We start from the raw sequence: 42,580 nt of genomic DNA on the forward strand, positions 1-42,580 counted from the left end.
GCCAAATCCGAAAGTGTTGATAGTTAGGTTAAGTTTGACAGCCTTTTGCGCCAGTTTCAGACAGCGTTTATTGTCATCTCGCCCTATATCCCACTTCCAAATCCGCAAACCGCTTTCACCATGCCCATCCGTCAGCAGAAACGCCTGAGAAACAGCGCCTCTTGTGCCCTTCATCAGTTCTGTAATTCCCAATTCCAAACCATCAGCGATCGCAGTACCGCCGCTAGCGGTCAGTTTGCTTTTTATTTGAGATTTGATGCTTTCGGGGTCTTCAATCGCTTGGTTGGGGATAATGACTTCCGCAGTGCCAGAAAAAGCTACAACCGAGATGCGATCGCCTACTTTCAACCGATCGATTAAACCTTCCACCGCCTGGATCGCCATTTTAATTGGATGTCCATGCATGGAACCACTTTTATCCAAAATCAAGCAGAGATTAAGGGGAAGATTTCGATCGGACTCACCAGCGATTGCCGAAATTGTAATTGCCAATTGACGTTGGCTACTTGTTTGAGCCAGATCAACATTATTGTCATTTAACGCCGAGAGCAATTTAACTTTCATCTAAACTTGAGTTTACTGGGGAGGAGTATCTTGCAAAACTGTTTTGGAGACAATTCTGGTTTTCTTGCGATCGCTTTCAGATAAATCTCCACCAGATTGTAGCTGGGTGGCAGAAGTTTGCAACACTGTCGCTGCACTAGTATCTCCCATTTGCAGTGCAGTTTTCGCAGCCGTTTGTAACATTGTCGCCGCACCAGAGCGATCGCCCTGTTGTAATTTCGTCTCGGCTAGCTGGGTTTGGCGATACTTCGCTAATGCCAAAATAGACTGTTGCACCTGGGGATTCGGGTCTGCTTGGTAATTTTTGACTACATGGGCATAAACTGGGATATTTGGTGTAACTAAACCTACTTTGTTAGCGGCTGGATCGTCGTAGCGGACTTGCACATTAGCGATCGCTTGTTCACCTGTTGGCAATTGTCCCAAATAAATATTAGCTAAGATTACCCGTTCTGCATCTTTCATTAAATCTCCCAACCGCACAGCGAAACGTCCATCAGCTTCTTGTTGCAGCGGTAACTCGATTGTGTCTGGGGAAACTTGGGCGATGGGTTTAAGTTCCGCTAGCCGGACATTGGGCATCAGGGAGAATAACAGATAAGCATTAGTCAATCCCACTGTTTGAACGCGGCTGAACAGGCGATTAAACTCTTCAGCTGCCTGTTCGGGTTTTTGAATATAAGATAAAGTACCTAAGCCAGCATCGGCAATTTTTTCTAAAACATCTTGGTTCCAGTTGTCACCAAATCCCAAAGTATTTAAAGTTAAATTATAGCTAGCAGCCAATTGAGCGAATTTCAAACAGCGATTGTTATCACCGTGTTCATTTTCACCGTCGGTTAATAAAAAAGCTTGGGAAACAGTATCTTTTTTGCCCTTCGCCAACTCCTCAATCCCCAAACGCAACCCTTCATCAATCGCAGTTCCCCCATCGGCGGCGAGGCGATTGATTTGCTGTTTGATTTTCTCTGGATTTTCGACACTTTGATTGGCTACTAAGACTTTGGCACGGTGATCGAAAACTACCACACTGAGGCGATCGCCAGGGTTGAGTCTATCTACCAGACGATTCGCGGCTTTTTTCACCGTTTCTAGCGATCGCCCATTCATCGAACCACTATGATCGAGAATTAAACACAAATTCAGGGGTACATGGCGGTCTTGAGTCTCTGCGATCGCCGAAATCGAAATTCCCAACTGACGTTGACTGTTCAGTTGATTTGCGTCCAAATTACCATCATTCAAGGCAGGCTGCAAATTAACCTTCATAACTCAGAGTCCCTATTCAGGATATACATACTAAAAAATAACTTCAAAGCACCACTTTAGCTCTACGGAAAACTTATCCAACACAAATACATTAATATAATCAGAATATCTTAGAAGCCAAGCATTGGCAGATGCGAAGCCACCTTTAGCATTAGGGAGAAATCCGCACCTTAAGGAAGGTGAGCATCGCGCTAGGATGTATTACAGTTAACGGCATAGTTTCAAGCGATCAGTTGCTATGGACAATTCCCCAATCAAGGCTGTTCAAGCCCCATATTACGGCGATAACTTTTACCGGACACCACCGCCAGATTTACCTTCCCTCTTATTGAAGGAGCGAATCGTCTATATTGGGATGCCACTGGTGCCTGCTGTCACGGAATTGATCGTGGCTCAATTGCTGTTTTTGCAATCCGACGACCCCGAAAAACCGATTAAAATCTATATCAACTCCACCGGCACTTCCGGTTACAGTGGCGAACCCATTGGCTTTGAAACCGAAGCCTTCGCCATCTATGACACCATGAAATATATCAAGCCTCCTATCCATACCATCTGCGTAGGTTCTGCGATGGGTATGTCAGCGATGCTTCTCAGTGCTGGTACAAAAGGTTGCCGCGCTAGTTTACCTCACTCCTCGATTATCCTGCATCAGCCCAAGAGCTACGCCCAAGGTCAAGCAACGGATATTCAAATTCGCGCCAGGGAAGTTTTGGTAAATAAAGGGGCCTTAGTTGATATCTTACATCGCACCACTGGACAGGCTCCAGAAAAAATTACTAAAGACATGGATCGGTTGTTATATTTAACACCCTATGAAGCGAAGGAATACGGTTTAATTGACCGGGTTTTTGAGAAAGAAGAACTCGCCAATCCTCCACTTCCTGCCAGTGTTCTTTAATTTATCTTTTGTCCTTTGTCATTCGTCCTTTGTCCTTATGTTAATAACCAAAAATTATTAATGTTAACAACCAATTGACCAATGACCAATGACCAATGACTAATGACTGACTAATTAAAAACGGAGTAAATTATGCCTATAGGCGTTCCTAAAGTTCCTTACCGGATGCCCGGTGGACAATATACAGATTGGATTAGCATCTACGATCGCCTTTACCGAGAACGGATTATATTCTTGGGGCGTGATATTGATGATGAAATTGCCAATCAAATTATCGCTGTAATGCTGTATCTGGACTCAGACGATCCAGGTAAAGACATTTATTTATACATCAATTCTCCCGGTGGAATGGTTACATCTGGCATGGCTATTTTTGACACCATGCAACATATAAAATCAGATGTAGTGACTATTTGCGTGGGTTTAGCTGCTTCAATGGGGTCTTTCCTGCTGGCTGCTGGCACCAAAGGCAAACGCCTAGCATTGCCTCACTCACGGATTATGATTCACCAGCCTTCAGGTGGTACCCGTGGACAAGCAACCGATATCGAAATTGAAGCTAGAGAGATTCTGCGGATTCGTCACCAGCTCAATGGCATTTATGCTGATAAAACAGGTCAGACCATAGAAAAAATTGAAAAAGATATGGATCGTGACTTTTTCATGTCTGCCGAAGAGGCAAAAGAATACGGTTTAATTGACCGTGTGATTGAAGAACGAACCTCTGTAGTAGCTGGTTAGTAGGGAGGTAGGGGGCAGGGGAGCAGAGGAGCAGAGGAGCAGAGGAGCAGAGGAACAAGGAAGAATAATTAATTCCCCAATGCCCAATGCCCCATGCCCCATGCCCCATGCCCAATGCCCAATGCCCTTTTATAAACAAACTGTCAACATTGAACTTTAAAATAGAAAATTAGCCCTTATCATTAATAGTCCGGGCTTGAAGCTGATACTGACAGATAATAGCCAATAGCTAAATATTCGATAGCTGATAGCTCAAGATGGATCTTGGAGATTGCTACCGTTTACTAGGTTTAAGATCGGGAGCTTCTTTTGCTGACATCAAAGCGTCTTACCGACGACTGGCGCAGCAATATCATCCCGATATCAACCCAGATGACAACAAAGCCAAAGATAAGTTTATTGCCTTGACAGAAGCGTACAAACTCCTGATGACAGTGGTACTACCAGAGGAAACTGTGGCACATTCAACTCAGGTATCAACATCTGGTGGGCGTGATGACGCTAAGGCAACGCATAGGCAGAAAACACCAGTAACAACGGTGACAAGTCAAGAATCAGGGAAACCAAAGCCGCCTAATCTGTTGGAAATAGAAGAACGGCTGAAGTGGAAGACTTATGAGCAATTGCAGCGATTTTTGCAAGAAAAACGATTTCCGCAAGCGATCGCCCTGGCGGAAGCTTTAGCAGATCGTTTGTCAACAGATGCAGAAGTTCGTCAATGGTTAGCGATCGCCTATCAAATTTGGGGACGGGCGCTAATTTCCGAAAAACAACTACTCAAAGCCAGAATTTATCTTAAAAAAGCTTTGAAAACAGACCCTCATAATAAAAGTCTCTGGTATGAAGTCCAGCGCGATTTTCAGCGCTTGGAGCAAATTTTTTAAAGATTCAAAATTAGCCCTTTCAAGACTGATAAAATTTTTGGACAAGAATTTTTCTGATTTTTTGTGTTATCTGCGACTAATGCAGTTAAATAAATTCCCAAAAAATGCTGAGTCATCTTGAAAGGGCTAGTTCTGAGTAGAAAACTTTTACCAAAAACCTTGATTTTAGGATTCTATTAGAAAATAAACGCTTCAATTATCATAGGACTTACGCACACTCTACGAATTCTCGGCGATCTTCTCTTCTCTACGAGACGCTAAGAGCGAACGAGATGCTTCTCTTTCAGAGACGCTAAAGCGAACGCGAAGGCGTCTTGTAAGACTTCCCACAAAATCTAAAATTGGTACGATCATCGCTGCCATCCACGTAGCACTGCTCCCAAGGTAGCGATTCCCTCGACAATCTTTTTAGTTGGTTGAAAGCTAAAAGCTAACCTGATGGCATCATCTCCCTGTCCATTGGCGTAGCAGCGAGTTCCTGGGAGAAAACTGATACCGTGTTCATTGGCAGCAGTTAGGAGTGCTTCGGCGCTGATGTCTGGCGGCAATTTACACCACACAAAAAAGCCACCACCTGGTCGCAAAGCAACTACATCACTGGGAAACTCCTGAGCGATCGCTTCTAACAACAAATTACACTTATGTTTGTACCAGACGATTAGCTCCTGAATGTGATAATCTAGTTTGCCTGTAGCACAGTAGCGACCAACCACATGGCTGACAAACGGCCCCACAGGCCCTTCACTTTTGAACATTGCCAACCGCTCAATAATTGCTGGATCGCCACAAGCCCAGCCTAGCCGGATACCAGGCGCAATGATTTTCGAGAAGGTATTCACGTATAACACCCACCCATCCTTGTCAAGGCTTGCCAAGGATGGTACAACTTCACCTTGGAAGCGCAAATCGCTATAGGCATCGTCTTCCACCACCAACACGCCATACTCAGCCGCTAATGCTACCAGTTTTTGGCGACGAGATAACGGCATAGTAGAGCCTGTGGGATTATGAAAAGTAGGGATAGTGTAAATAAACCTGGGTCGAATCCCCCGTTTTTTCAAGTCGCTTAAAGTTTCTTCTAACGCATCTACATCCATTCCCATCTCATCTACAGGAATAGTAATCAGGCGGGCGCCAGCCTGGACAAATCTATTAACTACTTCTAAGAAGGTTGGCCCTTCCACAATTACCACATCACCACGTTCGACAAACACATCTGGTAGCAAGCCCAAAATCTGACTGGAACCGTAGCCAATAATGACGCGATCGCGATCGGCAGGGATTCCTTGAGCCTGCAAGCGGAGGATTATTTGTTCATAAAGTTGGGCTGAAGGTGGCCCGTAATTGAGAGCGAGCGGAGCTTCTTCTGCCAGTACAGCAGCACTTGCAGCAGACAAATCAGCATGAGGAAAGAGAATTGGGTCAGCCAGACCATAGGCAAAGCTGACGGTGATGATTTTGGTTAACTCAGTGCCGTAAGTTGGTGGTGTCAGATTTCTAGCTCTTTCGGCGAACAAATCAGCAATTTGGTAAGCAGAAGTGGTAGAAGCCATAAGCGATTAAAAATTGAGAGTCAGAATATAGAACACACACAAAGGCAATTAGCAAAAAGTCATACGTATGTATTCTTTCTTATAACATCTTGACAAGTATCGTAAAAATTGGTTGCTAGAACAAAATTACTATGGTGAAATTAATTAACTTCAAGTGGCAGCAGCTAATTCTAAGCTTAGGCTGCCTACTACTAATTATTGCCTGTCAAAGTTTATATCCCACTACTAACCCAGATGTTAAAATTCTCAAGGTCGCCACAGACCCCACCTTTGTCCCTTTTGAATTTCAAACAGCTGACGGTAAGTTAGAAGGTTTTGATATTGATTTGATGAATGCGTTGGCGTCGCCCGCCGCAGGCATCGCTAAAGTAGCAGGTTTTGCAATCCAGTTTGAAAGTCTGCCCTTTGATGGCACGATCTCAACTTTGCAAGCTAAAAGAGTTGATGCAGCAATTAGTGGAATCACAATTACCGCCGAACGCCTGAAAACAATTGCTTTTTCACGACCTTATTTTAAAGCCGGACTTGCGATCGCTGTCCGCGAAGACAATCAAAATATTAAAGACTTAAAAAGTCTCAAAGGTAAAAAAATTGCTGTCCAAATTGGTTCCACTGGGGCAGATTTTGCCAAAACCATCCCCAACGCCAAAATTAGTACTTTTAATTCTGGGCCAGAATTTTTCCAAGACTTACTCAATGGCAACGTTGATGCTGTGGTTAGCGATGCTTTCGCTACTTTGTATGCGATTAAAAACGGCAAACTCAAAGGCATTAGAGTTGTTGCGGATTTGCTCACCCAAGAATACTACGGGATTGCGACGCCCAAGGATTCACCACATTTGGATGCAATTAACAAAGGTTTAGCAACTTTGTTATCCAATGGCACTTACAAGCAAATTTATCAAAAATGGTTTGACGCTGAACCTCCACAATTGCCAGACTCTTGATAATTGGGCATTGGGGATTGGGCATTGGGCATTGGGGATTGGGCATTGGGCATTGGGCATTGGGCATTGGAGATTGGATAGTAGAAAAATTATTTCCTAGTCCCCAGTCTCTAGTCCCCAGTCCCCAGTCCCCAGTCCTCAGTCCCCAGTCCCCAGTTCCCAGTCCCCAGTTCCAGTCCCCAGTCCCCAGTTCCAGTCCCCAGTCCCCAGTCCCCAGTCCCCAGTCCCCATTCCCCATTTCCAAGGAATTAGCTGCCAATATATGAAATATTTATCTAATATGCGTCACAATTAATACTGCCACTAAAATTCATTGATCAACTACAATCTACTGTAGTCAGGGACAGCCAATTGTGGCACCTTGGATGTTAGTGGCTAGAAGCACCTTGGAACGAATGGGAATAAAGGAACTTCCACTATGCTGATTTGCCCTCAGTGTAAATTTGAAAACCCCAATAGCAACAAATTCTGTCAAAACTGTGGCACATCCCTGACTCACAAGGTTTGTCCTGAATGCGGTACCGATGATGTACCTGTGAATGTATTACGTTGTCATAACTGTGACGCAGAATGTGGAACAGTGTTTTGGGCAATTATTGCTAAAGAAACGACTGGGGAAGCTTTGAGAGGAGAAGGGGATGTCAAAGATGTGGGAGGTGAGGGAGATGAACAAGCAATACCTTCCTCATCTCCTGTATCTCCTACTCAAATTACATTAGGCTCCTATTTAGACTCCCAAGAACGCTATCAATTATTAGATGCGCTACCTACGCAAACGGAAACTGCCATTATTACTGATGTGGGTGTGAGAGTTCTAGACTGTCAGCCGTATCAAATATCACCGATTGAGGCAATCCTAGAAAATCAGGAATCAGATTTGCTCACACCATCAGTGGAAGCGAATGAGATTCCTCGCCTTGCTAAACTTTATATTGCTTTACAATCCCAAGGTGAGCGGAGGATACCGTCGATTCACGACGCATGGCAGCAAGGTGATATACAGGTATTAATAATCGAAAACCGCTCGGATTGGCAGTATTTACTCGACCTGTGGCAAGAAGAAACAACCAGTTCGTTAAAAATTTTACACTGGTGTTATGAAATGACCCAACTTTGGGCAGTATTGGAACCAGTAAATTGTCGTCAAAGCCTTTTAGATTTGTCGAATTTGCGATTGGATGAAGACCAAACGTTGGCACTACAAAGGTTGTATGTGGAATCAGCGAATTCTCAGCCTGCCACAGAGTCGTCAGAAGATATCCCTCGCCAAACATCTGCCATTCCAGAGGAGCCGTTAACTATCCAAGCTTTGGGAAGGGTTTGGCAAGCACTATTTAGACAATCGCAACGGACTCAATTTGGCTCCGTAGTCCAAATGTTGGGGGATTTAGAGGTAGGTAAGATTCAGACAATCGCCCAATTGCGATCGCGTTTGGAGGAAATTTCTATTGAACTGGAAGCATTAGGAACTGCAACTTTGCCCCCAATAAAGGAGAACAATACTGCTGTGTCCACTATCCCGCAATCAGATGAGTCAGAAGATATCATTAGCAAAACTGATGATATGCCAACTGTGGTGCTGGCGATGCAGTTAAGTAGCTTAGAAGATGCAGGACGCACAGATGTGGGGCGTCAACGTCATCATAACGAGGACTGCTTTGGCATCGAAACCAAAATTCAGAAACTGGAGTTCCCTAAAAGTCGAGTTTTAGAAGGGCATGGTTTGTATATTCTTTGTGATGGTATGGGTGGACATGCTGGCGGCGAGATAGCCAGCGAGTTAGCAGTCAACACCCTACGGGAATACTTTCAAGAACACTGGATTGCCAACCAGCTGCCAACAGAAGATAGCATTCGTGAGGCAGTGTATTTAGCTAATGAGGCGATTTACAAGCTCAATCAACAAGATGCCCGTTCTGGAGTTGGGCGTATGGGTACAACTTTAGTCATGCTTTTAATTCAAGATACTCAAGCAGCAGTTGCTCATGTGGGAGATAGCCGTCTCTATCGCCTGACGCGCAAGCAGGGGCTAGAACAAGTCACAGTAGATCACGAAGTTGGGCAACGGGAAATAAATCGAGGAGTGGAAGCAAGCATAGCTTACGCCCGCCCAGATGCTTACCAACTTACCCAAGCCTTGGGGCCTCGTGATGAAAACTCGATTAATCCCGACGTTGGCTTTTTCGACATCAACGAAGACACTCTTCTGCTGTTGGCATCGGACGGTCTATCAGACAATGATTTACTAGAAACTCATTGGCAGACCCACTTAGAACCCTTACTTAGTTCTGGTGTTAACTTAGAACGGGGCGTTACAGAATTAATTGATTTGGCAAATCAACACAACGGTCACGACAATATTACTGGTATACTTATTCGGGCAAAAGTACGTCCAAATCTAGAAAGTTAAAGAAGGGACTGGGGACGGGGGACTGGGGACTAGGGACTAAGATAAAATTCTTTATACCCAATACCCAATCCCCAATCCCCAATCCCCAATCCCCAATACTCAGTCCTCTTACCTTATAGGTTACATTGTGGTTAGTCTGACCCTGTTAGAACCGCAACAGAAAACGCCCCTCCAGCAGTGGAGCTTTGAGAACTCCTCCATAATTCGGATTGGTCGAGCGGCAGATAATCACGTTGTTTTAAATGATAGTTTAGTTTCGCGGCATCATCTAGAACTAAGAAAAGTCGGTGATGCTAGCAATGGCGATGCTTGGCAGCTGATTAGTCAGGGTACAAATGGGACTTTTCTCAACGGTATCCTTGTACTTCAGAGTCCGTTACCAGATAATTCCCTTTTGCAATTGGCACAGGGAGGCCCAATATTGCAATTCCAAATTCAGCAGGTAACAGTACTGGAAACTGGTTTGCGATCGCAGCAACAAATACAAGGGACAGAAAAAAACGCCGCTGAGACACTTTACTCAGCAAAAAATCTGGCAAATTTATCTTCTACTTGCACGCACGAAGGCAATTCTCCAAACAATCTGTTTTGCATCCACTGCGGTCAACCTCTCTCAGTCCAACAGAGAATTCGCCATTATCAGGTGTTGCGAACTCTCGGACAAGGAGGTATGGGTACTACCTATCTGGCTTGGGATGAGGCTGGTGTGATTGCGGGTGTGCCACAACTGCTGGTGTTGAAGCAAATGAATGCTGATATGCTAAAAATTGTCAAAGCTCAAGAGCTATTTGAGCGAGAGGCGCATACTCTCAAATCCCTTAACCATCCTGGAATTCCCAAGTATTACGACTTCTTTGTAGAAAACGGAAAAAAATACTTGGCAATGGAACTAATCCACGGACAAGATTTGGAGAAACGTGTCTATACCACTGGCCCAGTGACACCAAACCAAGCGATCGCTTGGATGATCCAAACCTGTGATATTTTAGACTATCTTCATAGCCAAGAGCCTCCACTGATTCACCGCGATATCAAACCCGCCAATTTAATGGTGCGAAGTTCAGAAAATCGTATAGTGGTGCTAGATTTTGGCGCAGTTAAGGAAATTGGCACAGCACCCGGTACTCGAATTGGTGCAGAAGGTTACTGCGCTCCCGAACAAGAAAGAGGACAACCTTTGACTCAATCTGATTTGTATGCAATTGGGCCAACGCTGATTTTTCTGCTCACAGGCGAAAACCCGTTCAAGTATTACCGCCAACGAGGGCGAAACTTCAGGTTTGATGTGGCAAAAGTTCCCACCATTAGTTCCCAATTAAGAGATGTTATCGATCGGGTTACAGAACCATTGCCACGCGATCGCTATCAAAATGCAAAAGAATTGGCTGCGGCTTTAGCTTCCTGCAAAGTTTAGAGAATCGGGAGTATGTAGAGACGCTATTAATCGCGTCTAGGGAGTAATGAATATTAACAATTTCTATTCCCTATGCCCTATTCTCTATGCTTTATTCCCTACTCTTCATCCCAAGTTTCTACAGCGAGCAATTCACTAACTGGGTCTTGCATACTAAAGCCAAAGTCAAGCAGTTCTTGTTTCCAGTGCTGCCATTCATTACCATAGAGCAGAGCGATTTTCCAGATGCTATCGCTTGGCTTGATAATATTCGATTCTATGAGTGATTGCACGTTGCGCTGCAATTTCACCATTGGGTGAATCACTTGCTGAGTCATAACCTCGATTGAATTCTGAATTTTGTGGGTAAATGCTTAATTAAAACTGCTTCCCATTCTGCAATTGTTGCCGGCCCGTAGAGTGGTTTAATTTGGTAAAGCTAGTCTTAACTTTTTAACTATACCATAACAAACTCTACTAAGTTACTGATAAATTCGGTTTTGTACGGTAATTACCACCAGAAAATCCCAATTTTACCAAGCAGTCCTTAAACTTTTCGCAGAAGTCAGACAAAAGTTTTGGGAGAAGGAGTAAGGGATGCTTATGTTTACCCTTTTTCCTTTAACTTTTGCCCCTTTTGTTTTTCCTCTTTACGTTTACCTTTTTTCCGCAACAGTGCAACACTACCTTTCGTAAGATATCTATTGTGGACGCCGAGCAGAATAATTAGTCCTCAGGGAAGTTCCACTAAGTAGTGTGACTGAGGAGTACTAGGAAAATTCTGTTTGTTTAAATTAAGAAAAATATGCTTGCTTGTTGCACTAGCTATAGGATACGAGCTACTTTGAAGGTTTTTGACCGACTGGGAAATTTGCAATTGAGTAGAAATGGTCTACTCTTTCTGTTGATTTAAATGTTATTTAGATTATCGCAAACATCTGGCTTTAGGCGAAATAATTGTAAATCTTTATATAATTTTTATGTTTTGTTTAGAGAATAAGACCTGTTAGGGCACAGGGTAGGGTTTTGCTTTGAGGTATAGGAGCGATGCCTACGGCGGTAAACTACGCATGGCAAAATTGTTGCTACAACATAGGTTTACCATAAGGTTGTCTCGTTTTCAGAGTCAGCATTTGAAGTTTGTGTAAAAAATTTTTAGCGCGGATGTTATTTTCTGTTGAGCAAATGGGTATCCTCAGAACGGAGGCTTGCTGATACTTAAGTGTTTACCGCAGCAAGTATGTGAGACATGGCTGGTTCAGACGAAGAATACCTAATTAACCGCAAAAAGCAGATTCAGCGGCGACAAAAGATTCTCACGATAGTGTCGATGTTCTCGTTTTTTGGTTCTACGTTATTTGCAGTCGTTCCAGCAATCCAACAGGCTACCCAACCTAAGCCAGCAACTGCGTCTGCTTCTCCTGAGTCAGGATTACAGCAACAGGCGCAGGGCTACGAGTTGGTTTTACAACGGGAACCAGAAAACCAACTTGCTTTAGAGAAATTGTCTTTGCTGCGGTTGCAATTGAAAGATTATAAAGGTGCGATAGAACCTTTGGAGAAGTTGGTGAAGTTGCACCCTGAGCGGCAAGATTACAAAGTTGTATTAGAGAAGATTAAAAAACAAGAGGGGAATGGCGATCGCAGCACAAACAACCCGCCAAAATCTAAGTAACAATTTCACTTAAATATTTTTGGAAGATCATAATTTTAAGATTACAAATAAATACAAGATGTTTAATGGCAAATCGATTTTAATCACTGGTGGTACAGGCTCCTTCGGCAAACAATTTGTGAAAACGGTTCTCAGCCGATATCAGCCTCAGAAAGTCATAGTTTATTCACGGGATGAACTGAAGCAGTATGAGATGGCTCAGGAGTTTAACGCACCTGTGATGCGCTATTTTATTGGAGATGTGCGCGATCGCGATCGTTTGCATATGGCAATGAGAGGTGTAGATTATGTTATTCATGCTGCGGCACTCAAGCATATTCCTGCTGCTGAATACAACCCAATGGAATGTATTAAAACTAATATTCACGGTGCAAATAATGTCATTGATGTTGCCATTGAGCAAGAAGTAGAAAAAGTAATTGCTCTATCAACAGATAAGGCAGTTAATCCAATTAATCTCTATGGCGCAACCAAGCTAGCTGCGGATAAACTTTTTGTTGCAGCTAATAACATTGTTGGGTCAATGAAAACTCGCTTTGCTGTAGTTCGCTACGGTAATGTTGTTGGTTCAAGAGGCTCAGTTGTACCCTTCTTTCAAAAACTGATTCAGGAAAAATCCGCCGAAATTCCCATTACAGATCCACGTATGACCCGCTTTTGGATTACCCTACAACATGCTGTAGGTTTAGTTTTTAATAGCTTTGAAAGAATGCACGGTGGAGAAATATTTGTCCCCAAGATTCCTTCAATGAAAATTACTGATTTAGCTGAAACACTCGCACCAGGAGTTCCAATTAAAATTGTTGGTATTAGACCAGGAGAGAAACTACATGAAGCTATGTTTTGTTCTGAAGCTTCACATTTAGCCTTGGAGTTTGCGGATCATTATGTAATTAGACCAACTATTGAATATGCCTATTCTATTGATTACACCTGCAATGCTTTAGGTGAAAAAGGAGTCCCTGTGGCAGAAGGGTTTGAGTATAGCTCAGAGATAAATACAGAATGGCTAAAAGGTTTCCAATTATTGGATATGTTGAAGCAATGAGTGACTACATTCCCTATGGGCGGCAAGATATTAATCAAGAAGATATTGATGCTGTAATTGAAGTTTTGCACTCAAACTGGATTACTCAAGGCCCAGTGATAGAGAGGTTTGAACAAGCGGTTGCTAACTATTGTGGGGCAAAATATGCTGTAGCGGTTTCCAGTGCCACAGCTGCATTACATATTGCTTGTCTTGCAGCTGATTTAGGGCAAGGAGACGTTCTTTGGACATCACCAAATACCTTTGTTGCCTCAGCTAATTGTGGACTTTATTGTAATGCCAAAGTAGATTTTATTGATATTGATTCAAATACCTATAATTTAAGCGTAGATGAATTAGAAAGTAAGTTAGCTGAGGCAGAAGATCAAGGGTGCCTGCCAAAAGTATTAATACCTGTGCATTTTGCAGGGCAATCTTGTGAAATGGAGAAAATTGCCGCTTTATCGCAGCAATATGGTTTCAAAATTATTGAAGATGCTTCTCATGCAATCGGGGGAACCTATCAGAGACAATCTGTTGGTTCTTGTCAATTTTCTGATATGACAGTTTTTAGCTTTCATCCAGTCAAGATTATCACGACTGGCGAAGGCGGTATGGTGCTAACAAATCAGGAGGAATTGTATCAAAGATTAATTAGATTAAGAAGTCATGGCATAACTCGCAATCCAGATTTCATGCAAGGAGAATCTCATGGATCTTGGTATTATCAGCAACTTGAATTAGGTTTCAACTATCGGATAACAGATATTCAAGCAGCATTAGGCGCTAGTCAGATGCAAAGACTAGATGAATTTGTAGAACGTCGCTGGTTTTTAGCTAACCGCTATAATCAACTACTGCAAGATTTACCATTAATGCTGCCGTGGCAACATCCAGATACTTATTCTAGCTGGCATCTTTATGTGATTCGGCTCAAACTGGATAAGATTAATAAAACTCATCGGCAGGTATTTGAAGAACTTCGCGGTGCAGGAATTGGTGTGAGTTTGCACTATATTCCAGTTCATATACAGCCTTATTACCAAAAATTCGGTTTTAAATTAGGACACTTTCCACAAGTAGAAAAGTATTACAAAGAAGCTATTAGTATTCCAATATTTTATGGACTAGATGAAGAGAGTCAAGATAGGGTAGTAGCTTCGTTAAAAGAGAGGCTGATATGAAAACTGTAATTATTGTTCAGACAAGAATGACTTCAACTCGGCTTCCCAGAAAAGTACTCAAAAAGGTATTGGATAAGCCTTTATTAGAATACCAGATTGAGAGACTAAAGCGAGTAAAGCTGGCTGATGAAATTATGATTGCTACTACAACCAATAGTGCAGATTTGTCAATCATTGAACTTTGCGATCGCCTTTCAATACCGTATTTTCGAGGCTCTGAAGAAGACGTATTAGCCAGATACTATGGAGCAGCCAAAGAACATCAAGCAGATGTAGTAGTTCGCGTTACTTCTGATTGTCCGCTAATTGATCCACAAGTGATTGACAAGGTAATTCAATTTTATATTAATTATAAATATGAATATGATTATGTTTCTAACTCTTTAGAGAGAAGTTATCCACGAGGAATGGATACTGAAGTTTTTTCATTTTTAGCATTACATCAGGCGTTTGTAGAAGCAACAGCACAATCTGACCGAGAGCATGTTACTCCATTTATTTATATGCACCCTGAACGTTATCGATTAGCTCAGGTAGTTTATTCAGAAAATGAAAGTTCACATCGTTGGACAGTTGATACAGCAGATGATTTTGAACTGATCAAAAGAATTATTGAAGCACTTTATCCTGAAATTCCAAAATTTACTCTTGAGGATTGTTTGGATTTACTCAGAAAGTATCCTGATTGGTCACGAATTAACGCACACGTAGAACAAAAGAAATATGCTGTATAACTATTAATTTATCAAAAATGAAGCTATTTATCCGGGTAGATGCATCAACACAAATAGGTACAGGTCATGTAATGCGTTGTCTAGCTTTAGCCCAGGCTTGGCAAGATGCAGGTGGTCAAGTAATTTTTGTGATGGCGACGGAAGTACCAGATTTAATAACTCGGTTAAAGGCAGAAAGAATGGAAGTTATCTACCTGCCGATTGAGATTGGAAGTGCTGAAGATGCAGAAGAAATAGCGAAAATGGCACGCCATTTTGATGCTAATTGGGTTGTGGTAGATGGCTACCACTTTGGTGCTAAGTATCAAGAAATCATCAAGGAATCTGAGCTAAAACTTTTATTCATTGATGATTATGGACACGCAAAACAGTACCACGCGGACATTGTTTTAAATCAAAATATTCATGCTTGTGAGGGATTATACAGGAATAGACAGCCATATACCAAACTGTTACTTGGTACAAGTTATAGCCTTTTGCGGCGGGAATTTTGGCAGTGGCGGGGATGGCAGCGATCGCTCCCTCTGATAGCTAAGAAGTTACTAGTTACACTAGGCGGTGCAGATCCAGATAATGTAACTCTCAAGGTGATTCAAGGATTACAACAAGTAGAAATAGAAGGGCTAGAAGCAGTTGTTGTAGTTGGAGGAAGTAATCCGCATTATGAGCAGCTGCGATCGGCTAGTCAGGAGTCCAGGTTTACTATTCACCTGAAAAGGAATGTAACGGATATGTCCGATCTTATGTCTTGGGCTGATGTGGCAGTGACCCCTGGTGGTAGCACTTGTTGGGAACTGGCTTTTATGGGTTTGCCTAGTGTAATGGTAATTTTGGCAGATAACCAACGGGCGATTGCCGAAAAACTAGAGGCAATGGGAGTAGTTGTCAATTTGGGATGGCATGAGAATGTTTCTGCTGTTGAAATAGCAGCGGCAGTAACGCAATTACTGATAACTGCTGAAAGGCGGGAAAAAATGACTAGATGTAGCCAAGAATTAGTGGATGGTCAAGGAAGCAGTCGAGTTTTGTGCTATTTAAAAGATAACTTTTTTCAATTGCGCTCGGTGCAGCAAGATGATTGTCGGCTGTTATGGGAATGGTCAAACGCTCCAGAAGTACGTGCGCTTTCTTTTTCTTCAAAGTCTATACTTTGGGAAAATCATGTTCAATGGTTTAAATCTAAATTGATTAACCCTAATTGTATCTTTTACATTGCCATTAACAATAATAATGTACCTATTGGACAGATTCGATATGACATAGAAAATTATGAAGCTACTGTTTCCATGAGTATTGACCCAACGTTTCGTAATCAGGGTTATGGCAGTAGCTTAATTAAATTAGCTTGTAAACAAATATTTTCTGATTACAATATTACTAGAATTAATGCCTACATAAAACCAAGTAATCATGCATCTGTTAAGGCATTTTCCAAAGCGGGTTTTAAGAGTATGGGAATAACTACACTGCAAGGAAATCAAGCAATCCTTCTAATCATAGACAAGTGTAAATTTGATTAATTGAGAGAGTAAATGCGAGAAATTAACATTGCAGATAGAATAATCGGTGCTAGTCATCTCCCCTTCGTAGTTGCTGAAATTTCCGGCAATCATAACCAATCTTTAGAAAGAGCTTTAGATATCGTTGAAGCAGCTGCTAAAGCCGGGGTACATGCAATTAAAGTTCAGACTTATACTGCTGATACAATGACCTTAGACATAAATGAGGGTGATTTTTACATTAATTCCCCTAATAGTCTATGGCATGGGAAATCTCTGTATCAGCTATATCAGCAGGCTTACACACCTTGGGAATGGCACAAACCTATTTTTGAGCGTTGCGAGGAACTAGGAATAATTGGGTTTAGCACTCCTTTTGATGCTACCTCTGTAGATTTTCTCGTATCTTTAAATGTACCTTGCTACAAAATCGCCTCTTTTGAAAATACCGATTTACCTCTAATTCGCAAAGTTGCCAGCACAGGTAAACCGATGATTATTTCTACTGGTATGGCAACAATTTCTGAGTTGGATGAAACTGTTCGGACAGCACAAGAAGCTGGATGTCAAGATTTAATATTACTCAAATGTACTAGTAGCTATCCTGCCACACCAGAAAATACTAACCTGTTAACTATTCCTCAAATGCGTGAGTTGTTTAATGTGCAGGTAGGGTTATCCGATCACACAATGGGTATTGGAGTTGCTGTTGCTAGTGTTGCTTTAGGAGCTACATTAATTGAGAAGCACTTTACTCTGTGTCGCGCTGATGGTGGAGTCGATTCAGCCTTTTCAATGGAACCAGCAGAGATGCAGCAATTAGTAATAGAATCGCAAATAGCTTGGCAAGCTTTGGGCAGTATAAAATATGGAGCCACTGAGGCTGAAAAAGAATCATTGCTTTATCGGCGATCGCTCTACGTTGCCAAAGATATGAAAGCCGGAGAGATTCTCACTCCAGAAAACCTAAAAGCAGTACGTCCAGGTTTAGGATTACCGCCCAGCTTTTTCGACATTGTTATCGGTAAAGCAGTTAATCAAAATATCAAAAAAGGTACGCCTTTTACCTGGAAACTAGTATTAGCAAGTGAGGAATAGAAAGCTCACTAATAGATAGAATAGTGCTAATTTTAGTTATTATCTATATATATGTTTATGTTTAACATTAAAAAGTTAAGGATGAATCGTCAATGAGTGAAGTTAGCACAAGTGTGCAGATATTACGAAAACACTATCAGAATCTTGTAAGGACAAAAGGTGACTCACCTGGTTCTGGACAGTGGGGTTCTATAGATGAATCTCTTGTTAGATATTTAGAACTTATGAAAATTGGAGACCTTAATGGATGTCGAATTTTAGATATAGGATGTAGTATCGGTTATTTTGCAGAATATTTGCAAGAACACAATATTATTTGCCAATATACAGGCATAGATATTGTACCTGAAGCTATTCAAATTGCACGTAAAAAATTTCCAGATATGAAATTCGAGTGTTTAGATATAACTCAAGAAAGTTTAGAAGAAACCTATGATTATGTTTTAGTCTCTGCTGTTTTCAATAATTTTACACCTAACGGTAATATTTTTCTACAAACTTTAATCAAAAAAGCATTCTCTTTATGTGAGAAAGGTCTAGCATTTAATTTTATTTCCTCTTATGTGAATTTTCGACAAGAAACGATGGCTTATTATGAACCAGAGACAGTTTTAAGTTTCTGTATTCAGCAGCTATCGAGAAAAGCCACAATAATTCATCATTACTATCATTGTGATGTTTGTATTTATGTTTACAAGTAAATGAATATTAAAGAATTTGTAATTAATTGGCAGGAAATAGCAAATATTTGGGATGATTTTGTTGAAGATTCTCCTCAAGGAACTGTTTTTGCCAAAACTGAATTTCTCAATTCATTAGGAGTTCCTTTTCAAATTATTACAGTTTATTTTAGACACAAAATAGTTGCAGGTACTGTTATCTTATTTTCTGAAGATTGCAAGCCATTACCTGCTCCTTTCCCTTTCACACCTTATCAAGGACTGTTACTAGCAGACAATTTTGCTAAAACAAATCACAAACGCAATTGTGAAGAATTTTTTATTGTCACTTGGTTCGTAGAAAAACTTATAGAGAAATTTGATAAAATTTCCCTAGCCCATTCATGGCAATTACAAGATATACGACCATTTCAATGGTATAACTACCATACACCTGAAAAAGGAAAGTTTGAAGTTAAACTCAGATATACGGGGATATTAAAATTAACAAAATTTGATAGCTTTGACTTTTATCTCAGTTGCATCCGCGCTGTCAGGCGTCAGGAAATGCGGAAAGCTATCAAGAATAAATTATCTATTCAAGTGTCTGACAATATTCATATTTTAGACAAACTACACAGAGAAGTTTGGGCTAGACAAGGAATAGAACATATAGAAAAAGAATCTTACTTACTTAAAGCAATAACAGAGAAATCTTTAGCCAAAGGATTTGGAATACTGAAAGTATGCTATTTGGATACAATTCCTATTTCTGCAATTTTATTCCTCTTTGATCGTAAGCGTGGTTATTATATGTTTGCTGGGAATAATTCTGAATACAGAGAAAGTGGTGGCTCAACATTGTTACTACTCGATTTAATTGAAGAGTGTTTTAAACGCAACTTGCAAGAAATTGATTTTGTAGGAGTTAATTCTCCAAATAGAGGAGATTACAAACTCAGTTTTAATCCAGAGATTAAGCCTTATTTTGTTACAGATTTTAATAGAGATTTGTATCTATATAAATAAATATAAAATTTGACTGGAGAAGTAACTAAAACTGTGAATCGTGTCATTGCCACAATAGAAGCTCGGATGGGTTCTTCACGCCTTCCTGGTAAAGTCCTCAAGGAAGCAGTGGGTAAACCAATGCTGTTGTTAATGATTGAGCGTATCCGTCGCGCTCGTTATATAGACGAAGTAGTAGTTGCCACAACCACTAATGAAAAGGACGAAGCGATCGCATCCTTATGCAGTGAAAACAATATTCCTTACTTTCGTGGTTCAGAAGAAAATGTATTAGAACGAGTTGTGGAAACTGGGCGACACTATCAAGCAGAAGTTAGTGTCCTTTTAACCGGAGATTGCCCGCTAATTGACCCTTATGTGATTGACCAGCACATTTGTGCCTTTTTTGCAGCTTACCCCCATGTGGATTACGTTGCTAATTGTGAAGTACGTTCATATCCTCATGGGCTGGATCTCATGGTGCTGTCTTGGAAAACACTAGCTCAAACAGTTGATTTTGCCTCCAGCAAACCCTTTCGTGAACATGTTGGTTGGTACATCCGACGACATCCAGAGCTATATCGTCGCTTGGATATGATTGCTCCTCCAGGTTTAAGTAATCCTTTTTTCCGTATTACCCTTGACTATCAAGAAGACTACGATCGCATCAAAGCCATTTTTGAAGCACTTTATCCTCAGAATCCCCAATTTACTACAGTAGACATTCTTCACTATGCCCAACAACAAGGATGGATTGACTCCTAAGAGAGATTAAACTCATGAAAGTGTGTGTCGGTATTATTGGTTTGGGAAAAATTGGGCATCGCTTTGGTATTTCCCCACAAGGCGATCCACTCAGCCATTCCGAAGGGTATGCCCAAATCCCTAACGTAACAGTTGTATTAGGAGTAGATCCAGATCCAGAGGCTTGTAGAAATTTTCAGCAACGTTTTTCCGAAGCACAGGTATACTCCAGTCTGAAAGATGTACCACATGGACTTCACCTCGACGTAGTATCAGTATGTAGTCCTACTCACCTACACGCTCAGGGAGTTATTGCTGCACTCGCTTGGCGATCGCGTGTCATCCTGTGCGAAAAACCCCTTGCAATTAATGCAGCAGAAGCAGAAATGATGCTAGCTGCTTGCTCTGCACAGGGCTGTATTTTGATAACTAACTATTCGCGTCGTTGGACACCAATGCTGCAAGCCTTGAAAAATCTAACGAACCAAGATGATGGCTTAGGAACCCCAATTGGTGCTTGCTTACGCTACAACGGTGGTTTATTGCACAATGGAACCCATTGGATCGATATGTTATTGGCTTTATTCGGATCGGTTGCTTGTACATATCGTCTGGAAAAATTATCTGTTGCTCAAGATGACGCTGGCGAGTCAATTGCACTATCCTGGAACAGCGGATTAACTGCATATTTGATTGCAGTACGTGGAACTGGGTGTTCAATCGGCGAAGGCGAACTCTGGGGAACCAGCGGTATGCTGCGGTATAGCGCCGGGGGACAGCAAGTCACTTGGCAGACAGTTCAACCCAGCCAATGGTCAAGCTTTCAAGAGTTAAGTCAAGCAAAGATCATCTGTGAAGCTGGCTTAAAAGGCCACATTTTGGGGGCTGTCACCGAAGCTGTGCAATTAGCACAAATTGGCGGACAACCAACCTGTTCTGGCGTTGATGGTGTACTTGCTTTACAAGTTGTTGAAATGGCAAGAAACAACAAATTTCTAATTAAGTAGGTAATTTGATGGTTATTACTAGAGAAAAACCGGCTTTGCTTGGAGGTTCCAAAGTTTTTCCAGAGCCATTCCCAAGGTATATCAGTACTAATTTCCAGGAAACTGAGGCCGCGATTCAAGTATTGAAAAGCGGTATTTTATCTGACTATATCGGTGCTGCTGGGCTGTACTTTATGGGTGGCAAACAAGTTCGCACCTTAGAAGAACAATGGGCTAACTACTTTAATGTTCGTCACGCTTTGAGTGTTAACTCTGCTACTAGTGGTTTACATGCCGCTGTGATTGCAGCAGGTGTGAAGTTTGGCGATGAGGTAATTGTGCCGCCACAAACCATGTCAGCAACAGCAACAGCAGTGGTTATGGCAAATGGTACTCCTGTTTTTGTCGATCAAGAGGAGGCCACTTGCTGCATCGATCCAGAAGCTGTTGAAGCTGCTATTGGACCGCGTACAAAAGCAATTATCGCAGTCAATTTGTTTGGGGGTCCAGCCAAACTGTTGCGCTTACGTAAGTTAGCAGATCGACACGGTTTGATTCTAATTGAGGACAATGCTCAAGCACCAGGGGGCCAGCATCAGGGGCGTTGGTTGGGAACAATTGGGCATTTGGGGGTTTTCAGCCTCAATTGTCACAAAACGATCCAGTGTGGTGAAGGGGGAATCGTAGCCACTAATGACGATCGCTTGGCCCGGCGAGTGGCACTAGTACGCAATCACGGGGAGAATGCAATTGAAGCGGAAAATTGGTATGAAGATACTGATATTGTTGGTTACAATTACCGTTTAACTGAACTTCAGGCAGCGATCGCTCAGGTTCAACTCCAACGTTTAGAAGAATTGACACAGCCACGGCTGAAAATTGCTGAAGCTTTAGACCAAGGGTTGTCTGAGTTTAAAGCATTGCGGACGACTAAAGTTGACTCTGGCGATCGCCATGTTTACTATACATATCCCATCTGGATCGATCCACAACAAGCTGGATTGTCGCGGGACAGATTTGTGGAAGCACTTCAAGCAGAAGGATGTCCTGTGACGGGGCGTTACGTGCGTCCCTTATACAGACTACCTCTTTTCCAAAGGCTGCAACAAGAAGGCAAGACAATTGTCAGTCATCCTACAGGTGTCTGTCCCATAGCTGAAAAGACATATAGCGAGACGCTTTTATCTACAACTCTTATGCAAATACCTGGGGGTATTGACTTAGTTGATGGTTTCATAGCTTCCGTGGCTAAAGTCCTCGCTCATGCCGAAGAGTTAAGCCAAGGGCAAGATGAATGAAGATTATTGCGATCGCTCACGACCCAGGTGGTGCAAATGCTGTCGCCGCAACAGTTGCAGCCTTGCGGGTAGCGGGTACACAGGTTGAAGCGTATGCCAAAGGCCCGGCCATCCGTCAATTTCAACGCCTTGAAGTTGCTTGCACGCCAATTTCTGAGGAACACCAAACTCTTTTTAGCAGATTAACAGGAGATATTCTGCTAACAGGAACATCTCAATATAATGAGTTTGAACGTGATGCTATTTTATGGGCGAGGCAAAAGCATATTCCTAGTATTGCGGTCATAGATTATTGGGCAAATTATCGGCAGCGTTTTCAAGCGTTCAACAATCCTAATACGGAACCAACTTTTCCCGATATCATCACAGCTATAGATGAAGTATGTGCCGCAGGAATGCTTGCAGATGGAATACCAGAGAAGCGAATACGCATTGTGGGACAGCCCTATTTTGCTTGGCTAATTGCTAGGCAAAAATCCAAAAAAAGTATTTTCAAACTTCCAGAAAATATTTTCTTTGCTTCTCAACAAAATGCCAATGAAATTGAGATGCTCCGTATCTTAATTAAGGTATTAACTGACTATAAACATTTAAAAAAATTGCTCATCCGGTTTCATCCCCGCCAAGGTAAGTGTCCTAGTTCACTTGATTTGCTAGCAAAATCAAGCTTCCCATTTGCGATTGACGAAAGCCCTAATATACTAGACACACTGCAACAACAGGATATTGTTTTGGGAATTACTTCCATTATTCTAATTGAAGCAGCCTTGATGGGGATACCAACAGGTAGCTTGGTTATGGGTGTGAATGACACGTTAATAACCAAGAAATGGGGATTTACACTTCCCTTAAACACCCCAGAAAAGCTGCAAGAGTTTTTGTATTTTACCGAACATAGGGAAATAGACAAGCAGTTCTTTGAACAGCAATGCAATGCAGATTATCGAGTAGCACAGTTATGTAAAGCCATAATTTAGTTGCTTTGTATCTCCTAATAAATACGGCTTCAAAAAAATTTGTTTTTTATACATTTGGTATTATTAGATATGTCAACAGTTAGATTAGTTATAGTTCAAGGTCCCAATCAAATGTTATATTCTCTTTCTGTCCTTCGTTATCTCGAAGCAACTGGAGAATATAAAGACTGTGAAGATATATTAATATTAGGTGGATATAGAGCCGACCCAAAACTTACAGAAGTTTGCTTACAAATATCTAAAATTTGGAATTTTAAATCAAAAATAATTTTACATGGTTTTGATTATTTATGCCAAGATAATTTTTTAGATTTTGTATCAGCATCAGAATTATTAAAAAGAGTTATCAATCTTCAATCTGTTGATGTTATATTCGTACTCCGCAATTGGCAATTTATCAACGAAGTATTTTTATACGCTTACCCTAGCGCTCGTAAAATATGTTACGGAGAATTAGGCTGGTTAGATTTTAGTAGTACTTTATGGAGTAATTTTTATGGCAGTCCACCTATTAATCCATCGGGTAAGTTTATTCAAATAGATGAGGCATATCCTGTGTTAGTACCTGTGGATGCAGACCATGCTTTTGAACAATGTCCCATTAAGGTTGTTGGAGGTGATTTTTTTAAGTCTGTTATATACGACAGTGCTAAACAGATCCAAGGACTTAGCAATTACTGTGCGTTAATTGTAGAACAACTTGGTAGTTCCATCACCTTTGTCCTAACATCATATGATACAGAGGCAGGATTTATTAAGAGTTACCAAGATGAAATAGAATGTTATTTGTCTTGCGTCTTACCATATACTCAGGAAGATGAAGCTATAGTTGTCAAAGGACATCCCAGGCAAATATACAACCAGTCGGAATTACTGACAAACAAGCTGTGCGAATTGGAACGCAGAGCCTTTGTTGTTTCAGAATTTACCCAAGTTCCTATTGAGTTATTTATTCCTTTTCTTCCAATAAAAAAGGTAATTGCCCCTATGTCTTCAGCTTCTATAACATTGGGATACTTGGGAGCTTCTGAATTGGTTATAGGATTTGGTGAAAACTTAATAAGTAAATATATATTTCCTAAATGCCAGGAAACCATATTGATTGGGCAGTACCAACGAGCATTAGAAGCGAAATATTCATGTAAGCAAAATTGTGAACCAATCAAGTATTTAGAACTTAAAGATAACTTAAAACAATATTATCAACAGCAAATATACATTAATCTATCTGACGATAATTCTACTCAAAGATATGTTGAGGAATTGACCGAAAAAAATGATTTTATTGATAGGGTACTTAGCTTTGAAAAATCTAAAATACAGCATCCAGATATATCTGTATTGCAAGAGTTGCTTGATTTTAGAAACCATCTGTCCGAATTTTTGTTAACAATAGAAGTAAATTTACTTGAAAGATTATACTCTAACAAATTAGGTAAAGCTTATCAAGCACTATTAAATAGTGGCATTAAAAATGAACCATTCACTATTACTGAACAAAACTTTGTGGTTGAAATATTAGATCATCTTGCTAAAGGATTTGATCAACCAAAAGCTATTCAATATTTGCTAGCAGTAATGCTGTACTGCCGCCCTTACCAATTACCTTTAACTTACAACCTGACTCTTATTCCTAATTGGCTACTTAATGACTACTTTCAATTTCTCTTACAACCTCCTCTTTATTTCCAGGATATAGGAGAAGCAAATATTTATTATGAATATCTAAGTATTATTGTAGATTACATACATAATAATACTCTTAATAATCCAGATTCTAAGTTCTGGCAGAGCGTAGGACATAAGTTTACAATTGAGGCTAACTTTATTCCATTGTATTTTAATAAATTTAATTTAAAGGATATATACGAAAAACGCGCTAATATTATAGAATTCTATTTAAAAAAATCTGATTTTCAAATCGACTATAATTTCCCAGAACGCTCCCCAGAACGGCAGAAAATTCGCCTTGGAATACTTGCAAGTCATTTTAGCCCACAAACAGAAACTTTTGCTAGCTTGTCACTGTACAAGAATTTAAATAGAGATTCATTTGAGATTATTATTTTTACCTTACAAACTAGTAATCATCGCTTAGAACGATATTGTGCTGGTCATGCAGATACTTTCGTTCGGCTACCAAATGATCTGCCTAACCAAGTGCAAAGCATTCGGGATGCGGAACTGGATATCTTGTTCATTTCTACTAATGTGACCGCAGTTACACATGCAATTACTTTAATTGCTTTACATCGGCTAGCACGAATACAGATAGTTGACGCAAATTCGCCAGTAACAACAGGAATGCGTCATACAGATTATTACCTTTCAAGTAAACTTTCTGAAATTGAAGATAATCCTCAACAACATTATACAGAAAAGTTAATTACATTAGATAGTCCTCCTCAATGTTTCGATTTTGCAACAGAAGAGAAAATACTTGCTACAACTTCTATTAGCAGAAACAGTTTAGGTATTGCTACAACTGCTGTAGTTTATGTTTCAGGTGCTAATTACTACAAGATAATTCCAGAGCAAGAAGAAACTTGGACAAAGATAATTGCTAACGTAACTAATTCTGTACTATTACTTTATCCATTTAATCCAAACTGGTCATCTTCTTATCCTTCTATTGCTTTCCGTAAGCGTATAGTTACTACTTTTGCTAAATATGGTCTTAGCGAAGATAGGTTGATTATTCTTGAGGCAGCACCGAATCGTGCTGATGTTAAAGAACGTTTGAAAATTGCTGATATATACTTAGATTCTTATCCTTACTCCGGTATGACTTCACTCATTGATCCTTTGGAAGTGGGCTTACCAACCGTGGTAATGGAAGCAGAACCTTCTCGTTCTCGCAAAGGAGCGTCACTTTTGCGAGAACTTGAGATATTTGATTTAATTACCAACAATGAGGAGGCTTATATTGAAGTAGCTGTTGCTTTAGGAAACAGCCGAGAATTATGTAAACAAAAAAGCGCCACAATTAAAGAGAAAATGCTGGGTAATCCCAGGTTTTTGGATAGTCGCTCTTTTTCAGCTAAAATAGGAAACTTATTTCAAAAACTTTTTATTGACTATCTTGCAGATAGCCTAAACGAAACTTTTAGCTTAAGGGATATTAATTTAATTATTTTCCCAGATTGGCATCAATCAGAAGACTTAATAGGTTTTGACTTAGAACGAGTAATTAAAGCTCTTACTAGTTATCCGGCTAGCCAAAACACCACTCTCTTAATTGCTATTACTAATATTTCTCTGGAAGATGCGGAAATTTTTCTATCCAGTGTGCTCATAAGTATTTTGATAAATGATGATATAGATGTTCCTGATAAACTAGAAATTTCGTTGGTAGAGAATTGGAATGATATTCAGTGCCAAGCTTTGCTTCCGCGTTTGAAAGCTCGAATTGTTTTGGAACATGAAAATCAACAAGCACTGACACAGATCAAAGTAGAAAACCTTTTATCCTATGATTTGGATAGTTTTATTACATCAAATTGTGAAATTACATCTATTTAACTAAAGCAGGCTAAATCATTCCTGAGACATAATAACCCTGACTTCTTTAACAAGTCAGGGTTATTTGGTTTTACTTGTCTCACAAACTAAATTAGGATTGCTATTAAGGTCATTTTGCTTCTATGTACCTTTGCCACATCTGTTCGTAAGCTTTTTCCATCTCACGAGTGAATTGTTTACCATTCCACAAGGGTGCTATTTGTCTTGATTGGCGAAGTTTCCAAGAGATTTGCTCTCTTAAGGCTGCATCATTGCCCAAACGCACACCCCACTCTATATACTCTTCATTAGTCCAGGCAATACCTTCTGTGATACCTGCATTCATCATCATGGTATAGCTATTACGCGCTGCAAATTGTTCACCAACTCTTGTCACTAAAGGGATACCCATCCACAATATTTCTAAGGTTGTTGTCGCTCCGTTGTAGGGAAATGTATCTAATACAATATCAGCAATGCCTAAATTAGCACGATGAACCGACTCTAAATGAACTTGTGGTAAAAATCGTAACCGAGAACAATCTACACCTTCTTCTTCGGCAATTTGGTAAAAGAAGCGTTTAATTGTTTCCTCTTCAGCAAGTCCCTTAATCAGAAAGTAGCTGTTAGCTACTTGTTTAATAATTTGCATTTGCCACTTTGTCGTTTCTGGATGGCGTTTATATCCTCTTTGGGCGCTGAGATAGACAACAGCATCCATAGGAATATCCAAGTCATCGCGGCGGAGAGTTGGTACACCAACTTCAAAACCATCTACTGCTATGTAAGTTTGAGGTAATCGCCAGATTTTCTCTGTATAGTAATTTTGTGCATCATCTGGCAGTACATAAGGATCTGCGATAAAGTAATCAATTGCAGGTATACCTGATGCATCCCATCCCAGCCAAGTTACTTGAATTGGGGCTGGCTTGAGTGCCATCACTTCACTGGTAATATCGAGAGTGATGCTATCAAGGTCAATTAAAATATCAATTTCGTCTTGATATATCTGGTCAGCAATCTCTAGACCATTCATACCTAATTGACGAGGTTTTCCTGCCTGACCTAGATACCACTCTTGGAGATAGTCATTTACTAATGTGTAGTTAACAAAGTAAGTATGAATATCAAATTTATCTCGATCATGATGCTGAAATAACCAGCGAGCTAGCCAACCAACAGAATGATTCCTTAAAGCGTAAGATACATAACCAATTTTTAATTTTTTTGTAGCTCCGTATAATTTTTTGTTATTGGTATTGTTATGACAATAAATTTTTCCTTCTGATTGGGCAAGAGCTTTAATATAAAAGTTAAAAACTTCAGCTACCTGATTATGAATAGCTCGGAAATCTGCAGGAGCATCTTTAATGTGAGGTATCGCAAAAGATGGCGTAAGCAACCGTAATATTCTTCCTTCTTCTAAAGGAATTCGTTCAGCTTTAATAAACTGTTGAAACACAGTTTCTAATTCTTGAGAAGTTGTACATATCTCTTGCCAATACCCCCCTGCTGACATTAGACCTCTTAACAGCAAATGAAGTGCAAAAATTTTGTCAGCCAAACCTTCTGATAAGGAATAACACAATCTAGCTATCTCTATCCCTTGAGAATAATTACGAGCATCTTGATAAAAAGTTGCTAAATGCCGCAAAATTTCTACATTATCTGGTTCCAATCGTAAATGCAAGCTAAGAATAGATGCTGCTAGCATAGGCTGCCGCAAAGTATGACCAATTCGCATAGCAGCGGGAAGCAATATAGAGAAGCATTGATGAGTATCAGGAAAATAAGGAAGACTAGCTTCTATCAAATTTAGATTGACTGGATTTAAGGGTATAATAGTTAAAAACTCTTTTAAAACTTGTATCAATAGTTCGATATCAATTTCTATATCTTCTTTTGCTTTTAAGCTCTCAATTAATCCCCATTTATTCAAATCATCAATTTCTTCAATTTTTTCTAACTTGAGAGAAAGTATAAGGATTTGAAGCAAATTATTTATATAACTAGGATTAATTTCCCGCATATGCTGGCGAATTAACCAAGCTAGAGAATATTCTGCCAGTGTTTCACGCCTTTCAGCTTCTATTTGCAAAATTTGAAATAGTTGATTTGTCCAAATAGGTAACTGTTCTTCATCTGCCTCTGTCATTGGCAGCATCCAAGTCATTTGAGCTTCCGCTTCTTGCCCTTGTAGTAGCATTAATAGTCCTAAATCCCAATAATAGGAGATAGTATTTGGTTCTATCGCTATTGCTTGCTCGTATAATTTGGCTGCTTGCAAATAGTTCTCTTGAATGAAGTATTCTTTAGCCTGAACTTGCCAATTATATATATCAGTAATCATTTTGATTCTTATAGAAAAAGGTATAGGCAATCCAATTGTGAATAAATCACAAAATTGAAATAGAGTGGATAGAAGAATCTACCCACTTCAGAAAATGCGTAATTTAGCTGAATAAAAGTCGTGATGACAATTAAAGTTCTATATCAAGTGTTGTCGGTGAGTAATTTTGATCTACTAACTCACATATCTACTTAGATAAACTGGTAAAGCCAGTGGGGCAAGTCGGTGTTCCACTGGGAAAGTCGGTTGCTGCGAGTGTAACTATATCTGAACCACCATTAACTCTAGCTTTATCAGCTTCACATACAATAGCTATAGTAGTAGCTTCACTGGTAGCAGCTTGCGTTGCTACACCCACAGCACCAATATAAGTTTTAAGAGGTGCAGTCGCAAGTATTACTCCTCCTTGGTTAGTTACTTGACTAGGCCTGCCGTCAATTGTGTACTGGTAATTTGATGTTTTTGTTGCAATACCAAGACCTAATTTCCCAATTTCACCAGCCTGTGCAAATGTGTTTTGTTCTAGGTAGAAAGCCTGTTGAGCGCGGTTCATGGAACCTACGTAGGTTTTAGCTTCTGACTGCTTGGCTTTGTTAGCTTGGTTTAAGAAAGAAGGCAGAGCGATCGCAGACAAAATACCGATGATGATAATTACTACTAGTAATTCAATAAGTGTAAAACCCTCATTTTCATTCTTTTTGTTGAGGATGTGTTGGAGAAACTTAGCTTTTAATTCGGTTTTCATAAGTGTTTTCCTGGGGTAGGAAGTGCTTGGGTGTTCTAGATGTAACTTACCCAACTGCGATCGCTTTCCTATCACCTCCAGAAAAAAAGTTTGAGGAGATACAATTACACGATCCAGAATCCTTGCATCCGAAATGACACAAACATCACTAAATCTCTGCTGTTGACCAAGGGTGAGATTCTCAACTTCGATTGTGAGAGTATCTTATTCAAACTCAGGTGGCCACAGTTCTGATATTGCCAGTTCCCAACCTGGCAGCAAGTCTGGTAGTGTGAGGATGTCGCCATTGTGCATCACCACTGGATCTTGATTTATTCGATAAACCGTTACTGTCAATTTGTCAGGGTCAATCAATATACCGACTGTAGACCCAAGTTGCAAGAATAGCTGAATCTTCTCTTCAAGTGGTTTGATTCTGTCACTTTTAGATTTAATCTCAACCATCAAGTCTGGAACCAACTCTACAAAGTCGCGCTTGGTCTTCTTCAATCGTTCAGCTTTAACAAAAGACACATCAGGGGCACGCAAGTTTCTTTTTTCCGAGTCGTCCTCTTCTATATTCGGTAGAATAAATCCTGCGCTAGAACCAGTTATACGTCCTAGCTTGCGCGACATTACCCAGTTATTCAAAAAGGTAATTAGACGAGCGCCAATTTCTTCTGACTCGTAATCTGATGGCCCCATAACTATGATTTTCCCCTCTACCAGCTCCATCTGCCATTCTGGATGCTCGGTTTGTAGCTGCTCTAAGTCTGTAATAGTAAAAGACATAACACGACAGCAAATACTCTTATAGCTATCATAAATACTCCTCGCACATCAAGCGGCAACATATAAGCGCTGTCTCTGTATTCCCGATTTTTCTAACTTGCGATCGCTTCCCATCTGACGTAGCCAATCACAGTTTATTATGCTATATTAAGCGTAGTCGTTATGAGTTCGTATATTTTCATGACTAACACAACTGTAGAAAACTTGGTAATTATCGGTTCTGGGCCAGCAGGGTACACAGCCGCCATCTATGCTGGACGCGCTAACCTGAAACCCGTTGTATTTGAGGGTTTCCAAGCTGGGGGTTTACCTGGTGGGCAACTAATGACAACGACGGAAGTTGAGAATTTTCCGGGATTTCCTAAAGGAATTACTGGGCCAGAACTGATGGATCAGATGAAGGCGCAGGCAGAGCGCTGGGGGGCTGAACTATATACTGAAGATGTTATCTCAGTTGACTTGAGTCAGCGTCCATTTACAGTGCGATCGCAAGAAAGGGAAATTAAAACCAACAGCATCGTTATTGCTACGGGTGCAACAGCAAAGCGTTTGGGTTTACCCAACGAACACGAATTTTGGAGTCGGGGTATTTCCGCTTGTGCAATTTGCGATGGTGCAACACCAATTTTCCACGGCGCAGAATTGGCTGTGATTGGTGCTGGCGACTCGGCGGCAGAAGAGTCAATTTACCTCACTAAATACGGTTCTAAGGTAAATATGTTGGTACGCACCGATAAAATGCGGGCTTCTAAAGCCATGCAAGACCGCGTTTTGAACAACCCGAAAATCCAAGTGCATTGGAACACAGAAGCCGTGGATATCTTCGGTAATGGTCATATGGAAGGGGTGAAAGTCCGCAATACTAAAACTGGTGAAGAGAGCCAACTGCACGCTAAGGGTTTATTTTACGCCGTTGGTCACAGTCCCAATACCTCTCTATTTAAAGGACAATTAGAACTGGATGAAGTAGGTTACGTTGTCACTAAGCCTGGTTCTGTAGAAACCAGTGTAGAAGGCGTTTTTGCTGCTGGCGACGTACAAGATCATGAGTTTCGCCAAGCAATTACGGCTGCGGGTACTGGTTGTATGGCGGCGATGTTGGCAGAACGCTGGTTGTCATCCAGTGGCTTGATTCAAGAATTCCATCAACAGCCAGAAACAAAAGATAATGAATTAGAACATCAGCCAGCCGAAAAGACTGAAGCTGAGGAAGAAGCTGGATTTAATTTGGATGGGACACGCCATGAAGGAGGCTATGCTTTACGGAAATTGTTCCATGAAAGCGATCGCTTACTCCTGGTTAAATACGTTTCTCCTGGTTGTGGCCCTTGTCATACCCTGAAGCCAATTTTAAATAAAGTGGTGGATGAATTTGATAGCAAGATTCACTTTGTGGAAATTGACATCGACAAAGACCGAGATATTGCTGAAAATGCTGGTGTGACAGGAACGCCAACGGTTCAATTGTTCAAAAATAAGGAACTGGTGAAGGAAGTCAAAGGCGTGAAGCAAAAGAGCGAATATCGCCAGTTGATTGAAAGTAATCTTTGAGATAGTACGTATTGGACAGTTCCCAATATCCAACACCTGCCATAGCCCAATACGTTTGGATTATAGGTTATTGGTGTAGATAATTGGTATTTTAAGACGCGATAAATCGCGTCTCTACATCAGGGTTTTGTTGCTCATTCTGAACTGTATTGCGTCATAGCTGACAACTTTACTGCTCATTTTTTGCATCTTGATACAGGTGCAAAGAATGAGTCTATCTCCTAAATTGAGCTAATTAATATTAATTATCTTGATGAGGATCGCTTGTACTTTGATCGGTTTCTAGGAGCCGTGAAATAAGCATCTCTGGTTTTCTACTAATAATAGACCTAACTTTATCAATAGCAATTACTTCACTGATTTTCACAACCATTTCCCAGAAAGTATCCTCCTCTGTATCTTTGTTGTAAGTTCTATGTTTAAAGGACAATAAATCATCCCAAACTCCGATAATTGTGGCGAAATACCACTTATCTCTCACTAGTATCCAGATTTCTTGTTCTAAGTAAGTCTGTAGAAGAGGTTTCACAATGACTAAGATAATAAAAAATATTGTGCTACATATTAATTAAGTATTAACAGCCAAGACCACAGTTAAAATACTGAAAGTGTGTCAAAAAAATTAAAGGCTGCATCATCAAGAGGACTGATTCGTTGATAAAGATTATCGCGAATATTGTAGGACTCTGAATCGTAGTTAAAAGCTTTGGCAAAAATCAGGCATAATTTCACCTCTAACTCAGTCTATATCTGTATCCACGTGAAGTAGTCGGACTTTTATTTAAAGATGTTTACGCAATCCCCTATCTAAATATGTAAAATGGTCAGCGTATCAAGCTTTGCTCCAGGCGATCGCTTTATGGCCATTACAAAACGGCGACTACCGACATTTTTACAGTTTGGCAAAAGTCTCAATCTTTCCCAAAAACTCATGCTCATCGGGTTAGCCATTACCCTATTTTTCATCTTCCTGGCATTTTTCGCTCCCGTATTGCAGGCTTGGGGATGGCTGCAAAACCCCAAAGATTTTCTCTCTAATCCAATTCACGAGCCACCCTCAGCTAAACATTGGTTTGGTACTAGCCGTCTGGGCTATGATGTGTTCTCCCGGACATTGTTCGGCGCTCAAGCTGCTTTGCAGGTGGTGATTTTGGCAACGGCGCTGAGTATGATTATCGGTGTGCCTTTGGGGATGCTGAGTGGTTATCTCGGCGGTAAATTGGATAAAGTGCTGCTATTTATTATGGATAGTATCTACACCTTACCGGGACTACTGCTGTCTGTGACACTGGCCTTTGTGGTGGGGCGTGGGATATTGAATGCAGCGATCGCTATTAGCATTGCTTACATCCCCCAATATTACCGCGTTGTTCGTAACCACACCGTTAGCGTGAAAACCGAAGTGTTCATCGAAGCTGCTCAAGCAATGGGCGCTTCCACTTGGGTTGTGCTTTCTCGTTATTTGTTTTTCAACGTCATTCAAAGCGTACCCGTCCTATTCACGCTCAACGCCGCTGATGCGATTTTGGTGTTGGGCGGTTTGGGCTTTTTGGGGTTAGGACTTCCCGAAGAAGTGGCAGAATGGGGACACGATTTAAAACAAGCCCTAGAAGCTCTACCTACTGGTATTTGGTGGACTACACTTTTCCCTGGTTTAACGATGACATTTATGGTGGTAGGGTTATCACTACTTGGTGAGGGGTTAAATGAATTTGTCAATCCCCGATTACGGAGAGAAAATAGAATCCGACAATAGTCATTGGTCAGTAGAGACGCGATTAATCGCGTCTGTACAATGGTCATTAATTTTAGACAAATGACAAATGACAAATAAACAATACAGAGATTTGTATGAAAGATAATCTAACGTTAATTGCTGCCGCTACTGGCGGCTTTATCCTTTCCGTTGCTCTTGCTGGTATCTTAAGAGGTGCGCCAATTACAGCTTGGCAAGAGCAATCTAGTGTTCGTACTATGACTGTTGCTAATTTACGAGTCGCACCCAATAGGACAGAAAATTTAGAATATTTTCGTGCCAAATCCTAAAACCCTGACGAATTGTTGATTTTGAACTCGATGATAGGGAATAGGGAATGGGTGATAACTGTTCACCAATTACCAATGCCTAATGCCTCATACCCAATTACAAATGACAAATGACAAATGACAAATGACAAATGACAAAATTCAAGTAGTTGGCATTGATGTTGGGGGAACAGCAATTAAGCTGGGGCGTTTTGCAGATGATGGTACTTGTCTGCAATCTTTGACTGTGGTATCTCCTCAACCAACAACGCCGGAAGCGGTGTTGGCGGTTCTGGTAGATGCGATCGCTCAAATCGATCCAGGTAATCAAGCTGTTGCGATTGGTGTTGGTACTCCTGGCCCATCCGATGCCGCCGGACGCATTGCCAAAATCGCTATTAACTTACCTGGATGGATCGATGTGCCTTTAGCAGACTGGTTAGAAGCTAAAACTGGCAAACCAACTGCGATCGCTAATGATGCTAATTGCGCTCTTTTGGGAGAAGCTTGGCTGGGAGCCGGTCGCCACTTTCAAAATCTGATTCTGCTAACTTTAGGTACTGGGGTTGGTGGCGCAATTATCCTTGATGGCAAACTATTTATTGGACATCAAGGAGCCGCCGGGGAATTGGGTTTAATTTCATTAAATCCTGATGGGCCAATTTGTAATAGTGGCAATCGAGGCTCTTTGGAACAATATGCCTGTGCTACTGCAATTCGCCGCCGCACTCTCAAGGAACCCATCGAATTGGGTTTTCTTGCCCAACAAGGAGATGCCGCAGCATTGACTTTTTGGCAAGAATATGGTGCTAATTTGGGAATTGGTTTGACGAGTTTGATTTATGTACTCACACCACAAGCGATCGTGATTGGTGGCGGTATCAGTGGTAGCTTTGAGTTTTTCTTACCAAGTGTGAAGGCAGAAATTGAGAAGCGAGTGCAGCCTTTATCGCGAGAGGGTTTACAGATATTGCCAGCGGAGTTAGGCAATTTTGCTGGGATAGTAGGTGCAGCAAAGTTGGCATGGCAAAACTATTCAAGATTTTAAATTATGGTTCAAACAACCCCAGCTAGAGACATCTGTCTTTACAAATTAGAAGAAAAATTAAGCTCTAACTACGAGGTAATTTAATTAATTTTACATTACGTAACATAGTTTAATTTATTCTTGCCCACTTACTTAGCAATTCTAACTGATGTTGAAAAGTGAGTGAAAAGCAACTATTTAAGCTTGAATAAGCGCTATGTAATGTCAGAAGATGCAGTAAAGATGTTTTTCTGACAAAAATCATAAAATGAGTATGTTATTCAGAACCAAAGCCAGTCCAATGACTAAAGGCTTGAAGTATCAGCAAAGAGTCAAGCAAACTTTTACCGTAATGCTAATAAGAGCTAGCCATCGCTACGTACTCGCGGCATTAATATTCAGCTTGATAATTCTTGCCTGCATTAACATCTTAAAATCTAGCCAATCTTCAGTCACCGAATCTCCTATTAACAGTAAAGTCCTGAAGATTTGGTCAGATAAAGGTTATACCTTGGAAGAGGATGAAGCGCTTCAGAAGATAATTAGTAACTGGGAACAACAAAGCGGCAACAAAATTAAACTTACTTTCTATACTAACGATGAGTTGCCACAAAAGACTCAAAGGGCACTTCAGGCAGGTAATTCACCCGATCTCGTCATAAATAGCAGTGCTGAGAGGGAGCTGTATCCACGTCTTGCCTGGGAAGGTAAATTGGCAGATGTCTCTGATGTAATTGAGCCAGTCAAAAGTATTTATTCTGAAGGTGTGTTGGAAGCAGTTCGTTTATATAACAACGTTGATAAAAAACCGAGTTACTATGCAGTCCCAATTAATCAATTAACAATTCACATCTTTTACTGGCGAGACTTACTAGAGAAAGTAGGTCGAACTCAAAGCGATATCCCTAAAGACTGGGATGCTTTCTGGGAGTTTTGGAAACAAGTGCAGGATGATTTGCGCGCACAGCAAAAACAGAATATTTACGGGTTAGGCTTTCCTTTCTCCACTGGTTCTACGGATACCTACTACTTATTTGAGCAGATTTTAGAGGCATACAATGTCCAAATTTTAGACTCCAAGGGTCAACTTCTGCTCAACGATCCCAAGGTGTATCAAGGTATTGTTAAAAGCTTAGAGTGGTATGCGAAATTTTTCCAGCAAGGCTACGTACCACCAGACGCAGTAAACTGGTTAAATCCAGACAATAATCGCAGCTTACTCAATCGTGGCGTGGTTATGACGCCTAACAGTTCGCTCTCGATTTCTGCTGCTGTCCGCCAAGATTCTGACACCTATCGTCACAAGCTTGGTATCCTAGAATTTCCGAACAAACCTAATGGTAAACCGATGCGCTTCTTAGTCTCGATTAATGAAATAGTTTTGTTTGCCGAGTCTAAAAACCAAAAGGTAGCCAAAGACTTTCTCGCATATTTAATTAAACCTGAGATTATAGGAAACTATCTCAAAGCTACCGGAGGTCGGTATCTACCAGTAATGAAGCCTGTTTGGAAAGATCCTTTTTGGACAAATCCAGCAGATCCTCATCTTTCCACTGCAACTCAAACATTAACTAAAGATACTCGTCCATTTTATATTGTCCAAAACCCTGCTTACAGCCTAGTTTTAGAAGAGAATGTTTGGGGTAAAGCTCTCAATGGAATAGTTGTCAATAGAATATCTCCAGAAGAAGCAGCAGACACGGCAATTGAGCGGATAAAACAAATTTTTGATGAATGGCAGTAAGTGATAAGTAGAATCGCGTAAATATTTGTAGTTGGGATGAGGCAGGAGGCAGAAGTTTTAAAATATTTGAATGCGTGAATTTTGAATTGTTAATTTTACCTTGTTCTGCTATACAGAAATTTCAAGACAAAGAATATCCTGTTGCTTTTTGAACGTATTTCACAACTTTTTCATAAGATTCAGGATTACTCACAGGGTTGATGATAATAGGAATAGTGCCATCTGGCAACCAAAAAGTTATCCTGCCGTTCGGTTCGTGACAAAAGGAACTGATGCAGTTGAGATTAATGACATATTCATTTTTTTCGTAAATTATTTTCACCCAGTGGGCACGCTCTAATTCTAATCCTGTCACACATTCTAAATAATCGAGAATTTTTTGATAATCTTCCAGGTTATTTTGTGGGTTAATTATTATGGGAATGGCACTATCGGGTAGCCAAAAAGTAACTCTGCCATTCAGTTCATAACAAAAAGCATGGACACGTTCAAAATTTACTACATATTCTTTCCTCTCGTAAAGGATTTTCACCCAGTACGCCACAACATCTCCTCAAGTCCGAAATTTACGAATGATGCACCCTGGATATCCAAATCTACTGAAGTCTTAAGTTAATGTTGCAATTAATTTTGAATTTTGAATTTTGAATTTTGAATTGTTATGACACCTCCAATGGTGTTGGTGTGCTAGATGTCGAAAGGGAAAGAGCGATCGCTGTTTGAATGAATCCTTTAAATAAAGGATGAGGTGTACTGGGGCGTGATTGAAATTCTGGATGAAATTGGCAAGCAAGAAAGAATGGGTGCTTGGTTAATTCCACAATTTCAACTAAACGTCCATCAGGAGAAGTACCACTAATTACATAGCCAGACTTTAACAACAAATCGCGGTAAGCATTGTTGAACTCATAGCGATGTCGATGTCGTTCATAAATTACATCTTCTTGATAGAGCTTAAAAGCTAAAGTATCAGGGAGAACACGACAAGGATATAATCCTAAGCGCATTGTACCCCCTAAATCCACAACTTCCTGCTGTTCTGGCAATAAATTAATTACCGGATTAGTTGTGTAAGGGTCAAATTCAGCACTATTAGCACCTGTTAATCCCCCTACGTTTCTGGCCCATTCAATCACAGAACATTGCATACCCAGGCATAAACCCAAGAAGGGAATTTGGCGATCGCGGGCGTATTTAATGGCGGCAATTTTGCCATCGACTCCTCGAACCCCGAAACCTCCTGGTACAACTATGCCATCGACACCTTTAAGATAATTTTCGGCTGGTTCAGTTTCCAATTCTTCTGAATTCACCCAACGCAGACGCAGTTTGCCATAAGTGGAGATTGCAGCATGGTTCAGCGCTTCCACTACAGATAGGTAGGCATCACTTAACTGCACATATTTACCAACAATGGCAATTTCTACCTCGTGTTTAGGACTATGCAAGCGTTGTACCAGGGTTTGCCACTGCGTCAAATCTGGTTTACGTTGTTCCATTTGCAGCAAGTTCAGCACTTGTTCTGCCATTCCTTCCCGTTCTAGATTTAGCGGTACTTCATAGATACTTTTGGCATCTTGAGAAGTGATAACGCATTCTTCCGGCACATCGCAAAATCCCGACAATTTCTGCTTTAATCCCTTGGGTAAAGGGCGATCGCTCCGACAAACTAAAATATCTGGTTGAATGCCAATGGATCTGAGTTCTTTAACTGAATGCTGTGTCGGCTTAGTTTTCATTTCACCCGCAGAGGCAATCCACGGCACCAAAGTTACGTGCATATACAGCACATTCTGCCGCCCCACCTCTTTACGGAACTGGCGAATTGCTTCCAAAAACGGCAGCGATTCAATATCTCCCACCGTCCCGCCGATTTCTGTAATTACTACAGAAGGATTTGTACTTTTAGCAACTCGCAGAATCCGGTCTTTAATTTCATTGGTAATATGAGGAATTACCTGTACAGTACCGCCATTGTAATCTCCGCGCCGTTCTTTATTGATGACTGCCTGGTAAATCGAGCCAGTAGTAACGCAGTTCAAACGCGACATCGAGGTATCGGTAAAGCGTTCGTAATGCCCCAAGTCTAAATCTGTCTCCGCACCATCTTGGGTAACGAATACTTCCCCATGCTGAAAGGGACTCATCGTGCCAGGATCGATATTGATATAAGGGTCGAGTTTGAGAATCGACACCGAATATTCGCGCGACTTGAGCAAACGCCCTAGACTTGCTGCTACAATGCCCTTACCAATACTGGAAACTACGCCTCCAGTAACAAAGATAAACTTAGTCATAGTAGTTTGAATTTCTAACAACTTCTAAAAATACATCCCGTCATTGTGCCACAGTTGTTGTGGTGTCATCTTCTGTGATTTGCTGTGAAAAACCTCTTAGGATTAGTAATATTAGGCTGTATTCTCACCTCCTCGGTAGCATTGGCAGAGCCATCTCTTATAGTCGTTTTTCCCCAGACAAACTACCAGACAAGTGCCCAAAAAATCTTTTTTCTGGGCACTGCACCACCAGATGGTCAGGTTTTGATCAATAGTAAGCCAATTACCCGCAGCAAAGCTGGTCATTTTTCCCCTAGTTTCCCCTTGCAGTTGGGGGAGAATCTTTTTACTGTGCGTTACCACAATCAAGAACTTAAAATTAAGGTGATCGGGCTTAACGCTAGCCCTGAACTACCACAGGGGGTAGCTTTTGCGAAAGATTCCCTGACTCCCGCAGTTGACATTGCCAGATTACCGGGAGAAGTAATTTGTTTTGGCGCGTTAGCGAAGCTCCCCGAAGGGATCGCACCCCCTAACGCTAATGTCTCTGTAACCCTGGCTAATCAAACTATTGCCCTTTTACCCCAACCTCAACAAGCACAACTACCAAGTAATTTGGCAGCTTTGACAGGTCAAAATCAGCCTCATGCCCAGTCTAGCCTAGGCAACTATCAAGGTTGCACTACGGTGGCAACAGCCGCCGATCTGGGAAAACCTCAATTTCAACTGACACTTGACGGCAAGACGATAACTCAACCAGGATCTGGTAAGATTGAAATCCTCTCAAGAGCGCAATTGCCAGTTTTTGAGGTTACAGTAGAGTCAGGCGTTGCTCGTACTGGCCCTAGCACCGATTATTCCCGACTCACACCACTGCCCAAAGGCACACGCGCAACAGTTACAGGTAGGGAAGGTGAATGGTTGCGCCTAGATTACGGCGCTTGGATTAATAGTAAAGAAACCCGCATTCTACCTGGTGCAGTTCCGCCACAAACAATAATTCGCAGTGTCGGATACCGTCAACTCCCTAGTGCGACAGAAATAGTTTTCCCTTTACAAGTTCCCGTACCTGTGAGCGTGCAACAAAGTGAGGGTGCTTTCGCTCTCACTCTCTACAATACCACTGCCCAAACGGACATAATTCGCCTGGATGATGACCCCCTAATTTATCGCCTAGACTGGCAACAGGAAGCCCCAGGACAAGTAAAATACACCTTTAACCTCAAAAAAGCTCAACAGTGGGGATATAAGCTGAGATACGACGGTACAACCCTGGTTTTGGCTTTGCGTCATCCGCCTAAAATCGGGAACACAAGACGCAAGCTTTTAGCTAATTTCAAGATTGTACTAGATCCAGGGCATGGCGGTAAAGAATCTGGTGCCAGTGGCCCAACTGGATATTTAGAAAAAGATGTGAATTTGGTGGTATCTAAGTTGCTGCGCGATGAGTTGGTGAAGGAAGGAGCAACGGTAGTAATGACACGGGAGGACGACAAGGAAGTTTCGCTAGTAGAACGTCAGGCAATTATCAGTCAAGAAGAACCTGCGATCGCTATTTCTATACACCACAACTCCCTACCCGATGATGGTGATGCTGAAAAAACCAAGGGATTCGCTGCTTTTTGGTATCAACCCCAAGCCCATAACTTGGCAATGTTTTTACAGACCTATGTTGTTAAAAAACTCGGCAAACCTTCTTATGGTGTATTTTGGGATAATTTGGCGCTGACACGTCCGACAGCTGCACCATCAGTGTTGTTGGAATTGGGTTTTATGAGTAATCCCGATGAATTTGAGCAGGTAGTGAACCCAGAAGAACAGAAGAAAATGGCAAAAGCGATCGCTCAGGGAATTACTGAGTGGGTTAGGAGTGTGAGATAAATTTTGAGGTACAACAGTAGTTCCTCATTGTATTTAGTGGAGTGCGATCGCCTCCGGCGGGGCGTAGCCCATCGCTCTTTTTTAACTAGTTCCTGCTCAATGTTGCGATCGGTCTTTGTTCAAGCTTTTTGAGTTTTATAGTGTATTGCCAAGCATAGCACTTGGTGCTATATAATAAGCGAAGATAATGACCATAGCATGATAATTTACAAAACCCGATGGTTTGACCGTTGGGCACGCAAAGAGGGTTTAAACGACCTCAGCCTCTGCGCGGCTGTAAACGAAATGACAGCAGGACTTTACGAAGCCGATCTAGGAGGCGGGCTGTTCAAAAAGCGGATTGCCCACTCTGGACAAGGTAAGCGTGGTGACTTTCGTACATTGGTCGCAACCAACAAGGGAGATTGCTGGTTTTTTGTTTTCGGCTTCTCGAAAAACGAGCGCAGTAACATTAACAAAAAAGAAGAAAAAGCATTAAAAAAGCTGGCATCAGTGCTGTTATCTTACACGCTAGAGGATCTAGAAAAGGCCAAGCTGGAAGATGAATTGATGGAGGTAATTTGCAATGGCGAAGAAGAAATCAGCGATTCTTGAAGCAGTTCACGAAACGGCTACAGGGCTGCACAAGGCTGGACTGATGGATCAAACTACATTGCGTGAATTCGACAGTCTGTGCTTGTCTGTGATTGAACCGCTAGAACCTGAACAAATTAAGCAAATACGCGAATCATCTCATGTAAGTCAGGCAGTATTTGCTGCGATTTTAAATACAAGTCTATCAACGGTTCAAAAGTGGGAAATCGGTCAGAAGCGTCCCAGTGGCACTGCTCTTAAGCTGTTGCACCTAGTTAAGAAACGGGGATTGAATACCCTGATTGATTAAGGGGTCAACCCTGCATACTTGCTGGATGCGATCGCCTCCGGCGGGGCGTAGCCCATCACTATTTTTTAGCTAGTTGCTGTTCAATGTTGCGATCAGTCTTTGTTTAAGCTTTTTGACTATGACTATAGCATGATTGTTAAGAGTTGCTTAGATTTTGGGAATCCTATAGATAGGTCGTCTCATACAACATCGCCAGTTAGTCATGTGGATGTAATTTTTAAGAGCTGATTCGTAAAGAAAATCTAAAGGGACTGTGGATGAGTAAGAGTGGATTT

General features: G+C 41.1%; 37 protein-coding genes (1 of these 37 cut by a window edge). 27 read left to right on the top strand and 10 right to left on the bottom strand.

Annotated features, from left to right (window positions below; translation table 11 throughout):
• On the bottom strand, window positions 1-564 hold the 5' end (the start) of the coding sequence (locus tag RMY64_RS08030) for a VWA domain-containing protein (protein ID WP_322699784.1). The gene continues 717 nt to the left of window position 1, outside the view; 564 of the gene's 1,281 nt are visible here — the first part of the coding sequence; the start codon lies at window positions 562-564; its stop codon lies off the left edge, out of view.
• A gap of 12 nt (window positions 565-576) precedes the next feature.
• Window positions 577-1,833, bottom strand: a complete 1,257-nt coding sequence (locus RMY64_RS08035) for a VWA domain-containing protein (RefSeq protein ID WP_322670452.1) — start codon at window positions 1,831-1,833, stop codon at window positions 577-579.
• Window positions 1,834-2,071: 238 nt separating this feature from the next.
• Here RMY64_RS08035 and RMY64_RS08040 point away from each other — a divergent pair, with 238 nt between their 5' ends.
• The 3 genes from RMY64_RS08040 to RMY64_RS08050 all read left to right on the top strand — a co-directional run bounded on the left by RMY64_RS08040 (window position 2,072) and on the right by RMY64_RS08050 (window position 4,359).
• A complete protein-coding gene (locus tag RMY64_RS08040; protein ID WP_322670451.1) occupies window positions 2,072-2,734 on the top strand; it encodes an ATP-dependent Clp protease proteolytic subunit in 663 nt (220 codons plus the stop codon).
• Window positions 2,735-2,866: 132 nt separating this feature from the next.
• Window positions 2,867-3,475, top strand: coding sequence for an ATP-dependent Clp protease proteolytic subunit (locus RMY64_RS08045; protein WP_322670450.1), 609 nt, complete (start codon window positions 2,867-2,869; stop codon window positions 3,473-3,475).
• Window positions 3,476-3,732: 257 nt separating this feature from the next.
• Complete coding sequence (locus tag RMY64_RS08050; protein ID WP_322670449.1) at window positions 3,733-4,359, top strand: J domain-containing protein; 627 nt, start codon at window positions 3,733-3,735, stop codon at window positions 4,357-4,359.
• Between the two features lie 350 nt (window positions 4,360-4,709).
• Here the strand turns inward: RMY64_RS08050 and RMY64_RS08055 are convergent, their stop codons facing one another.
• Window positions 4,710-5,912: a PLP-dependent aminotransferase family protein gene (locus tag RMY64_RS08055; protein ID WP_322670448.1), complete on the bottom strand. Its 1,203-nt coding sequence runs from the start codon at window positions 5,910-5,912 to the stop codon at window positions 4,710-4,712.
• Window positions 5,913-6,043: 131 nt separating this feature from the next.
• Here RMY64_RS08055 and RMY64_RS08060 point away from each other — a divergent pair, with 131 nt between their 5' ends.
• The 3 genes from RMY64_RS08060 (at window position 6,044) to RMY64_RS08070 (ending at window position 10,683) form a co-directional block, all read left to right on the top strand.
• The gene (locus RMY64_RS08060; protein WP_322670447.1) at window positions 6,044-6,859 is read left to right on the top strand and encodes a basic amino acid ABC transporter substrate-binding protein; all 816 of its coding nucleotides are present in this window, start codon (window positions 6,044-6,046) and stop codon (window positions 6,857-6,859) included.
• A 418-nt stretch (window positions 6,860-7,277) separates the two neighbouring features.
• On the top strand, window positions 7,278-9,269 hold the full coding sequence (locus RMY64_RS08065; protein WP_322670446.1) for a serine/threonine phosphatase: 1,992 nt from the start codon (window positions 7,278-7,280) through the stop codon (window positions 9,267-9,269).
• Window positions 9,270-9,396: 127 nt separating this feature from the next.
• Window positions 9,397-10,683: a protein kinase domain-containing protein gene (locus RMY64_RS08070; RefSeq protein WP_322699785.1), complete on the top strand. Its 1,287-nt coding sequence runs from the start codon at window positions 9,397-9,399 to the stop codon at window positions 10,681-10,683.
• Window positions 10,684-10,781: 98 nt separating this feature from the next.
• Here RMY64_RS08070 and RMY64_RS08075 read toward each other — a convergent pair whose 3' ends face one another.
• The gene (locus tag RMY64_RS08075) at window positions 10,782-11,000 is read right to left on the bottom strand and encodes a DUF4327 family protein (protein ID WP_012407469.1); all 219 of its coding nucleotides are present in this window, start codon (window positions 10,998-11,000) and stop codon (window positions 10,782-10,784) included.
• Between the two features lie 911 nt (window positions 11,001-11,911).
• Between RMY64_RS08075 and RMY64_RS08080 the strand changes: the two genes are divergently transcribed.
• The 13 genes from RMY64_RS08080 to RMY64_RS08140 all read left to right on the top strand — a co-directional run bounded on the left by RMY64_RS08080 (window position 11,912) and on the right by RMY64_RS08140 (window position 27,073).
• Window positions 11,912-12,337 carry a tetratricopeptide repeat protein gene (locus RMY64_RS08080; RefSeq protein WP_322670444.1) on the top strand — a complete coding sequence of 142 codons (426 nt, stop codon included), beginning with the start codon at window positions 11,912-11,914 and terminating at the stop codon, window positions 12,335-12,337.
• A 58-nt stretch (window positions 12,338-12,395) separates the two neighbouring features.
• Window positions 12,396-13,385, top strand: a complete 990-nt coding sequence (gene pseB / locus RMY64_RS08085; protein WP_322670443.1) for a UDP-N-acetylglucosamine 4,6-dehydratase (inverting) — start codon at window positions 12,396-12,398, stop codon at window positions 13,383-13,385.
• Window positions 13,343-14,548, top strand: a complete 1,206-nt coding sequence (gene pseC, locus RMY64_RS08090) for a UDP-4-amino-4,6-dideoxy-N-acetyl-beta-L-altrosamine transaminase (RefSeq protein ID WP_322670442.1) — start codon at window positions 13,343-13,345, stop codon at window positions 14,546-14,548. The genes pseB and pseC overlap by 43 nt, the downstream gene beginning before the upstream one ends.
• Window positions 14,545-15,282, top strand: coding sequence for a glycosyltransferase family protein (locus tag RMY64_RS08095; protein WP_322670441.1), 738 nt, complete (start codon window positions 14,545-14,547; stop codon window positions 15,280-15,282). Before pseC ends, RMY64_RS08095 begins: the two co-directional genes overlap by 4 nt.
• A 17-nt stretch (window positions 15,283-15,299) precedes the next feature.
• Window positions 15,300-16,802 carry a UDP-2,4-diacetamido-2,4,6-trideoxy-beta-L-altropyranose hydrolase gene (pseG, locus tag RMY64_RS08100; protein WP_322670440.1) on the top strand — a complete coding sequence of 501 codons (1,503 nt, stop codon included), beginning with the start codon at window positions 15,300-15,302 and terminating at the stop codon, window positions 16,800-16,802.
• Between the two features lie 12 nt (window positions 16,803-16,814).
• Window positions 16,815-17,879 (top strand): pseudaminic acid synthase, encoded by a 1,065-nt coding sequence (gene pseI, locus RMY64_RS08105; RefSeq protein ID WP_322670439.1) that lies wholly within the window; start codon window positions 16,815-16,817, stop codon window positions 17,877-17,879.
• A 92-nt stretch (window positions 17,880-17,971) separates the two neighbouring features.
• Window positions 17,972-18,580 carry a class I SAM-dependent methyltransferase gene (locus tag RMY64_RS08110; RefSeq protein WP_322670438.1) on the top strand — a complete coding sequence of 203 codons (609 nt, stop codon included), beginning with the start codon at window positions 17,972-17,974 and terminating at the stop codon, window positions 18,578-18,580.
• Complete coding sequence (locus RMY64_RS08115; RefSeq protein ID WP_322670437.1) at window positions 18,581-19,567, top strand: GNAT family N-acetyltransferase; 987 nt, start codon at window positions 18,581-18,583, stop codon at window positions 19,565-19,567.
• Window positions 19,568-19,600: 33 nt separating this feature from the next.
• Window positions 19,601-20,311: a glycosyltransferase family protein gene (locus tag RMY64_RS08120; RefSeq protein ID WP_322670436.1), complete on the top strand. Its 711-nt coding sequence runs from the start codon at window positions 19,601-19,603 to the stop codon at window positions 20,309-20,311.
• Between the two features lie 14 nt (window positions 20,312-20,325).
• Complete coding sequence (locus tag RMY64_RS08125; RefSeq protein ID WP_322670435.1) at window positions 20,326-21,297, top strand: Gfo/Idh/MocA family oxidoreductase; 972 nt, start codon at window positions 20,326-20,328, stop codon at window positions 21,295-21,297.
• 8 nt (window positions 21,298-21,305) lie between these two features.
• Complete coding sequence (locus RMY64_RS08130) at window positions 21,306-22,574, top strand: DegT/DnrJ/EryC1/StrS family aminotransferase (protein WP_322670434.1); 1,269 nt, start codon at window positions 21,306-21,308, stop codon at window positions 22,572-22,574.
• A complete protein-coding gene (locus tag RMY64_RS08135) occupies window positions 22,571-23,551 on the top strand; it encodes a hypothetical protein (protein ID WP_322670433.1) in 981 nt (326 codons plus the stop codon). Before RMY64_RS08130 ends, RMY64_RS08135 begins: the two co-directional genes overlap by 4 nt.
• Window positions 23,552-23,620: 69 nt before the next feature.
• Window positions 23,621-27,073 carry a hypothetical protein gene (locus RMY64_RS08140; protein WP_322670432.1) on the top strand — a complete coding sequence of 1,151 codons (3,453 nt, stop codon included), beginning with the start codon at window positions 23,621-23,623 and terminating at the stop codon, window positions 27,071-27,073.
• A gap of 109 nt (window positions 27,074-27,182) precedes the next feature.
• On the opposite strand, the gene RMY64_RS08145 is transcribed toward RMY64_RS08140, so the two are convergent.
• The 3 genes from RMY64_RS08145 to RMY64_RS08155 all read right to left on the bottom strand — a co-directional run bounded on the left by RMY64_RS08145 (window position 27,183) and on the right by RMY64_RS08155 (window position 30,918).
• On the bottom strand, window positions 27,183-29,402 hold the full coding sequence (locus tag RMY64_RS08145) for a tetratricopeptide repeat protein (RefSeq protein ID WP_322699786.1): 2,220 nt from the start codon (window positions 29,400-29,402) through the stop codon (window positions 27,183-27,185).
• 187 nt (window positions 29,403-29,589) lie between these two features.
• Window positions 29,590-30,147, bottom strand: coding sequence for a type IV pilin-like G/H family protein (locus tag RMY64_RS08150; protein WP_322670430.1), 558 nt, complete (start codon window positions 30,145-30,147; stop codon window positions 29,590-29,592).
• A 204-nt stretch (window positions 30,148-30,351) separates the two neighbouring features.
• Complete coding sequence (locus RMY64_RS08155) at window positions 30,352-30,918, bottom strand: Uma2 family endonuclease (protein WP_322670429.1); 567 nt, start codon at window positions 30,916-30,918, stop codon at window positions 30,352-30,354.
• A gap of 180 nt (window positions 30,919-31,098) precedes the next feature.
• Between RMY64_RS08155 and trxB the strand changes: the two genes are divergently transcribed.
• Entirely contained in the window at window positions 31,099-32,469 is a 1,371-nt protein-coding gene (gene trxB / locus RMY64_RS08160; RefSeq protein WP_322670428.1) for a thioredoxin-disulfide reductase, read from the top strand.
• A gap of 241 nt (window positions 32,470-32,710) precedes the next feature.
• Here trxB and RMY64_RS08165 read toward each other — a convergent pair whose 3' ends face one another.
• The gene (locus RMY64_RS08165) at window positions 32,711-32,998 is read right to left on the bottom strand and encodes a hypothetical protein (protein WP_322670427.1); all 288 of its coding nucleotides are present in this window, start codon (window positions 32,996-32,998) and stop codon (window positions 32,711-32,713) included.
• A 330-nt stretch (window positions 32,999-33,328) separates the two neighbouring features.
• Between RMY64_RS08165 and RMY64_RS08170 the strand changes: the two genes are divergently transcribed.
• The 4 genes from RMY64_RS08170 to RMY64_RS08185 all read left to right on the top strand — a co-directional run bounded on the left by RMY64_RS08170 (window position 33,329) and on the right by RMY64_RS08185 (window position 37,265).
• A complete protein-coding gene (locus RMY64_RS08170) occupies window positions 33,329-34,225 on the top strand; it encodes an ABC transporter permease (protein WP_292726601.1) in 897 nt (298 codons plus the stop codon).
• Between the two features lie 95 nt (window positions 34,226-34,320).
• Window positions 34,321-34,515 carry a hypothetical protein gene (locus RMY64_RS08175; RefSeq protein WP_322670426.1) on the top strand — a complete coding sequence of 65 codons (195 nt, stop codon included), beginning with the start codon at window positions 34,321-34,323 and terminating at the stop codon, window positions 34,513-34,515.
• Window positions 34,516-34,639: 124 nt separating this feature from the next.
• Entirely contained in the window at window positions 34,640-35,542 is a 903-nt protein-coding gene (locus RMY64_RS08180; RefSeq protein ID WP_322670425.1) for an ROK family protein, read from the top strand.
• Window positions 35,543-35,789: 247 nt separating this feature from the next.
• Window positions 35,790-37,265: an ABC transporter substrate-binding protein gene (locus RMY64_RS08185; protein WP_322670424.1), complete on the top strand. Its 1,476-nt coding sequence runs from the start codon at window positions 35,790-35,792 to the stop codon at window positions 37,263-37,265.
• A gap of 121 nt (window positions 37,266-37,386) precedes the next feature.
• Here the strand turns inward: RMY64_RS08185 and RMY64_RS08190 are convergent, their stop codons facing one another.
• Both RMY64_RS08190 and RMY64_RS08195 read right to left on the bottom strand, forming a co-directional pair.
• On the bottom strand, window positions 37,387-37,809 hold the full coding sequence (locus RMY64_RS08190) for a hypothetical protein (RefSeq protein WP_322670423.1): 423 nt from the start codon (window positions 37,807-37,809) through the stop codon (window positions 37,387-37,389).
• Window positions 37,810-37,924: 115 nt separating this feature from the next.
• Window positions 37,925-39,562 (bottom strand): CTP synthase, encoded by a 1,638-nt coding sequence (locus tag RMY64_RS08195; protein WP_322670422.1) that lies wholly within the window; start codon window positions 39,560-39,562, stop codon window positions 37,925-37,927.
• Between the two features lie 84 nt (window positions 39,563-39,646).
• On the opposite strand from RMY64_RS08195, the gene RMY64_RS08200 reads away from it, so the two are divergent.
• From RMY64_RS08200 to RMY64_RS08210, 3 genes are all read left to right on the top strand, one after another.
• Window positions 39,647-41,422, top strand: a complete 1,776-nt coding sequence (locus RMY64_RS08200) for an N-acetylmuramoyl-L-alanine amidase (protein WP_322699787.1) — start codon at window positions 39,647-39,649, stop codon at window positions 41,420-41,422.
• Window positions 41,423-41,620: 198 nt separating this feature from the next.
• Window positions 41,621-42,016, top strand: a complete 396-nt coding sequence (locus RMY64_RS08205) for a type II toxin-antitoxin system RelE/ParE family toxin (protein ID WP_322670420.1) — start codon at window positions 41,621-41,623, stop codon at window positions 42,014-42,016.
• Window positions 41,988-42,305, top strand: a complete 318-nt coding sequence (locus tag RMY64_RS08210; protein WP_322670419.1) for a DNA-binding transcriptional regulator — start codon at window positions 41,988-41,990, stop codon at window positions 42,303-42,305. Before RMY64_RS08205 ends, RMY64_RS08210 begins: the two co-directional genes overlap by 29 nt.
• Window positions 42,306-42,580: the final 275 nt, after the last annotated feature.

The sequence above is a fragment of the Nostoc sp. DedQUE08 genome (genome assembly GCF_034530895.1).
In the GTDB taxonomy this organism is placed as follows: Bacteria; Cyanobacteriota; Cyanobacteriia; order Cyanobacteriales; family Nostocaceae; genus Nostoc.

Bases quoted from the DNA above. Each gene is read 5' to 3' on its own strand.
- RMY64_RS08035 (WP_322670452.1), bottom strand. From the start codon at position 1,833: ATGAAGGTTAATTTGCAGCCTGCCTTGAATGATGGTAATTTGGACGCA.
- RMY64_RS08040 (WP_322670451.1), top strand. From the start codon at position 2,072: ATGGACAATTCCCCAATCAAGGCTGTTCAAGCCCCATATTACGGCGAT.
- RMY64_RS08045 (WP_322670450.1), top strand. From the start codon at position 2,867: ATGCCTATAGGCGTTCCTAAAGTTCCTTACCGGATGCCCGGTGGACAA.
- RMY64_RS08050 (WP_322670449.1), top strand. From the start codon at position 3,733: ATGGATCTTGGAGATTGCTACCGTTTACTAGGTTTAAGATCGGGAGCT.
- RMY64_RS08055 (WP_322670448.1), bottom strand. From the start codon at position 5,912: ATGGCTTCTACCACTTCTGCTTACCAAATTGCTGATTTGTTCGCCGAA.
- RMY64_RS08060 (WP_322670447.1), top strand. From the start codon at position 6,044: ATGGTGAAATTAATTAACTTCAAGTGGCAGCAGCTAATTCTAAGCTTA.
- RMY64_RS08065 (WP_322670446.1), top strand. From the start codon at position 7,278: ATGCTGATTTGCCCTCAGTGTAAATTTGAAAACCCCAATAGCAACAAA.
- RMY64_RS08075 (WP_012407469.1), bottom strand. From the start codon at position 11,000: ATGACTCAGCAAGTGATTCACCCAATGGTGAAATTGCAGCGCAACGTG.
- RMY64_RS08080 (WP_322670444.1), top strand. From the start codon at position 11,912: ATGGCTGGTTCAGACGAAGAATACCTAATTAACCGCAAAAAGCAGATT.
- pseB (WP_322670443.1), top strand. From the start codon at position 12,396: ATGTTTAATGGCAAATCGATTTTAATCACTGGTGGTACAGGCTCCTTC.
- pseC (WP_322670442.1), top strand. From the start codon at position 13,343: ATGGCTAAAAGGTTTCCAATTATTGGATATGTTGAAGCAATGAGTGAC.
- RMY64_RS08095 (WP_322670441.1), top strand. From the start codon at position 14,545: ATGAAAACTGTAATTATTGTTCAGACAAGAATGACTTCAACTCGGCTT.
- pseG (WP_322670440.1), top strand. From the start codon at position 15,300: ATGAAGCTATTTATCCGGGTAGATGCATCAACACAAATAGGTACAGGT.
- pseI (WP_322670439.1), top strand. From the start codon at position 16,815: ATGCGAGAAATTAACATTGCAGATAGAATAATCGGTGCTAGTCATCTC.
- RMY64_RS08110 (WP_322670438.1), top strand. From the start codon at position 17,972: ATGAGTGAAGTTAGCACAAGTGTGCAGATATTACGAAAACACTATCAG.
- RMY64_RS08115 (WP_322670437.1), top strand. From the start codon at position 18,581: ATGAATATTAAAGAATTTGTAATTAATTGGCAGGAAATAGCAAATATT.
- RMY64_RS08125 (WP_322670435.1), top strand. From the start codon at position 20,326: ATGAAAGTGTGTGTCGGTATTATTGGTTTGGGAAAAATTGGGCATCGC.
- RMY64_RS08130 (WP_322670434.1), top strand. From the start codon at position 21,306: ATGGTTATTACTAGAGAAAAACCGGCTTTGCTTGGAGGTTCCAAAGTT.
- RMY64_RS08135 (WP_322670433.1), top strand. From the start codon at position 22,571: ATGAAGATTATTGCGATCGCTCACGACCCAGGTGGTGCAAATGCTGTC.
- RMY64_RS08140 (WP_322670432.1), top strand. From the start codon at position 23,621: ATGTCAACAGTTAGATTAGTTATAGTTCAAGGTCCCAATCAAATGTTA.
- RMY64_RS08145 (WP_322699786.1), bottom strand. From the start codon at position 29,402: ATGATTACTGATATATATAATTGGCAAGTTCAGGCTAAAGAATACTTC.
- RMY64_RS08150 (WP_322670430.1), bottom strand. From the start codon at position 30,147: ATGAAAACCGAATTAAAAGCTAAGTTTCTCCAACACATCCTCAACAAA.
- RMY64_RS08155 (WP_322670429.1), bottom strand. From the start codon at position 30,918: ATGTCTTTTACTATTACAGACTTAGAGCAGCTACAAACCGAGCATCCA.
- trxB (WP_322670428.1), top strand. From the start codon at position 31,099: ATGACTAACACAACTGTAGAAAACTTGGTAATTATCGGTTCTGGGCCA.
- RMY64_RS08170 (WP_292726601.1), top strand. From the start codon at position 33,329: ATGGCCATTACAAAACGGCGACTACCGACATTTTTACAGTTTGGCAAA.
- RMY64_RS08175 (WP_322670426.1), top strand. From the start codon at position 34,321: ATGAAAGATAATCTAACGTTAATTGCTGCCGCTACTGGCGGCTTTATC.
- RMY64_RS08180 (WP_322670425.1), top strand. From the start codon at position 34,640: ATGACAAATGACAAAATTCAAGTAGTTGGCATTGATGTTGGGGGAACA.
- RMY64_RS08185 (WP_322670424.1), top strand. From the start codon at position 35,790: ATGAGTATGTTATTCAGAACCAAAGCCAGTCCAATGACTAAAGGCTTG.
- RMY64_RS08195 (WP_322670422.1), bottom strand. From the start codon at position 39,562: ATGACTAAGTTTATCTTTGTTACTGGAGGCGTAGTTTCCAGTATTGGT.
- RMY64_RS08205 (WP_322670420.1), top strand. From the start codon at position 41,621: ATGATAATTTACAAAACCCGATGGTTTGACCGTTGGGCACGCAAAGAG.
- RMY64_RS08210 (WP_322670419.1), top strand. From the start codon at position 41,988: ATGGCGAAGAAGAAATCAGCGATTCTTGAAGCAGTTCACGAAACGGCT.